Genomic DNA, 57671 nt, shown 5'->3' with positions numbered 1-57671 from the left:
TACTCTTGGTTTCTTAATAATTACCTTCGCGAATGCCGGCCGTTTCTACAACATCAGCATCTTCATCATCTTTAAGAGGTAAATTGCTCATGTATTCTACATGTCTTTTATTCATACGGAATAACATGATGGCTACCAGAAGGAAAAAGATAAGGAAGAGCCAAAGAGAAGTGATCAGATATATCCGGCTATCGGCGAAGTTTTGGATGAATTGCTTAAACATATTGTGAATTTTAAGTGATAAGTTTTAAGTAGTATGCTTTAGTTATACGTTATACGTTTTACGTAGAACGTTTACGTCTGGTACGCTAGACGTAGAACGTACAACGTATTACTTAATGTCTGTTCCCAGCCTCTGCAAATAAGCAATCAACGCGATGATTTCACGATCATCTTTAACTTTGATATTATCTTTTACCAGTGATTCACTTATCGCGCGCGCTTGTATATTTAGGTCATTGTTCGCTATTTTCTCATAGTTTTCAGCATAAGGGACACCAAGAGTCCTCATTGCATTAATTTTAGAGGTAGTAGTAGTGGTATCCAGCTTTTGGTCTATTAACCAGGGATATGAGGGCATTATACTTCCTGGCGACATCGTAGTTGGATCAAGCATATGATTAAAATGCCAGGCATTGGAGTATTTTCCTCCCTGACGATGTAAATCTGGCCCGGTCCGTTTAGAACCCCAAAGAAAGGGATGATCGTACACGAATTCTCCAGCCTTACTATATTCCCCATATCTTTCAGTTTCAGAGCGGAAAGGCCTCACCATTTGTGAATGGCAACCCACACAGCCTTCCCTGATATAGATATCCCTGCCCTGGAGCTCCAGTGGTGAGTAGGGTTTTACGCTTGCGATAGTCGGAACATTTGAGGAAATGATGAATGTAGGCATCATCTCAACCATCCCGCCGATAAGTATTACAATCACCGACAAGACCATGAAAGCCATTGGCTTGCGTTCCAGATTACGGTGCCATGTTTTTTCACTTGCGTGAGGTACAAAAACAGGGTCTAAGGAAACAGCTTCGGCAGGCTCATTTGCAAGCAGCGCTCCTTTTTTCATGGTTTTAACGAGGTTATAGGTCATAACAATAACTCCGGTCAGGTACATCGTGCCTCCTACCGCCCGGAAAATGTACATGGGAATAATCTCCATTGTAGTCTGGAGAAACGATGGGTATTTTAAAAGGCCCTCTGGTGTAAATTCCTTGAGCATAAGCCCTTGAGCAAATCCAGCAAGATAAATCGGCACGGCATAGAAAAGAATCCCTAAAGTTCCGATCCAGAAATGGAAGCCGATCAATTTTTTGGAGAAGATTTCTGTCTGATACAATCTTGGAACCAACCAGTAGAGAATGGCAAATGTTAAAAAACCATTCCATCCAAGTGCACCGACGTGGACGTGTGCCACTATCCAATCCGTAAAGTGGGCAATGGCGTTGACTTGCTTTAATGAAAGCAATGGGCCCTCAAAAGTGGCCATGCCGTATGCAGTGATACCCACAACCATGAATTTCAGAATAGCATCATCTCGAACCTTATCCCATGCTCCGCGGAGTGTTAGCAATCCATTGATCATACCGCCCCAGCTGGGAGCGATCAGCATGATGGAAAAGGCGACGCCAAGTGACTGTGCCCATCCTGGCAGCGAGGAGTAGAGAAGGTGATGCGGGCCTGCCCATATATATATGAAAATCAGTGACCAAAAGTGCAGGATACTAAGCTTATAGGAATATACTGGTCTGTTAGCCATTTTGGGAAGGAAATAGTACATCATGCCCAGGTAAGGAGTAGTAAGGAAAAATGCGACCGCATTGTGTCCGTACCACCATTGGACCAGCGCATCCTGAACCCCGGCATATAGATAATAGCTTTTAAAAGCCGAGATAGGCAATTGGAATGAGTTTACAATATGCAGAACCGCAACGGTTACGAACGTCGCTATATAGAACCATATAGCTACATACATATGACGTTCCCTTCGTTTGATAATAGTGCCGAACATGTTTACACCGAATACTACCCAGATTATAGTTATCGCTATATCAATAGGCCATTCAAGCTCAGCATATTCATGTGATGTGGTATATCCCAAAGGCAGGGTAATAGCCGCTGCAACAATAATCAGTTGCCATCCCCAGAAATGGATCTTACTGAGTACATCGCTAAACATTCTCGCTTTAAGCAGGCGCTGCAATGAGTAATAAACACCCATAAAAATGCCATTACCTACGAAGGCGAAAATTACCGCATTGGTGTGTAAGGGCCGGATCCGGCCATAAGTGGTGTATTGATTGCCGAGGTTTGCGTCGGGTGTAAAAAGTTGAAAAGCGACAAGCAGTCCTACGGTCATACCAATGATTCCCCATAGCACTGTTGCTATACCAAAGTTCCTAACGGTCGTGTTATCGTACTGAAATTTTTCGAGCTGCATATTAAATTATCGTGTTTTGATCTGGGGGTAAAATTATCATGAGGCTTATAATTGAGAAGTGATCGAGGTTAATAGAAAATGTGATGTTCATCATTAATCTTTCGATTTTCCGTTTTCCTCCGGTTTGTCATCGTCAAAAAGAATTCTCATTGCCGGGGTTTCCATGTCATCATTCTGACCATCTTTCATTGACCAGAAAAAGGCGTACAAGAAAAGTAGGGCTATAAGGATACTGCAAGCGATAAGGAAATAGAGAATATTCATTTTGAGTACGGATTTTTTTTGGGGAAAACATCAGATTGTACCTGAAGAAAGGGTTGGATTTTGATCTCAAGGGATTTAGGGATGATGTTCATGACAAATTGTTGGTTTTCGCATGGTAACGTGTACTTATAGAGGCAAAAGTTAATATGGTGATAGTGCTTAATGGCATAAGTACTGCTGCCGTTAATGGTGATAAATTCCCCTGAACGGCAAAGTAAACCCCAATAAGATTATAAGACCCTGCGATCAGAAAGCTCAATTTGATGGTTTTTACTCCGTCCTTGGCCAGCTTGATAAATGAGGGGAGCAGTACGAGAGACTTGCCGCTCATAATAGCATCACAAGCTGGACTAAAATTATTGGTATTATCGGTAACTGCGACTCCCAGATCGCTCTCTTTCAAGGCACCAGCATCATTTAGCCCATCGCCAAGCATCATTACACTTTTTCTCCTGGACTGCAGGTCCTTGATATACTGCAGCTTGCTATGCGGAGATTGGCGAAAGCTCATTTGCTCAGGTTTAGGAAACATTGCCGCTAAATTCTTTTTCTCCCCAGTGTTATCTCCGGAAAGCAAATGCAAATCAAAATTTACAGAAAGCGTGTCGAAAAGTGTTTTTAGTCCTGGTCTCCATCCTTGCTTTATTCTAAAATATCCTTTAGGGATTCTATCTATTTCGAAATGTACGCTGGCGGAATCTGTAGAATTGTTTCCTGAAATATTTCTTTGATCTGCGCTGCCCAGTTTAACGGCCCGATTGTTTATTGTTCCGGTTAATCCCTCCCCGGGAATTTCACGGAATTCATCAACGGGATAGTATTTCTCAAACCCCGACCATCTGATAATTTCGCGGCTGAGCGGATGCATCGAATTTCTGGCCAATGATGCAGCCAGCAACTTTTCATCATCTGAGATAGTAGAGGAAAACGTAAATTCAGGTTCTTCCGGTGAAGTTATTGTACCCGTTTTATCAAATACAATAGTGTCTATTCTAGCTAATTGTTCAACGGCATTGGTACTTTTAAGATAAAAATGATTTCTATCGAAAATGGCTAGAATAGCCGATAAAGTAAATGGCGTACTTAGGGCAAGCACACAAGGACATGCTACAATTAAGACAGCGGTAAAGGCATTCCAGGCTTTATCCGTGTTTGAAGAAACTACCCAAAAGCTCGCTGCTGAAAGAGCAATTGTAAGAGTGACAATGCTGAAGTATTTAGCAATAGTATCATTAAAATTTTTATTGTCGTCTTCTTTCTTCTTAAAAGTATCGTTATTCCAAAGAGAGGTAAGATAACTTTGCGACACTGGCTTGATTACTTCCATTTCAATTGCTTCCCCGATCTGTCTGCCGCCGGCATAGACAATTTCACCCAGTACCTTAGGGACGGGAGCAGATTCACCTGTCACGAAACTGAAATCGGCTAATGCATTACCTTTCATTAAAATAGCATCGGCCGGGATAATCTCATTATTCCGGATTAGCATCCTGTCGCCTAACTTTAGTTCTTCGATTGCCACAGGTTTTTCCTGCCCGTTTCGTATCACGGTAACGGCAATGGGAAAATAGGACCGGTAGTCGCGTTTGAAGGAGAGATGATAATATGTGCGTTGTTTAACCCATCTGCCGCAAAGAAGCAGGAATACAAGTCCGGTTAGTGTATCAGTAAAACCCGGTCCTGTTGACGTGATTATTTCAAAGGCAGAACGTAAAAACAGAACAGCAATGATCAATGCGAGAGGAGCGTCCAAATTGATCATTTTGTGTTTTAGGCTGGACCAGGCAGAGGTGAAAAATTCTTTACCACAATAGAAGGTTACGGGTATAGAGAACGCCAGGTTCAGCCATCCAAATAGTGAACGGAATTGCTGTTCGAAAGAAGCGAGGCCCAGGTATTCCGGAAAACTGAGTAACATCACATTTCCCATGCAAAAACCCGCTACTCCAATTTTTTTGATAAGTTCATGATTCACGGAATGCTGCTTCTCCTTAACTACATCCTGAATACTGATTAAGGGCTCATATCCGATGGAAGTCATCAGTTCCACTAGCTCCCGAAGCGATATTTTCTGGTGGCGGAAGCAAATCGATGCTTGTTTTTTAAGGAAATCTATACGTGAGTATGCCACACCTGGATTTAGCTTATGCAAATGTTCCAGCAGCCATATACAAGAACTGCAATGAATGGCGGGAATGTAGAAGGTTACGCTGGTTATCTTATCGTCTGAATAATCTATAAGCTTTGATGCGATACCAGGCTCGTCCAGATATTCCAGGTGCTTTTGCGAAATTATCTGTTTTTGGCCTGGGCTGTCATTATATGCATAATAACTGCACATATCAGTAGATGACAACACCAGGTATACACTTTGACAACCCATGCAGCAGAATTTTTTCTCATCAATGTGGTATTTTTCCTGGCCGACTTCCGTTCCACAATGGTAGCATTTTTCTGAAGCTAAGGTGTGTTTATTCATGTTCCCTAATTTTTGTAAAGAATGGAATATCCGCCGATAGAATCAGTGACTCCGCTTATTACAGATAATGATCTGGATCACTTTTTTGGGCAAAAAATGTAAGGAAGATCATTGTTTTTTTATGGCAATTATGGCCAGAATCATATTTTACCAGGCTATGTATGCTGTCCTTTGTATCACAGAAATCTTAATTTATATACATATGGAATCTCTAGATATATTAGACGTTACCGTCATTGAGCCAAGTTTTAAACATCCGAAAATATTCGAGAAATTTGACTCATTATCCTCAAATGAAGCATTTATAATTGACAATGATCACGACCCCAAGCCCCTGTATTACCAGTTAATAGGTGAAAGGGGAAGTGTGTTCACCTGGGAATACCTTGAAAATGGACCTGAGCGTTGGAAAGTTAAAATCGCAAAGCTTGGCGATCAAGCCTCCTCAGAAACAATAGGAGAAATGGTGGTCAAAGATTACAGAAAGGCGCAAGTCTTTAAAAAACTAGGCATTGATTTTTGCTGTGGCGGTAAAAATACTGTGGAAGAAGTCTGCAAGACTAAAGGCCTTGACCTGGAGAGCGTGAAATCAGAACTTGATGCAGTTAGTAAGGAGGAAGAGCAGAACGGAAATGATTTCGACAAATGGAAACTGGACTTTTTGGCGGATTATATTGTCAACACCCATCATGAGTATGTGAGAACAAATGTTCCATTTATCACAGAACTGGCAAACAAAGTGGCATCAGTTCACGGCAAACAACACACGGAGCTTGTCCGGGTCGCTGAAATTTTCAATCGTCTGGGGAAGGATTTAAGCCTTCACCTGGTGAAAGAGGAGAATATCGTGTTCCCTTTTATCAAAACATTGCTGCTTGATGAGCAATCGGGTACGAAAACGCCCGCTGCCGCTTTCGACAGCATACAAACGCCAACGCAAATGATGGAAGTTGAGCACGAGCAGGCCGGAGAGGATATGGCTGAAATTCGGAGCTTAACAAGCGATTATATACTGCCGGCAGACGCATGTACATCTTATACTGTATTGTTTAAAAAGCTCCAGCAATTTGAAAATGATCTTTTCAATCACGTCCATCTGGAAAATAATATTTTGTTTCCAAAGGCGATTGCATTGGAGAAGAGGCTTAGAGGATAACCTTTGTTGAGATTTGGAGCAATCCTCATAGTGTAAAAAGAAAAATTAGCATGATGCCTAGTTTTAACCGCAGAGGACGCAGAGTTCTCGCAAAGGGCCCAAAGTTTGGCAATAGTGGTTTTGTCAGACCTTTGCGTCCTCTGTGCCTGCCGGTAGGCGGGTTGACTTGCCCTTTGCGTTAAATAGGCGTTTTGCAAATCAAACAACAAGCTTTCCGGCCATCAGGCAGGTGTAATATCGGATGGTCCACAGAATGAAACATGAAATCATCGATGATTAACGCCAAAACCCGCATTTCTGAGCTCATAAAAGCCAACCCTTTAGTTATCGATAGCCTTGTGGAGCTGAATCCCAATTTCAGCAAGCTCAGGAATCCGATATTACGTAGTCTTTTGGCCCGACGGGTTAGTATTTCAGATGCCTGCGCAATCGCAGGTTGTAAATTCAGCGATTTTATGGATAAGATGACATTAATTGGTTTTACCACCGATAGGGAAGTTGATTTATCAGTTGCTAAAGATCATGGCAATATTACAGCTGCAAACACCACCGGCGGGTTTAAGGTTGTTGAACTTGATGTAAGGCCCGTAATTGCTTCAGGATCTGACCCGCTTGAATTAATCCTCAAATCAAGTAAATCCCTAAAAGACAATGAGTGTTTAAAGATCATCAACACCTTTGAGCCAGTACCATTAATTAATCTGCTCAGTAAGCAGGGGTTTCGATCCTGGTCTGAACGGGCGGAAAAGGATCTGGTTTACACCTGGTTTGTCAAAGATGAAGTAAACCATGTAATTCCGAAACACCCAACAGCAAAAGACAATTTGTTATTTAACGGGTCGGAGTTCGAGCGCATGCTTGATTTCTTCGGTCCGCCGAGAACGAGGACGATTGACGTTACTGGTTTGGAAATGCCACAACCCATGATCAGCATCCTCGAGAACCTTTCAAGATTGGGAAAAGATGAAGCCCTTTTCGTTTACCATAAAAAACTGCCTGTCAATCTTTTACCCGAACTCGAGGAACGGGGATTTAAGTATTTTATCAAAAACTGCCCCGATGGTAAGGTAAATATGCTCATCTGCAAGGTATGAATTCTACTGCTGTTCAAAATCCACTTTTATACAGGATCGTTGTTACACATTACCTCATTTCAGCGTTTTGTTTTGTAAGCCTGGCAATCATGCTACTCTTTGCTGCGTCTAATTTAACGGGCCATTATTTTCATCCGCAATTGCTGGCAATCACACATATGGCTGCCTTAGGCTGGGGAACTCTGGTTATATTTGGAGCAGTATACCAGTTGCTTCCTGTTATTCTGGAAACCGATTTATATAGTTATAAAGCTGCCTGGCTGAGCCTGTTATTATTTACCAGCGGACTCGTATTATTAGTATATTCATTCTGGAATTTTGAGCCGGGTATTTATATGCAAATTGGCAGCCTGCTGCTCTTAGCGGGCATGAGCCTGTTTGCAACTAATGTCTTTCTAACAGCTAAACAAAATCGCGACGACATTCATCAGGAATTTATTATTACTGCCTGTATCTGGCTGGTGGCAACTGCTTTCCTGGGAACTCTTTTGGTATTTAACTTTCGTTATGCCTTTTTTCAAAAAGACCATCTTCTCTTTTTGAAACTACATGCACATATGGGTTTGGCAGGTTGGTTTTTGATGCTCATTACCGGTGTGAGCTCCAAATTAATCCCCATGGTCCTGGTATCTAAGCAGCAAAAGCCTGCCTTGCTATCGTGGAGCTTTTATCTGATAAATGGCGGCTTGTTATTTTTTTTGATTGATACCTACTTTTCAGAGCTTAATTTTAAAACTTATGTCGCGGCTTCGATCACTCTTTCTGGAATTGCGTGTTGGCTTACTTTTATTGCGGGCTGCTTCCGCTCCCGCATGCGTAAAAAGGTTGATCTCTCCATCTGGCATAGTTTGGTGTCGTTTATCCTGTTGGGTACTGCTATTTTTACCTTGCCTTTCATTGTGTTCTATCATATAAAGTCAAGCCCGGTTGCCGTGAATTACACTTTGCTGTACGGCTCGCTGCTTTTTATGGGATGGATAAGTTCCCTTATCCTTGGTCAGACTTTTAAAACTTTACCTTTTATTGTATGGCTTAAGCATTACCAGCATCTTGCCGGTAAAGGCGCCATTCCAATGCCTGCTGAGATATTTAAGGACAAATTACTTAAAATACAATTTGGGTTGTACCTGATTTTTATCTTGATATTTTATGCCGGCATATTTTATAAATCAGCTCTACTAATCAACGCTGGTTTGGGATGTTTTTTAGCGGTATCTCTTGTATATCTATCGAATGTTTTAATTGTGATTTTTCATCAACCAGACAAAAAACTGTATGAGTAATTTTGATAATACAGATGAGCTGGAAGTTTCCCGCGCCCAGGTAATTGAGGCCTTGGCTATGATTATCGATCCCGAACTAGGGATCAATATCGTTGATATGGGTCTTCTTTACTTTGCAGAAATCGACGGGCAGGGAAAGAACATATTTGTTGAAATGACACTTTCTTCCCGGGGTTGTCCAATGGGTGCTGCAATCCTCGGCGGATCGGAAACGATTCTGAAATCATATTTTCCAGGATACATTATAGATGTCAAACTGGTATGGGAACCAGCGTGGACGCCTGATTTTATCTCTGAAGAAGGCAGACGGTTTTTGGAATAAAAACTTGTCCTGATGGGCGAGAAGCGGCAAGTTTAGAATCATTAATTTGTGTGATTAGGGTCATAAATTAAGTGTGATTAAAAAGATATTTTGTATAAGAATTATATTAAACTAAAAAGAAAATGAAAAAAGTATTTAAGTTATCGTTTATTATCTGCTCTTGTGTGATTTTAAGCTGCAATACTGCGTCAGATCAAGCTCAGTCACAGGAAGCACCCTCAAACCTGACAGGACAGTCTGGTGTTAAAGACGACTTGTCGCAGAAAAATGTAGTGCAGGTCGCTGTCGCCAGTCCGGATCATACTACGCTTGTGAAAGCAGTTCAGGCTGCTGAACTCGTGGATGCCCTTAGTAATGCAGGTCCATTTACGGTGTTTGCGCCAACCAATGCAGCGTTTGATAAATTACCCGCTGGTACTGTTGAAGGCCTGCTTGCTCCTGAAAAGAAAGAGGATCTTGCAGATATTCTACAGTATCACGTGTCGCTGGGGGTATTTAAAGCGGAAAACCTAACCGATGGACAAGTAATTGGGCAGGTAAATGGCGGTAATATCACGGTCAGCAAAAAAGATGGGAAGATTATGTTGAATGGAACGGCTACACTTGTTGCGTCAGTACCTGCATCAAATGGAATGGTGCATGTAATTGACGGGGTGGTGCTGCCGCCAAAGTAAAAGAGATTTCTTCGAGACCTAATAATTTTTTAGACCGTATCCGTTCAACCCTTTCAGGGTTGGGGTCCAGCGGGGCTCTCATACCACAGGCTTTCGCCTGTGGTTATTAATATTCAAGCCCTTCGGGCTAGCACGGAAACCGTCTTAACGATGCTGAGGATTCAAGCCTGAAAGGCTTGAATAACAATAACCACGGATGAAATCCGTGGCTAAGAAGGAATGTAATCGGAATATCAAGCCTGAAGGGCTTGAATAATAGTGACTACCTTTTATTCGCCAATACCTTCTCCCGAAGAATGGCAGAGATACTAAGCGCCCTTTCTTTTGCCATCTTAGCTTTGGCGCCTTCAAATAATTCGTCAACGGTGAGGAGGAAGAGTTTGTCCCAGCGCCTGAAATGTCCCTCGGTCAAGGGTGTTAAATGATGTATATTCCTGTGGAGGTGCATTGGATTTCCTTCGTACGATCCTGTACGGAGGATAATATTTTCCCAGAAATCATACATCACTGGCAGGTGGTATGTAAAATTAATCGCCGCTAAATCTTTAAAAATAAAAGACAATAGTTTGTCCTTCAACACCTTGTCGTAAAAGGTATCTACCAATAATACGATTTCCGCCCTGCTTTTGATATCCGGTTTCAATTTAATGTTGTGATAATAACACTCTTATTTTGTCTAACACACCATCGTTGCAGCTTTCCTGAATTAGGGGGAATATCTGACGCTCTTCTTTACGAATATGAGTTTCTAAAGTCTTTCCAAGGTGGTCGTTAGATTCCAGGAAGTTGGTTTCATGGGCTAATTGTTCAAATAGGTTTCTTATCTCCACATGTTCGCTGACCATCTCTTCCATCAGTATATCCAGTTCCGGGCTAATGCCTTTCACTATAGGGATGAGGGATTCTTCCTGAATGAAATGCGTTAATAGTTTATCCTGAAAAAAGTTCAGAGCATATTGTGCCTTTTCGGCTGGCTCATTTGGCAGTCCCTTGTAAGGCGGTGTCGTCTTCTGTAAAAGCCGGGCGAGTATAAGGGCCTCGTGATGTTCGTGCGAGAGGGGAATTAATGAAGCATGTCGTTTCATATCTACAGGTCTTTTGATTTAAATTTTCGGGTTGAATACCATACGGGTAAGGCTATCCACATCAGCAAAACTGTGCATGAAAACAGCAGGCCGGGATAGGTGCCGAAGAAATCCTTAAAGACTGCTCCTGTATAGCCCATCATGGCAGATACATCGAGCTGCAGCAAAATTAATATTCGGGTAAGGTCAATCGGATTAAGCGCGCTTATGCCGATCATTGGCTTTTCAAGAGGATAGTCAGAGAATTGAAATAGGAGGAATAACACCAGTCCGTCGAAAAGTAGTGAAAAATATAGCCAAATCATGATTGCAGCGCCTATTCCCTTGGCTTTATCTCTGGTTTTTACTGTTGCCAACAGTGCTATGGCAACGAAGATTATACTGAGCGCTAAGCCAGACATTATCATTGTAAGGCCAATTATATTGGCCTGATAGATCAGTATAGGGATTCCGGCTCCGATAAAAAAAGCGAATGAAAGCGACGAGGCGAGCCCGGCGAAAATACTTAGCCAAATTGATTTCCTGTTTAGCGGCTGACTTACAAGCAATTCAATAAATTCAGAAGAGTTATAAATATAGATGGTTGAAAAAATCACGGAGACCAGTGGAACAACAATCAGGATAATATTAAGCAAACTTAGCAAGCCCTTGCTATTGTTATCTTCCAGGCTAAATACTGTTAAAGATGATGCAAGCAGAAACAAGGTATAAACGATAACGATCTTGTTTCTCAGGATATCAGTTATCACATATTTAATTATCTTATTCATAATTCATAGCCATTACTTGTGCAATAGATTTTACCAACCGTTCTTCTCCTGTATCGTGGCGCAGTTCTTCGATACTTTTATGGAAAACCAGATTCCCATCCTGCATATAGATCACCCGGCTTACCAGGTCGTCGAGGTCGCTGAGTATGTGAGAAGTGATCAGCACGAGTTTCCCCTTCATCTTCTCAGCAATAATTTTTTGCTTAAACAGCTCCGATGCTACAGGGTCGAGGCCTGCTGTTGGTTCATCAAGGATTAAAACTGCCGGATTGAAAAGAAATGCAAGGGCCGCACTCATTTTTTGAGTAGTGCCTCCGGAAAGGGTACGCATGCGCTTGTCCATCAACCTGTCGATTGAGAAGCTCCGGATAAGGTCCTCATCCAGCGCGGTTTTTTTATTGCGGATATCTTTCATCATATCCAATATCTGGCCGATCGTCATATTGTCCGGATATTTTCCGATTTGCGGCATGTATCCGATTTCTTCACGATATTGCCAGTTGCCAGCAATATTTTTCCCCTTAAAAGTAATTGTTCCGCTGTCAGGCAGGACCATTCCAAGAATAGATTTGATCAGGGTAGTCTTTCCACTGCCATTAGGTCCAATTAATGCGATGCATTCGCCCCGATCGCAGGTCGTCGAGACGTTGTTCAAAGCTGTTAACTTACCGAAATGCTTGCTTATGTTATTTATGCTGATCATGATAGATGCGCAGGTGTGTTAATTAAAATGCCCTGTTCATTAAGGGTTCGTTGTCCCTTAAGTTTTCAGGTGTGAGGCTTGGCAGTATTTTTTCTGTCTTATCTAATAAGGTGGTGATGAAAGTCCTGAACAGGATCATAGCAGCAGGAAACTTTTCTACGATCATGGAGAACATGCTTACAGGCCTGAAAGGGATGTCGCCGATCTTATCTTTATTAAGATCATACCCTTCGTATTTATCCCAGTAATTGTTTTTAAAAGTGTTCAGTACGAGGGAGCCGTTTGTACCGACGTCGAAAGTATTACCGATAAAGTTGTTCCTCTCCAGGACCACATCCATACAACTAGCCTGAATTTTTAGTGCCCATCCATTATCTTTAAACGTATTCTTAGTCATATGAATCCTGGTTGCGCCTTCCATGTAAATGGCGCTGGTGTTTTTGGTAAAAAAATTGCCCTCCATTACTCCGTCTGAGATCTCCTTGAGCAATATACCATAGGCAGCATCACCCCAGTTTTCTTCAAAATAATTATTTAACATTTTTATCCTCTTTGAGTACATAACCGATACTCCTGAGCCATTATTCCTAAAAACATTACTCGCATACATGTCGTCGTTAGAAAACATAAAATGTAATCCATAGCGCATATTATTCACTGCGTGGTTTTTTAAGATTACCGAGTTTTTTACAAACTCGAAATATATTCCATCCCTGTGGCCGCTGATTCTATTTCCGATAATACTAAGACTGTCACCCTTCCAGCAATGTATCCCATTCCCGCTTTGTTGTTCTTCTAAGCTGGTTGCAGTGAGCTTGTTGTTTATAATTGTGCATTTAGACCCGTTCTGAATATATATTCCGAAAAAGGTATCCTCAAGCACATTATTTGTGATAATGACATTATCGCTATTATAAACTTTAATTCCACTGAGGTCATTTAAGCTTGAAACACCTGAATGTATTATCTTGAATCCCTCTACAATTACTCCGCTGACATAAACCGAAATGATTTCGTACTTGTTTTCACCGTCGAGAATCGGATATCCTATACCCGTAAAAACTATCCTTTTTCTGATAGCCAGATTTCTCTCGCGGTAATGTCCGGCATCTACAGCAAGGGTATCGCCATCTGCTACAACTTTAAGCCCGGCCTGCACACTTTTATAAGTTCTTTTTGCTCCTACGCGTATAGTTTTCGCCGACGCGTCCAGATAAATAAACAAAAGTACAGCGAGAAAGAGATATCTCATTTTTGCATTTCCTCCCAGGTTGTTGTGTTTCCGTAAAAAGAAAGTACTGCCTTTTCAAGCGTGTCTTTACTCGTAAATGCTGCAATGTTGCCGTTCATCGGACTTTTCAGTGCCGGACTTTGTAAGAAAAAAGCCTTGTCGGCTTCAACAAGCGGATGTGGTTTGTTGAAATCGACAAAATAAACTTTCGCGATATCTTCCTTTTCGACTTTTTTCTCATTTAAGAATGCTTTTATGCAATGAGAATCATCGAATTTATAGACCTTGCTCTTCTTTGTGATAATCTCTGCACCGAATCTTGCGTCACTTATTGTCATTTTGCAGAATTCGCAGTTATCTTTACCCAGCACTAACGCCTGGGGTTCCGTGCTGCAAGAAGTTAGTATTAAGATTAAACCAACAGCAACAGCGGCGCGACTTTGCTTGGTAAGCCGATTGGTTTTTATTGCTTTCCATTCTTTAATAACTAAAAACAGTACGACAGCACCAACACCGATAAATATCCATCCCCCTACATCAGGAATTGAGTATGCGCCGAAGTTTAAAAGCTGTTTAAAGCCAATCAGGGGGGGCTGGTAAGCCATACCGGGAACAATAATAGCAGCATTTGGATCGAGATTATGGCCATACTCATATTCCCATCGCCAAAAGTCGACCATGGCGAGTACACCAAAGCTCACAAATAAAAAGAACACCGCATTCATCAGTTTTCTTGACGCCACGATTGCTGATAGAATAAATAATCCTGCGAAAAACGATATAATCCAGGGAAGCACTTTAAATTCGATAAAATCATCCGTATGAAGTGTTTTCATACCGATATAATGATTAAGACCGTTGATGATGTCCACATTACCGGCTAACTTATTTGCGTATATCGAAAGATACAGGCCTTCGGGGTATTGCGGCGCTGTGAGTTCTATTCTCCAGATTGGGGCAAACAATACTACTAATAAACCCAAGCCGCATACTGTGAGAATTATTCTGGTGGGATTACTTATTTTGTTAGTCATATAGGTGGGAATTAAGATAAGACAGGAACATGGGCTCCTGTCTTATCAGCTTAGGCTTATTTAGAAACTCGGGCGGTAGTTTTCGCAGCCGCTTCAGATTTAGGCACGTTCGTACCGGTACTGTAGGTAAGCGGCACATTGCTGCCAGCAGGAGATACCCTTACATATCCCGACATTTCCTGGTGAAGTGCACTGCAAAAGTCGGTACAGTACATTGGATACATTCCGGCCTTTTTCGGGATCCATTTTAAGGTGGTTGTTTCACCCGGCATTACCAGCAATTCCGCGTTAAGCGCTCCTTTTATTGCAAATCCGTGTGGAACGTCCCAATCCTGTTCAAGATTAGTAGTATGGAAATATACTTCATCTCCTACGCGTACCCCTTCTATATTATCAGGGGTAAGGTGCGAGCGCATAAGCGTCATATAAACATGTACTTTATTGCCCTCTCTTACCACTTTGGAGTTAGCTTCACCTTTAGTAACGTAAGGGTGACTGTTTTCTTCAATTTTAAAGAATTTAACCGAATTGTTTTTGATCACATCGGCACCCACTGCCTGCGCATAGTGCGGTTCCCCTATGGTTGGGTAATCCAATATCAGTTGCATTTTGTCGCCGCTAATATCGTAAAGCTGTGCGCTTTGAGATAACTCCGGACCAGTAGGAAGGTAACGATCTTTGGTTATTTTGTTATAAGCAACCATGTATTTTCCTGTAGGTTTCTTAGAGTCGCCGCCAGGGATCATCAGGTGACCAACGGAGTAATACGTAGGGACTCTGTCAAGTACTTTTAGGTCTTTGACGTTCCATTTCACCACTTCGCTAGAAACGAACATGGAAGTATAGGCGTTTCCTTTATCATCAAATTCGGTATGCAAAGGGCCTAAACCTGGTTTTTTAACTTCACCATATAAGGCTGCTTCATATTTTATCACTGGAATGCCTTCGTATTCCCCATCGAAAGCTTTGTCAGCTATTGCTTTTTGGATTTTATCATAGCTGAATACCGGTATTAGCGCCGCCAGTTTACCGCTCCCTACAATGTATTCTCCTGTTGGATCTACATCACAGCCATGTGGTGATTTTGGGCATGGAATCATATAAACTAATCCCGGATAATCACGCATGTCGAGTACTGTAACCTGATTTTTTATAGTCGATGTGGCAGTGTGTGTTTTCTCATCAAAGCGGTTACTAGCATATTTGACGGCTTGCTTGCGACCTTTGCCTTCTTTAATAAGTTTCTCAGCCATTTTCCAATTTACAGCCATGATAAAGTCTTTATCACGCTTGGATGCATTTACTTCAAGAAGTGTATTTGCTTGTTCGGTATTATACGTGCTGAAGAAAAACCATCCAGCGGATTTGCCTTTACCAGCATGGCTAAGGTCAAAATTCACGCCTGGGCCTTGTATCTGGAATGCTACATCCATATTACCATTTGCCTTGTCCACGCTGATAAAGCTGATTGTTCCCTTGAAATTTTCTTTATAGGTATTTATGGGAACGTCGCCATTTTTATCATCAGGAGGTACACTGAATCTTGTACCTGCAACGATATATTCAGAGTTTTCAGTTATAAAAGGTGAGGAATGATTACCACCGCTGTTCGGGAGTTCCAGGATCTCTGCAGTGCGAAAGGTTTTAAGATCGATACGGGCAACACGAGGTGTATTGTTACCGTTCGCAAAAACCCAGCGTCCGTCAATTTCGCCATTCGTTTGCGACATGGAAACGTGGTGAAGATCGTCCCATGGCACCTCGCCGTGGGAAGTATTCAACATGGGTTTAGTTTCTTCCGAATATCCCCATCCCTTTTCCGGGTCGACAGAGAATACAGGAATAACCCGTAGGAGTCTTCCGCTAGGCAGACCGTACACGGAAAGCTGTCCGCTAAAACCTCCGGAGACAAAATTATAGTATTCATCGTATTTTCCGGGCGCTACATACGCCTTGGCTCCTGCATCACCGCTTACAACGGATCCTGCATTTTTTGGCTTACAGGCATTTAAGCCTGCTAATAATGCGAGGGCAGCCACACCGCATGCATATTTTCTATTGATTTTCATTTTTATGTGTTATTTATTTAGGTGTTTATTCAAAATATTTGACAAAAGCCCCCCCCCCCGATAAAGCATGTAAAATGCTTTTTAAGGGCTCTAAGCCCAGATATTGTCTAATTGCGTGCTTTAGTGGACCCTTACTTGGCCCCGTCATTTTTCCTCATGAACTCAAGAATGTTTCTTGCGTCATCATCTGAAAGGTTTTGATTTGGCATACGCACTAAGCATAACTCTAGCTGAGCTTGCACTTCCGGATCTTTGTCAATCATTACATCTGTATTGGTAATGAAATTCATGATCCATTCGGGTTTGCGACGTTCAGTTACACCAGCCCAGCCCGGTCCGACAAGGCGTTCATCGGTTAGTTTATGACAACTACTGCATTTTACCTGGGAGACCTGGTTGCCGAGTTCGGCTTTGCTGGCATCCAGGGCCCCCAGTTCCATAGAGGTGAATTTTCCCTCCCCACGATTCGGGTCATAGGACGGATTTCCGGTACCCGATTCTGCACCTTCTTCAGTAGAAGTAGTTTCAGTTTTTTCTTCGCTATTATTGTTTCCACCGCATGAAGCAATAAATCCGATAAAGGCCACCATGATAGTTAGTATGAAAAGCTTTTTCATATTGGTTAATTAATTTAAATTTTGTTTTCTTGTGCAAGTTTAGGTACTAGCCAAATGTTTCTTTATGCGTTGAATCATATATGATCAAGATCATATAATTGCGTAAGCGCTGTCATGATTTGACTCTTGTTTGCCAAGTAGATTTGTTCAACAAATAACGATGAGGCAATGATTGATCTGAATTTACTGCTGGCTTGGGGAGCCACCTATAAAAAAGTAAAAACCGGCGAAACAATTTTTCGCGAAGATGATGCGTGCATTTATTACTTCCAGCTGGTTAGCGGAAGCGTCCGGTGGTTAAATATCGATGAAGAAGGCAGGGAATGCATCCATGCGATCGCTGAAGCAGGGGAGTCCTTTGGTGAATTTCCACTTTTCGACGATGGGCCTTATGCAGCAACCGCAATAGCTAATACAGATTGTGTTCTTATAAGATTATACAAACCGTCTTTTGGTGAGTTGATAAATGAAAACAGTCAATTACTTCTGGCTTTTACCAAATTGTTTACAAAGAGACTGCGCTTTAAATACTCCCTACTAAAATCGATGGCATCTAATAGCCCGGAAGTTAGAATAGCTAACCTAATTAACTATCTTAAATCCGAAAATAAAAGCTTTTGCCCTGATTGCGATCAATTGAAATTAACGCGACAGCAGATTGCTGGTATGACCGGGCTGAGGGTGGAAACTGTGATCCGAACAATGAGAAATATGTATGAGAAGGGTGAATTGTCGATAAGCAGAGGAAAAGTATTTTGTAAAGATATGATTGAAGTCATATCAGCATAAATTTATCCGGCTTACTTTTGACTGAGATGAGTTTTTTATCACAATGGATTAAAATATCCTTATTAAATCTGTTTCTTGTATCATTTTTGGGATTTGTACTTCGATATAAAATTGTTTTCGCACTCCCCTTTGTAGATCAAAGGAACCTTCTGCACAGTCACTCTCACTTTGCCTTCGTGGGATGGATATCTCAAACTCTCATGATACTGCTTATCTACTATCTAAGCGCCAGGCTAGGCGAACGTATTTTTACCAGGTATCGCTTTATACTTTATGCTAATCTGATTAGTGCCTACGGCATGCTGGTTAGTTTTATCCTGCAGGGATATGCTTTTTATTCCATTTGTTTTTCCACTCTCTCAGTAGTTGCTTTTTGTGTTTTCGGGGTTTATTTCTGGAAAGATTTAAATCGCATCTCTGAAAAGACTGTCAGCCGTCTGTGGTTCCGCTGGTCTCTGATCTTCGGTGTGATTTCCAATCTGGGACCGTTCGCACTCGCTTACATGATGTATATTAAAATGGTTGATCAAAACTGGCACTTGACCTCCGAGTATTTTTTCCTCCATTTTCAATATAACGGCTGGTTTTTATTTGCTGGTTTAGGGTTGCTAATGGATCTGTTAACAACGCGCGATATACCTTCAAAGAGGCTATATTATGCTTTTTACCTTTTTTGTGCTGCCTGTATACCAGCATATTTTCTATCAATTCTCTGGCTGCCTTTTGTAGGAAGTATCTACTTTCTACTGTGTGCTGCAGTGGTGGCACAATTGGCTGGGTGGTTTTTTATAATGGAATCAATTTTTAAAAACAGAGAAATCCTGAGCAGGCAATTTTCCAGGTTTGCTAAAGTGCTTTTTATGCTTTCAGGGATTGCGTTTACCATTAAGCTTTTACTGCAAACAGGCTCAATTCACCCGCAGCTGAGCCAGCTTTCATATGGTTTCAGGCCGATCATTATCGGCTACCTTCATCTTGTGCTACTGGGGGTAACTTCGATCTTTATCATTGGATATATTGTTTCCTTAAAAATGATAACTGTTTCAAGGAGTGTAGTTACCGGTATATCGATTTTTGTTGCGGGCGTGATCATTAACGAGCTTTTGCTGATGATTCAGGGTGTCGCAGCTATGGCATATCGCGTTGTCCCTCATATTCAGATCATGCTTTTCGGAGCAGCTGTTATACTTATGATTGGGCTCGGAACTCTCTTTATTGGTTCCTTAAAAAGCAAGCAGGCCCCGATATAAATCCGGAGCCTGGTGTCAATATTCTAGTTCGGTCATATTGCTCAACTAACCTGTGTGAGCGAAGTCATAGGTCTCACTAATTCGCGTAGTCTTTTAAGATCATTTTCAAATGTTAAAACTATGTCTTTTGAAGAACCGATCAATTCAGGAATCAGCGATTCGTAATAGTCAATCCCATTTAATAGCTGCTCTTTGAACTTTTCGAGTTGTTTTGCTTTCTTGTCGGTAAGAAGCTGTAGGCTGCCTTCAATGTCTTTTTTGAGGTAATCTATGTAAAGTTTAAGCTCATTAATGAACAGGTTAGGCCTGGAGGTCCCTTCAAGTAAATTGAGCGATCCGTAAATGTGTTTAACCATTTCATCAAGCGAATAAATTCCTGAGAAATATGCCGTATTCGGTCCCGGGCATATAGCCACTGCTCTGTTCTCTTTTGGTTTTACCATTCCATTTTTGATGTACGCTGAGGAGCAGAGTCCTTCGCACAGGCAAATTTTTTCTGTTATCTCATCAAATTTCGTTTGGTAGTCGGCTGCTGAAAGCTCTTTTGTTTTCAGTTCCTTGATTTTTAAACTCTGGTATTTCCGTGATGCAGTGCAAATGGGCTCGGAAGTAAACTCAGTATTTGACACCAGGAACTTTTTGGTACACGGACTTCCAGGACGACCTTCTTCTATCCTTTTAATACGCTGAGCCTCTGCAGAACTTTTCCGGAAGCTGTTAAAGGGGATTCCAAGAGGTGAGGAGCCGCTAATATAAAAATCATCTTCACTTGCCCCGGCCAGCATTTCCAGGGTTTCTTTATCTACATTAGTAGCCTCCGGGACTAATAGAAATGGGCTGCCCCATCCGGTGCCGTCCAATTGATAATGTGTTTGAAGAAACCTATTCTCTTCAGCTGTGCCAATACCTCCCTGGAACGTTACCCGTGTTACCGGGCAAGAAATTCCATCAAAGCCTTTATCTGACAAGGCGGATTTGTAACTTTCAAAAAGTTCAATGGACATGTCTTTTCGATTCTGTTTAAACTCTTCAAGAATCGGCCCCAATAGGAATCCTTCCGTTGCAAAAGCGTGTCCTCCGCAGTTTAAACCCGATTCAATTCTGAACTCGTGAACCCAGATGCCTTTTTTTGCCAAAAATTTGGCCTGTATAAATGCCGAACGGTAATCACTTACCTTAAGGACTACTTTTTTCTTGGCTTCCTGGCTATCTGAGGGGAAAAAGTCCGGGAACTCTTCAATAAAAGTATAGAGTCTGGGATTCATACCGGCAGAGAGGATTAGCGAGGATTGTAATTTACTTTTGGCATATCCTGCGAGTGCTGCCAGGGCATCCGATAAGCGTTCACCCTCCTGAAGATCGTTTTTCTGGTGGTTGATTTTGTCCACTTTCGCCATAATGTTCACGTCAATGGCTCCCTTTTTTACGAGTGATCTCAGTTGGTTTTGAAGAAAACTCCTTTTGTATGGGTTACGCTCTGTAAGCATTAAATTATAAATTCTCTTGCCTTCTGCAGCCGGTGGAAGCAATTCAAAATACCTGGTTATGTCCGACGTTGGTGTAAATCCTTGTCTTTTCAAGTTTTCATGCTGCTCATTAACGAGATCATCGAGAAGATTTAAATAAGCAGTAATCCTCATGGATCTGAATGCTGGATTCCCCTTTTCGATTGGAACAAAATCAGTGTCCTTAGGAGAATGAAATTTTCTCATTCTTTCCGTTAATTCATCATCAACGATTGAAACTACCGAAGAAATCCCGTACCTCGCGACTTTGAGGGGGGTGTCTATTGAGTACCCGAGTCCGAGTACCGGAATATGAAATGTATGGCTCATGATTTAAAGTTTAAACTGCACTACTGAATATTTGACTCTCGGGTGCGTTGGAGAGTAATTTTTGGTCAAAACACATGCATATATTTCGTAAGAATGCCAGACCTTTATCTGTAACACGAAGATCTTTTCCATCAATAGTTACAAGGCCATCCATTTGAAGAGGTTCCAACCTTTCGGTAAATTCATTAAACAGCGGAATGTCATGAGGGAGAATTGCACTTCTTTTACACATGATGTCTAATATGATCCTCCTGACAACCAAATCTTCTGCTGTTAAAATGTGCCCCTTGATCAGAGGAAACTCTTCTTTTGAAATCAGATCCAGGTATTCTTCAACCGATTTAAGATTCTGGGCAAAACCATACCAGCTGTCGCTTATTGATGAAACACCCAATCCGATCGATAATTTAGTGTACTGGTGGGTATAGCCCATAAAATTTCTATGCAACTTACCGGCCAGGGCTGCTTTGTAAAGTTTGTCGTCTTCTAAGGAAAAGTGATCCATTCCAATATCATGGTAACCTCCACCTAATAAAAGGTTTCTGCCATGTTCATAGAGTTGCCTTTTCTCTTCGTTTACCGGAAGATCTTTTTCCGTAAAACTCCTCTGACCTGGTTTAATCCAGGGAACATGGGCGTAACTATAATATGCTATGCGGTCGGGCTTGAGTTTGATAACTTCAGCGATGGTATTAGTAATACTGCTTAACTTTTGCAGGGGTAAACCGTAAATCAGGTCGTAATTTACAGAAGTGTATCCCAAATTCCTGGCGGCGACAGTGACATCCCTAACCTGCTCGACACTCTGCTTCCGGTTAATCACTAGCTGAACTGTCGGATCGAAATCCTGGATACCAAAACTCACTCTTTTAAAGCCGCATTGATATAAAGTTTTAAGATGTTCAGGGCTTGTATTTGCGGGATGACCTTCAAAGGAGAGGTCTGCATCAGGCAATAAAACGGAACTTTGCAGGATTCCATCCATTAATCGCCTCAGGTTTTCCGGGCTGAAGAACGTCGGCGTCCCGCCTCCAAGATGGATCTCACGAATTTGAGGCTTAACTCCCAAAACCTGGCGATACATTTTCCATTCAGTTAAAACGGCGTCAATATAAGGTCCTTCAACTTTATGGTTTTTCGTTATCCGGGTTGTACAGCCGCAGTAGGTACATAAATTCTCGCAAAAGGGGAGATGTATATAAAGACTTATGCCGAGATCACAACTTTCGTTGTAAGATCGTGTAACCGTATCGAACCATTTCTGCTGATCCCATTGGTTAAGGTCCCAATAGGGCACTGTCGGGTAGCTGGTATATCGCGGTGCTGCAACATTATATTTTCTGACAAGTTCTGTCGATATCATGTTTTTAATTTGAATTTCTTGAAAAATCATCTGACGGGATTATCCCGGCTATTAATGGAACAATATCTTGTTCATTGTTAGAATCGGTCTCAGCTTCCTTTTGGACAGCTATATTTAGATTAATGCCTTTGGCCCATTCATTCAAATTTTCGATTGTCTTTGCAGCGATCACCTGCAATGCTTCTGCCGTAAGAAATGCCTGGTGTGGTGTTAAAAGGACTCTTGAATTTTGTATAAATGCTTTAAGGAGCTTATCGTCAATAGGGTTTCGGCTGTGGTCGAAGAAGAATACATTGTGTTCAAATTCATAAACGTCCATACCAATCTTGCTTATATAACCATCCTGGAGCGCCTTATACACATCTAAGGAGTTAAAAATGGCGCCTCTGCTCACATTGATCAGAATGACACCTTTTTTCATTTCCTGAATGGTGCTTGAGTTGATTAGGTGATGGGTTTTCTCGTTGAGGGGAATATGGAAAGAAATAATATCTGAGTCGCTTAATATTTTATTAAAAGGTACTGCCTTTGCTCCCAGCTCCTCAGCTTTGGCGGAGATATCAAGCAAGTCATTAACGAGAACTTTCGCACCGAATCCACTCAATATCTTTGTAAAGACTTTTCCCGTTTCTCCAAATCCAACTACTCCGATGGTTTTATCACTTATAGTACTTCCGACCAATTCATCAAGGGTGAAGTCGTACATCATGGTTTGAGTATGAGAAGGTATCAGGTTTCGGAGGAGCGCTAATAATAAAGCCAACGCGTGCTCAGCTATCGAAGCTGGTGAATAGGAAGGGATATTAGCGACCTGGATACCCGCCCGATGGGCTTCGTGAAGATCGATATGGTCAAGGCCGGTGGATCTGGAGCAGATATATTTCACGCCAAGTTCCTTTAACTTGTTAATGACCGGAGAAGAAACATCATCGCTTGAAAAAACGAGTACAGCTTCCTTCCCTTGTGCATACGATACGGTATCCAGGGTTAACCTATTGGAAATTAAGGTGATGTCGTGTTTTTTATTATTCGCCCTTATCAGGGGTTCTTTCTCACACGCTTTAATACTGTACGCTACTGCTTTCATTGCCCAACAATTTCAAGCAAAATTAGGGCTACAGGAAAAGTTATGCTATGAGATTAGTCAGAAAGAAAGATGATCTGGATCACTTACTGCTTGATTTTACTTAACTTAAGTATGGAAAGGATTTTGATAGTACTTGCTTCTTTTTCGATGAGTTTTTCATCTTTGAAGTCGGAGAGGGTCCGGCTAACCGTTTCATTTGCGGTACCTACCATCGCAGCGAGATCGTCTCTTGATATTTTGATTGTTGAAACATCCGAACCTTTTTCCCCAAATTTTTCCGCAAGGCTGAGTAAGGCATCAGCCACTCTCTTGCGTACGGAGTTATAGGCCAGTTTTAATAATTGTTCCTGCTTCTCACGTACGTTTCCAGATAGAAGCTCGATAAATTTCTTTGATATGCCAGGATTCTTGAAAAGAAGCGAGTGAAAATCTTCGCGAGAAAGTAAGTTTAATTCTGTGTTATCCAGGGTTTCGGCATTGTCACTGCAGGGTTTATTAAGAAGTACAGAATCATATCCAAAAAACTCTCCGGGACCAAGCATTCCGGTAGCTATTTCGCGTCCATCCTGATAAACCATATAGGTTCTCACTCCACCGCTCTTAATCATAAACACATGCGAGAGGTGGTCGCCCTCCGAGTACACCGTTTGTTTTTTCTTGTAGTTCCGCTGGCGACTGCTCTCCGATAGTTCACTCAATAATTTAGCAGACTTTGCTTCGTCAAGCAAAAGATCTAATGAATGAGTCTTCATCGTGCTTTTTATAGCTACATCTCTTTTTGAAAGCCTTGTTTCTATAGCATTGAGTAACTCCATATCACCGAAAGGCTTGGTTAAATAATCATCAGCCCCCATTTCCATGCCCTTTCGCATATCAGTTCGCTCGCTCTTAGCCGTAATAAATATGAAAGGTATGCCGGCAGTTTGTTCATTTTTACTTAGCATATATAACACTCCGTATCCATCCAGTACCGGCATCATGATATCACAAAGGATAATATCAGGAAGGTGGCTCATGGCCAGTTCCACACCTTTCTTTCCATTATCTGCTACAACTACATTATAATCAGCGAGTCCGAGGATTTCCGCTGTGCTTTCCCTTATGTCTTCGTTATCTTCTATAATCAGTACGGTTGTGAGAGGTTTTTTCATATCTGATTGAAAATTAAAGTAATTGTTGTTCCTTTATTAATTGCACTTTCGCATACCACCGTTCCTCCCATCAGCTCAACATAACGTTTAACAATATTTAAACCAAGCCCCGTTCCAGGGATATTTCCTGTGTTATGAGCACGAAAAAAGGGCTCAAATAGATTTTTCTGTTCCTCCATTGGGATACCTATGCCGTTATCTTGAACAGTAATTGTAAGCTGAGAATGATTGAGTTCTGTAATAAATTCAATGAACGTATTTTCTCCGGAATACTTTATAGCATTAGAGATGAGATTGATTATGGAATTTTTTAAGAGGGCAGGATCTAAGTTAATATTGCTGGATATGCCGGTGTGCTGATAAACTATGACCTGGTTTTGTTTAGTTATCATCTGCATCTCCTCGATAAGATCTTCGGAGAACTTAACCACGTCAAATTCCTGGAACTCAGCATTTGTTTTTCCGGCTTCTAACTTCTCAAGCGATAGAAAATCATTTAAAATCCCTGTAAGCTGGCCTACTGAGTTTTTGATCTTGCCCGTATGCTTGACAATATTTGTTTTATCAGGTTTCTCAGCATACTTTTCTATAAGGGATGCTGAAAGCTGTACAGAACTGAGGGGCGTACGGAATTCATGAGAGGCCATTGACACAAAGCGCGTTTTTAGCTGGTTCAATTCTTTCTCCTTTTCAAGTGACAAGCTCACATCCTCTTTGGCCTTTTCCAGTTCATTTACTAAGGTCTGCAGGATTGCAGTCCGCTCTCTTATTCGTTCTTCTAAAATTTCTGTATATTCCTTAAGGGAATTTTCAGCGTCTTTCTCCCTGGTAAGGTCATGTATAAACCCGGTGTAGATTTTGCGGTTGTCATACTCTACCTCGCTAACCGCGAGCCTGAACGGAAAGGTACTGCCATCTTTTTTTAAGCCACGCACTTCTCTGCCGATACCGATTATTCGTCTTTCTCCAGTGCCCTGATATCTTTGAAGATATCCATCGTGGGCACTTTTGTCTGGTTCGGGCATTAAAACAGAAATATTTTTTCCGTGGACTTCTTCTTCTTCGTACCCAAAAATCTTCAGGGCAGCAGGATTCATCGTTTCTATTATTCCGCGATAATCTATTGTAATGATACCATCAATGGCCGTGTTAATAATAGAATTTAGGAGTTTTGCTTCTTCCATTTCGTCGTAAATTACGAAAATATTAATAAAAGGATAGAACAAAAAATAGATGATAGAACTACGTTTAAGCTTCTTTTATAGGAGAAATTCTCCCTTTTGTAGAGCTAAGTAAATCATTCTCACGGCCTAAACTTTGTTTTTCGCCTGGTGTTCCATTTGATGAGTTCAAACCAAATCACGGATATGAAACCCACGCTTGTGCTAATGAATAATTCGGAAAGGCTGAGCGGCTGCAACTCAAAGAAGCGGGAAATCGGTTTTATGAATATTAGCAGACCAGTGATTATCACAGTTACGCTAATTATAAGTGGAACCAGTTTATTCGGGTATCGAAGCGTCTTTAATATGGAATAATAAAACGAACGATTAATTAAGGTTAGGGAGATGTTTGCGGAGATCAAGCCGGAAAAGATCATCGTTCGCGTTATGTCTTCTCCCAATTCCTGGGATACTGAATAATGGTAAATGTATAATAGACCTGCGGTGATAGCGAGACCCTGAACCATGCTGGTCAATAATTCATTGGCATTAAAAAAAGTGTCAGTTGGCGACCTGGGAGGTTGTTTCATAGCGTTTTCCTCAACCGGCTCATTTTCATAGATGATTGAGCAAGTAGGACCCATAATAAGTTCCAGGAAGATCACATGAATCGGTGAGAAGATCGAGGGGTATACCCAACCTAAAACCAGAGGTATAAAAACGATCAGGATTATGGGTATATGAATGGAGATGATGTACCGTATTGCCTTTTTTAAATTAACATATATTCTTCGTCCCATGCGTATAGCGTCAACCATCTTCCCCAGATCATCCTCGATTAGAATCATTGACGCAGCCTGTTTTGCTATATCTGTCCCTTTTTGTCCCATTGCGATACCGATATGAGCAGCCTTTAGCGCCGGTCCATCATTAACGCCGTCGCCGGTCATAGCCACAACCTCCCCTTGAGATTTTAATGCGTTGATAATCTTTAATTTGGCTTCAGGGAACATCCGTGTGAAGATATTTTTATCTGATACCGCCGTCTTGAGCTCAGAATCATGAAGTTTCATCAGTTCATCCCCGCTAATGCTTTTTTCATATCCTTGGAAATCAATCTTTCGGGCGATAGAGCTGGTAGTAATATGATTATCGCCTGTTATTATCTTTACAGTAATTCCTGCACTATAAAATTCTCTTAGTACAGAAGTAATGTTGTCTTTTGGAGGGTCGTGGAAAGCCACTAAGCCGTGAAACGAGAACTTAAAATCTTGTTGCTTATCAGGATAATTATCTCCCGAAAAGGATGCAGCAGCGACGCCTAAGAGTCGGTATCCTTGTCCAGCGAGAACATGCACCGCAGTTAATATTTGATCTTTTTCCTGTTTAGTAAGCTTTGAGATTTCCAGGAACGCCTCGGGTGCACCTTTTGCAGCAACAATACGATTGCCTGACTTGTCTTCAAATATGTGGGTCATCATCGGGGGCTTTCCTTCAAGAGGATATTCCTTTACCATATGAAATTTATGCCGTTCATCTTTATCAGCACTAGTCTGGTACTTTTCATGTAATGATAATTCCATGGGATCAAACGGGATGGGTTCGCTTGACCACATACTAGCTGTGATAAGCTCCAGCGCTGCGGAGTTTACAGGCTTTTCGGCATCATAAATTTTGTTATCAGTGAAAACATATAGTTTAACAAGGCTCATTTTGTTCTGGGTAATGGTTCCGGTTTTATCCGTACAGATTACCGAAGCGCTTCCCAGAGTTTCAACGGTTTTCATGTCTTTTACAATTATCCCCATTTTCATCAATCGCCAGGCACCGAGCGCCATGAAAGTTGTGAACGCTACCGGAATTTCTTCTGGTAAGATGCTCATCGCCAGAGTTAACGCTTTTAGTAAACTGTTCAGAACATCTCCCGAACGGAAGTAGTTTATAAGCCAGACAATAATGAAGAAAAACACTCCGGCAGCGGCCATTTTCTTAACAAAATTGGATATCTGTTTTTCAAGAGGGGTTTTTTCTATCTTGATTTCAGCAAGGCTTTTGCCGATTTTCCCCAGTTTAGTTTCATTTCCAGTTGCTTCGATAATTGATACAGCTAAACCGGTGACCACTGTTGTTCCCTGGTAAATACGGTTATCTTCTGAACTGAGGTCCTTATAAACCGACATGGATTCGCCGGTCAAAATGGATTCATTTACTGAAAAATCGTTTGAACTTATTATTTCCCCATCCGCTGGTACATATGTTCCTTCTTCTGTAACCATGCTGTCGCCAGGGACAAGTTCTTCGCTATTTATACTGATGAGCTCACCGTTTCGAAAGACTTTTGCAGTAGGCTGAGTTAGCGTTTTTAGCTTTTCCAGTGCATTGCGACTGCGGGAATCCTGATAGATTGATATAGCAGCTACCAGCACAATCGCAGAGGAGAGAAATATTCCGTCAGAAATATTCCCGGTGATGAAATAAACGATAGAAGCTACCAGAAGGAGTAGAACCATCGGTTCTTTTATAAGCGCAAGTAATCCACTTATGAACCGGTTTTCTTTTTTTTGATATAGCGTATTAATGCCGGATTTGTTTCTGGAAATTAGTACTTCCTGGTCGGTAAGGCCTTTGATTTTTTTATCTGCAAAGGATTCTTTCATTATAAATTTGGTTTATTTCCTAGGCTGTTTCACAGAGATGGATACCGGCATTTTACTGGGAGATCAATTAGTTTAGCAGATGACTTTTAACCATCGTTTGAATGGATTCCCCGGTTTCGAATTAAAGTTATCGTCCTAAACTTAGAGCGAGAATGATTAGGATCACTGTTTTAATTGATAATGGAAATTCTAGAGAGAGTTCAGTTTTATTTCAACGATGGGATGAATGTAAACTTTCAGCGATGATTCGAGGGATAGCTGCGAGATCTGCGATGGAGCCCCGCTGGCAAGCACAGGTTAGATAGTGAAATGACCTTCCGAATTGGAAGTCGTTGTTGTTTGAAAGGGGAAATAAACAAGGAGCAAAAAATAAAGATCGGAGAACCTGGTAAGTCTTTATTCTTTGTTCCTTGCTCCTCATCGTTTATCTCAATTTCTTTTCGAAAAAATTAATTGTCCTTTTCCATGCTAATTTTGCTGCCGCTTTATCATAACGAGGCGTTGTATCATTATGGAAGCCATGATTTACGTTCTCATATATAAACGCTTCATATTCCTTACCATTTTCCTTTAATGCGGCTTCGTACGCCGGCCAGCCCGCATTAATGCGTGTATCAAGCGAAGCATAGTGAAGTTGCAACGGTGATTGAATTTTAGGAACGTCAGCGATGGCGGCCTGGCCTCCGTAAAAAGGGACCGATGCTGCAAGAGTAGGAATACGCACAGCCATTGAATTACAGATACCTCCTCCGAAGCAGAATCCAACTACTCCAACTTTTCCATTACAGTCTTTATGATTTTTCAAATATTCATAAGCCGCAATAAAATCTTCAAGCATTTCCGGACCGCTCCTCTTACTCTGCATAGTCCTGCCTTCATCATCGTTGCCTGGATAGCCACCCAAAGGCGTCAAGGCGTCAGGAGCAAGAGCTATAAATCCCGCAAGAGCGGCTCGACGAGAAACATCTTCTATATAGGGGTTCAAGCCCCGGTTCTCGTGAACCACGATGATACCCCCCAGTTTCTTTCTCTTCTCCTTCGAAGGTTTTGATAAGAGCCCCTTAATAGTCCCCCCGCCTTTTGGAGAAGGGTAATTTATATAGTTAGAAATTAGCCGTGGATCATCGGGTTTCACCTGAATATTTCCTTTATAATCCGGCATTAGAAAACTCATTAATGACGTTAATGTGAGACCACCGACTGCATATAATGACAACTGCTGCATAAAAGAGCGCCGGTCGATGCGACTGTGTGCGTAATCGTCGTAAAGGTCAAACACTTCTTTTTTGATGTCTTCTTTTTTGATTTGATCCATAGTAGCACTAATCTAACAAAAATCGGGTAAAATTAATGAAGTAATTGCTGCTGGTCTCAAGCCAAAGAAACGTGTTGCCATGGTAGGCACCGGAGCTTGGCCCGTTCTTCTTAAATTCATTACAAATGCAATCCCATAGGCATGCTCAACCGGGATTAATGTTAGTTTTGCACCAGGGATATTCCTGGTGCATTTCTGTCTGTCGTTGTGCAGATAATATTTTTTCAACATTTGATGAAAAGGCTTCTTATGATGCTTTTGGCTTGGGTAGTATCATTTAGTGCGTTCAGCCAAAATAGCGTCACTACAAAAATTATAGATTCTAAAACGAGCATTCCGTTGGTGGGTGCCACTGTTAGAATTACAACTTTGAATATGGCGGGATCTACAGATGAGACCGGGCAAGTGAGTTTTGTTAATGTGCCGGACGGTAAGCATTTCTTAGAGATAAGTTATATCGGTTATATAAGCAGAATAGATTCGGTGTTTTTGCCTTCGTCTTCCCCGACATTTCTGACTTTATCGCTTGAATCTTCGGATGGAGAGGAACTCGAAGAAATAATCATATCCACAACCCGAAGCAGTCGTACCATTGATAATAATCCAACACGTGTGGAGGTGATCGCGGGCGAGGAATTGGACGAAAAAGGCAATATGAAGCCCGGTGATATCCGGATGATTTTGAACGAAAGTACCGGGATACAAACCCAGCAAACTTCAGCAACCAGCGCAAACGCATCTATACGAATACAGGGGCTTGACGGTCGCTATACGCAAATCCTAAAAGACGGATTTCCTATATTTTCAGGAGCTGCCAGCGGACTCGGACTACTGCAGACTCCCCCCTTAGATTTGAAGCAAGTTGAGGTGATAAAAGGTTCCGCGTCAACCTTATATGGGGGAGGTGCTATTGCTGGGCTGGTGAACCTTATCACTAAAACTCCCGGAGAAGAGAGAGAACTGAACTTCCATCTTAACGGAACTTCGGCAGGAGGTGTAGATTTAAGTGGATTCTATAGTGAGAAGTTAGGAAAAGCAGGAATGACTCTGTTTGCTTCCAGGAATAGTAATGCTGCATATGCACCTGGTACAATAGATTTCACTGCCATACCGGAATTTACAAGGTATACCCTCAATCCGAGGTTATTTCTCTATTTCGATGACAAGACATCGCTGAACTTCGGTATTAATAGTAGTTTTGAAAATCGGATTGGCGGTGATATTCAGTATATTAACAATCGCGGAAACGCATCAAACAGTTTTTTTGAGAGTAATAAAACCGACCGATTATCCAGCCAGTTTTCTTTAAAACACCGTATAAATGCCGCATCAGAACTTGTTTTAAAAAACAGTGTAAGTTATTTCAATCGCAAAATAATTGTCCCCGGATACCGGTTTGATGGGCTGCAATTTGGATCATTTTCTGAAGCCAGTATTTTCAGCAGAGGCGACCAGGCAGAGTGGATAGCTGGTATAAACCTGATGACTGACAGATTTAGAGAAAACCAGAAAACTGCTGTTCCACTGCGCAACTACAATCAAACGAGTGTGGGGTCATTTATCCAGAATAATCTGCATGTAAGCAATTGGCTGGAGCTCGAGACTGGGATCCGAGGCGACTTCGTAAACCAATATGGGTTCTCAATTCTTCCTCGCGTTTCGGCATTGCTCAAAATGAATAGTAAAGTAACTTCGCGGATAGGCGGGGGGGTAGGTTATAAAACCCCGACGATTTTTACTGAAGAAAGTGAGCGGATACAGTATCAAAATGTACTTCCTGTTTCTTCTACGGCAAACAAACTTGAAAGGAGCTATGGCTTAAATGGGGATATAAACTATCGTACATTATTAACTGATGAACTAGGCCTAAGCATTAATCACCTTTTCTACTACACGCTCCTCAATAACCCGCTCGTAATGGAGCAGAATACCGCCGGACTATACAGTTTTGTTAATTCATCAGGACATATGGACACGCGCGGAATGGAAACAAATGTGAAACTTACCTATAATGACTTTAAATTATTTGTAGGTTATAGCTTTACAGACGCCAAGATCAAAACGGGGAATTTGATTAAACAGAACCCCTTAACTGCAAAACACCGGCTTAATAATGTTTTGATGTATGAAGTAGAAGAGAAATGGAAACTCGGTGCAGAAGCATACTACTACAGCAAACAAACTTTAAACGATGGTGCCATGGGTAAGTCGTACTGGATATTTGGTTTTATGGCCGAAAAACTTTGGGAACAATTTTCAGTGTACATTAATTTTGAAAATTTTTCAGATACCAGGCAGACGCGCTTTGATACTATTTACACAGGCAGTGTTTCAAATCCTATTTTCAGGGATATATACGCTCCCTTAGACGGGTTTGTAATTAATGGCGGACTTAAATTAAGGTTATGAGATTGGAGATAGAACAAAGGCTCCAGAAAAAAGGCGTTAAGCCCACCGCTATGCGAATCCTCGTGTTGGATCACCTTATTGGTCGTCAGTCAGCTCAAAGCTTAACTGAACTGGAGAAAGCTCTAGCTCCTGTAGACCGCGTAACAGTATATAGAACCTTGAAAACCTTCGAGGACAATCACCTAGTGCACGCAATTGACGATGGAACCGGAGCGCCAAAATATGCATTATGCGAAGACAGTTCTGACGATTTACATCATCATGATCTCCACGTCCATTTTAATTGCGGTAAGTGTCACGAGACCTTCTGCCTTCCGAAAACACTTATCCCATCAGTCCCCTTGCCGGAGGGATTTGTAATGGGTGAAATGAGCCTGCTTGTTAAAGGGCTTTGCAACAAATGTTCGAATTGAGTTTGCAATTCCATTGCATTACAGAAGCAGCTTACTTTGTAAAATGAAATCTAAACCGTCACATGCTGAATGCTGCAGCCACGATCCCGAAACAGAAACCGAATTCAAAAACGAAATTCATTCAGAACACGACGGACATGACCATGAGTCAACCGTTCCAGAATGGAAGTCCCACTGGGATCTGTTATTAGCGCTGTTAATTCTAATTGTTTCTCTCACCTTAGAATACGGTTTCGATATTGAATTCCCTACCGCTATTAACCTGAGTATATATGGGATAGCATATCTGCTGGCCGGCTGGAATGTTCTTTATCTTGCTTTCAGGAAGGTGAAACGTTTTGATTTGTTCAATGAGTTTTCACTCATGAGTATTGCAACTATAGGAGCCTTCCTGATTGGTGAGTACAGTGAAGGTGTAGCGGTTATGGTTTTCTACTCAATAGGAGAGTGGTTCCAGGATTCAGCGGTTCGCCGTGCCAGGCGCAGCATTAAGGCCTTACTCGATATAAGGCCTGGGACGGTAACCGTGATAAGAAACGGTAGAGAAATTAGAGTTAGCCCGAGAACTGTTGAATTGGGGGAAATTATAATTATAAAACCAGGAGAGAAAGCTGCACTTGACGGCAAGCTTATTTCTGAGAGTGCCTCTTTCAATACCGCAGCTTTAACTGGTGAGAGCAAACCAGATTCCAAATATGCAGGGGAACTTATATTAGCAGGAATGATCAACCTGAACACGGTGGCCCAGGTTAGTGTCACGGCCTTGTTCGGTGATACTAAATTGAGCCAAATTTTGTCGATGGTTCAGGATGCGACCGCACGAAAATCTCAGACCCAGCTCTTTGTTTCTAAGTTTGCAAAAGTTTACACCCCTGTCGTTTTCTTTCTTGCATTATCTGTTTGTCTTTTGCCCTATTTCTTTGTGGATAATTACGAGTTTAATACCTGGTTCTACAGGTCATTGGTATTCCTTGTAATCAGTTGCCCATGCGCATTGGTCGTATCTATACCCCTGGGCTATTTTGGCGGCATTGGTCTTGCTTCGAAAAACGGGATTTTATTCAAGGGCGGGAATTTTCTGGACGTAATGACAAAAATCAACCTTGTGGTGATGGATAAAACCGGCACTCTGACTAAAGGCGTATTTAAAGTACAGAAGGTATTTGCTGAAAAAATGGACGAGAACGAGATGGTGAGAATAGTTACAAGCCTGGAAATGAATTCAACTCATCCTGTTGCCCGGGCAATTGTGAAATATGCAGGGGATATCACACCGACGAAAACGGAAAGTGTAGAGGAGATTGCCGGGCAGGGTTTAATTGGTTTAGTAGATGGGAGGAGAGTGCTTGCCGGAAATACACAGCTCTTAAAGAAATACTCAATCGGTTATCCGCAAGAAATTAATGAAAGTTCAACTACTAAGGTTCATATTGCTGTTGACCATGTTTATGCCGGTTATATTACAATTGCTGACGAAATAAAAGATGATTCGGCTGGCGCAATTAAAAGTTTGCATGCTTTAAACATAAAAACAGTGATGTTGTCTGGCGATAGTCAAAGTGTTGTCGACGAAGTGGCTTCAATTCTGGGGATAAATTCAGCTTATGGCGATCTCTTACCGGAGAACAAAGTGCAGAAAGTTGAAGAACTTAAAAAAGCTGGTTGGAATTTGGCTTTTGTGGGCGATGGAATAAATGATGCACCAGTTCTTGCCCTGGCCGACGCGGGCATCGCAATGGGTGGTTTGGGTAGTGATGTTGCCATTGAAACTGCTGATATTGTAATCCAGAATGATAAGCCTTCCAAAATTGTTGATGCCATTTTGATTGGTAAAATTACACGGAAAGTGGTCTGGCAGAACATCATACTAGCTATGGTTGTTAAAGTTAGTGTGTTAGCACTTGGCGCAGGTGGAATTGCCACTCTTTGGGAAGCTGTTATAGCTGATGTGGGTGTGGCTTTATTAGCTATTATGAATGCCGTTAGAATTCAGAGAATGAAGTTATGACAGAGAATGCTGATAGCAATTTTAAACACTGATTTTCAACAGGTTTGCTTGCAAATTTGCATTGTCTGTTCAGTGTAAACTCTTCCGTTTTTCACAACCAAAATCAAATTCTGACGTTATATATGTACAATAAGACTACAAACATATAAACAAGCACTGCATGAGAAAAGGACTAAAATCAGGAACTATATTCGGAATATTATTGCTTACTGTAGCGACTCTTGGATTCAGGAGCACAACTGTTGAAAACACGCCGGAGAACGACCTTTCCCTTACTAATAACAAAATAAAAACTGAGACTTCTAAATCAGTTGAAGTTCTCTTTAATGAATATGCCTTATCGATTTATAATGTTGCCGGACTTGCTGCCGCAGGACTTGATTATAATGTTTTTCTCAAAGGCCTCACTGGATATCAAAACCTGAAAGATAAAAATCTTACTCCTGGGACTAAAGCTATCCTTTCTGTAGTAGATCTTTCTCTGCCAAGCACCGAGAAAAGATTATGGGTGATAGATCTGAATGCTCATAAAATCCTTTTTAATACCTTAGTTGCACATGGCCGTGGAAGTGGAGAGAAAATGGCGGAATCTTTTTCTAACACTCCGGAGTCTAACCAAAGCAGTGTTGGTTTTTATACTACCGCAGAAGTTTACACTGGAAAACACGGACGTTCATTAAGGTTAGATGGCATGGATGCTGGTTTGAACAATAACGCACGAAACAGAGCTATCGTGGTACATGGTGCTGAATATGTAAGTCAGAATGTTATTAATTCGACGGGACGTTTAGGAAGAAGTCAGGGTTGCCCTGCTTTACCGATGAACTTGTTCGGTGCAATAATCAATGATATCAAGAATAACACCGTTTTATTTATCAACGGTGAAGGGGTAGAAAAGTCTGAGTACCTAAAAGGAATCGGACAGAACGAGGCTAAAGGATGATGAATTAAGTTCCTATGCGCGTTTGAGGAAGCGATTCACTCTCACCGACAGTTCGTTAGGGCTGAATGGTTTAGTAATATAATCGTCAGCACCCATTCGAAAAGCTTCAAGTATCACGTTTTCCTGACCCATTCCCGATAGTATAATTACTTTAATTTTGTTCTGATATTTCTGCCGGATATAACCCACTATCTCCATTCCTGATGAATATGGCATCATGATGTCGGTAATCACAAGATCAGGAAGATGTTCATCAATCATTGCAATTGCTTCTTGCCCATCCCTTGCAATTAATATGTCATTTCCGTCTTTTTTTAGGCGAAACTCCAATGTTCTAAGCATAAGCTCATCGTCTTCGGCAATCAAAATTTTCATCTCTTTCGTTTTTCATAATTAGACAGGGCTAATTTCATAAAGATAATTTAAATGCGCTAATGTTTTTGAGCAAAGAATAGAAACACTTTATTTTTTTTCATCTGCCTGATTTTAGAAATTTCTCATTTATATTTATAACGTAAGAATTAAATATGAGTAAAGCGCCCCTACCTTCTAATGAATCCGACAGATTGGCAAGCCTCTTAGAGCTTGACCTGGATTACAGTAACCTTGAAGGTGAATTCAAAAATATTGTTACACTGGTTTCCAGAACAACCGGAATGGAAATGTCCGTTGTTAATCTAATAGACACTTTTACTCAGTGGACGATAGCAAACCATGGAATATCGGTTGATTCAATGGCGAGGGACGAATCAGTCTGTCAGTTTACTATCCTTGAAGATGATTATTTGGAAATCAACGATTTGTCATTGGATGAAAACCACCGGGATAAGGCTTATGTGAAAGGGGATCCTCGTTTACGCTATTACTTTGGTGTTCCTTTGAAAACGGACAGTGGAATTAATATCGGTTCTTTATGCGTACTAGGAAGAGAGCCAAATTCATTAAATCCAGAGCATATCGAATTTCTGAAGATTATTGCGGAAGAAGTTGTGGATAAGCTAAGAGCCTTTAAAACAATCAGTGAACTAAAAAAGAATCTGGATGATGCACTCAAACGCCAGAAGGAGGTTGCGGTGGACCTGCATGATTCTTTAGCAGGAATTATAGGAATTTCAGATGTATTAATGGATCGTGAAATTCCTCTGGCCACAGAAGATGCCGAAGGGTTTATAAGTTTAATAAATGAACGGAGCAATTCCATGGTTGCCCTTGCAAGTGGACTTATCACTGATAGCGTAAATGAGGTTGATCTTTCAGGAATGTGCCTGGCACAGTTGCGGGATAAATTAGAAGTGCTTTATCAGCCATTGGCACGCGCCAGGAAGCAGGAATTGGAAATCTCCATAAATGATTTAAATAACCATATCTATTTTTCCCGTTCGAAGCTATTCTCCGCATTGAATTATCCTATATCGGGCGCATTATATTTAAGTCACCTGGGAGCTCGGGTATCCATTGACCTCGATCTGGAGGTGTCCGTGGATAAATACATGCTGAGGGCTTCAGTGAAAAGTAATTCCAGCTCCCTAAATGATTCATCTCAACTTTGCCCGCCGGATCACTTTCAGACGACTTGTAATTTAATAGTGGAAAATGATAAATGGCATTGCGAAGTGGACCTGCCCGTTCAGGTGATCTAGGTTAAATGTTTTTCAATTTAGATTCCCCCAGGATTCAGCCTAGGTGTTTATTGCGCTTTCACCAATACCCGGGGAAGTTTTCCTTTAATATTTGAAATGCTTTTTCATCACTTTTGCGTAATCTGCTATTGCCAATTCCGGCTCGGAGAGTTCAGGATGCCATAATTTTTCCCACTCAAAGCTGTAATATCCTTTGTATCCGTTTTTTGATAATAGATCAATCGCATCAAATACAGGCACGTCGCCCTGGCCGAGGAAGACATATTGTAGCTTATCTCCAGCGAGTAACTTCACGTCCTTGATGTGAGTGTGACGAATATATTTTTTCAGTTTTTTATAGACTATTGAAGGAGCCTCTTTTGTTTCGGTCCACATGTTTGAAATATCCCAAACCAGGCCAACGTTAGGATGCTCTGCAGCCTTCATCGTTTTTAAAATGTCGTCCGAAGTTGAAAAATCCCCATGTGTTTCCATAAGAACAGTAACATTACGTGATTTTGCATAATCCCCCAACGTTCGTAGACCATTTGCCACATATTCCATTGTTTTATTCCGGTCCTGATCTTTTGGGAACTCATTGGGGAAAACGCGGACAAAGGGACAATTAATCTGCTGAGCGAGATCGATAAAAGATTTTGCTTCTTTCATATGTTTATCCCGTAAAGGCCCATCGGGCATATGAAATGCTGCCGACGCGCCCAGATTCACAAATTTTAAACCCTTCTCTTTCATTGTAGCTAGGGTGGATTCCATGTGGTCAGGACTGTTGAATTCGACAGCATTCGGCAAATCCAATTGCCGATTAATACCCCGGATTTCGAGCCCGGAATACTTGTGTAACGCAGCAAAATCAATTGCTTGTTTCAAAGTCCAGTCCGGACATCCAATCGTTGAAAATGCCAGGAGGGGTTTGTCCTTCAATAATATAAATGATGAACTGGTCATCGATGCGGCGACCAAGATTGCCGAATTTTGCAGGAATTGTTTTCTGGAGTAAGTCATGCCATTACTTCTATGAATTATAAAATTGATAAAAGCATTTGATAAGTAAGCTATGATTTTACAAAACTTTAATACTAATTGTAATATTTTTAAGGCTGTGAACTTTTAGAAAACGACAAAATTGCCAGAGTGTTCCTCCGTCAATTTTATCGTTCCCTCCTGGAAATTTTTAGTTATTTTTTTGTCGGAACTAAGACCGGAGGAGGGGGAGTTAGGAAAACTTGATTTCCCTCTCTGTTAAAATCGCCTCCCAGTTGTTTGATCTTCTCCAGAAAGTCTTTTTTGATCAGATAAATATATACTAGTGAGTCTTTACCTTCCTCCAAAGCATAGTACGAAACGAAATCTTTCGCTTTGTAATTTGACAGCGGATCCTGCGGTTTTTCATAACCGATCAGAACGACAAACTTTTGCGGGTCCCTCCATTTTGCCATTAATTCGTCCGTGGGTTGAACTGGTGATGGATATAAACTTTTTTCTTCTCTAGTTAATTCTTCGTATCGTTTTCTGATCTTTACCCCAGCTGAATTGATATAGCGCATATAAGCACCTTTGTAATATTCATCCTTAGTAAGTTGGGCTTCCTTATCGATGTTAATATTTAATTCTATAGACGTGGAAGTACCCTGGCTAAACACATTATCGTTAAAGGCCATGATCAGCAGCGCTGCAACAGGTAGAAGCGACGCAACCTTTACAACTTTTTTGGTTTTTGAAGTTTGCTTTTTCATCATTTTAAATCTTTTTTTAGTAACTGAATAATTAAAATTGCTGGCCAGCTGAACAGGCTTAAGTGTAGCTTTTTGCAATAGTAATTGTTGATATGTTGAAATACTACAGGAGGATTCGATAACAGCTTCATCAGCAAGAAATTCATGATTTAGCTGAATAGCTTTTTTAAAGAAGATAAATACTGGGTTAAACCAAAATATCACCATAAGCAATTCCAGAAATAACAGATCAACGGAATGCTTTTGCCTGACATGTGCAAACTCGTGTTCTATGATTTCTTTTTCTATTTTGTTATTCAGGTAGTCATCTTCGTTAAGAAAGATGAAAAACAAAAAGCTATGTGGTGTCAGCTTTTCTTTAATAAGCACGATAGTCCCTGCTCGATTATCCTGCTTAGGATTTCTAGCGACACTTCTTGTGATTAAGAAAAGGTTTATCACAAACCTCATTAATAAGATGCTAGCAATTACAATATACAGCATCATTAAGAAGCTGGGGCTTTGCTCAACGGCAGCCATGCCCAATTCCAAAGGAACAGTGGGGGAGACACCGGAAACTACGAGTTCGCCAATGTTCATCGGGGCGGTACTAATGCCCGGCCCGTTCAAGGGTATCTTTAAAACAGGAATTATTAGTCCTATTACCAAACTAAACAAAAGATAATATCGGTTAAACTGATGCATCTTTTCCTTTTCAAGCCATAAGTGATAAATCGCGAGGAGTGTCACCAAGACTAATCCAGATTTAATAAGATATTCAATCATGGTTTTTTCTTTTTAATTTCCTGATCAATAATTTTTTTTAACTCTTCGAGCTGTGCTTCCGTCATTGCAGTTTCTTTTGTGAAGAAGGACGCGAATTGTGATACGGAGTCATTAAAGAAATTTTTAATTAATCCATTGACATGTTTCGAGAAATAGTCCGTTTTCCCAACAAGCGCATAATATTCCCTCGAATTGCCATAAAGCTTGTAGCTTACGAAATTTTTATCCGTCATTCTTTTTAGCAATGTGGCAATTGTAGTAGCGGCTGGCTTAGGTTCAGGATAGGCCTCGATAAGATCTTTCATGAAAGCGGTTTCCTTTTCCCACAGGTACTGCATCAATTGTTCTTCTGTTTTAGTAAGCTGCATCTTCTACGTATAGTTTGTATACTCTACAAATGTAGAATGATATTTTATAATTCCAAAATTATTTTAACGAATGATGGATGGGACATACAATTTGGACCAGAAAAAACTCATAGGAGATGCTATGGAGAATGGTGAGCACAGCTCCATATCGGGATTGCTCAGAATATTTTACAGATATCGAGTAAACGAAAAGACGGCTTACTTTACATTAAGAGCTACTATCTGTGCCTGATACTGCTCGGGTAAAATTATAGACTTTACGATGTTATTCATTTTGCAGAATCTCAATAGCCTATACAATGTTAACATTGGAGTGATGAAGGATATGCCTTTAAAGGACAGTAATAGCCTGACATTTGGCGGGCATATGAGGGCTTGTACTTTCGTTAAGAGTACGTATCTCGCTACGCCAAGGTGCTTGCGGTATTGCTTATAGAGATCACGGGTGAGATTGCTGTACTCAAGATCCGCTTCCAGATGTTTCCTTCTATCGGCTTGCCAATCGTCAAAGTTATCTGGCAGTTCCTTAATTCCCATTCTTTGACCCACAGAATTAAATACCTTGAAAACCTCAGTTTTCTCATCCTCTGTTAATTCGCGTTCCAATACTTCAAAGGCGCGTATTGAGTAATCAATAAGCATATACAGAACATCCCGATAAGCCCAATCCGGGATTGCCGACCCCCGGCTAGTTTCCACATTTTTATGTATCGCTGTGATTTGATCAATCGCCCTCAGTGCCTCATCATGCTTTGCAAAAACAATTTTGCGGGCATAACCGACTGTAGAAAACAACCTCCCGATGGGATCTGCAGGCAGACGTCCAGTAAAGTAAAGCCAGTCTACAGCCTTGTTTAACGCAAAATCTGATGAAGCCCCCGCAAAAATAAAGAGTATAGTATCAGCATTGCCCCAGATTTTTCTGACAATTGATTTTTCATCTACGAAATGTACCATATTAGTTCCTTTAATAGACCTGGTTTAATATCTATCGCTCAAAGCTTCATAAAAAAAGTACTTTGATGTACAAAGTAACGATAAGAAGTTGATATATGCAAATGATCGTATGAATACTGTTATACTCAAGAGTCTTTTCTTTTCTTTAATTTCATCACATTATAATTATATATTAGTGTACGTAACCGAATTCATTATGCTTACAAACTTTTTTCTCATCAGCGTATTCGCCAGCACCCTTGCCACCGCCAATGCAATGGATATTAACCCTGTCGGGAATCGCAAAAACTTTAAGACGAATACAAATCCTTTCAAAGGCCCCTGGATCAAACTGTTTGATGGTAAGAGCTTGAATGGCTGGCATCATTTTAACAGCAAAGAACCAATTGTGAACTGGACCGTTGAGAACGGGGCGCTGGTTTGCCTTGGAGCTAGAGCATCAAGTGGATCAGGCGACATTATTACAAATCAGGTATTTAGGGATTTTGAGTTGCGTTGGGATTGGAAAGTCGACACGGGTAGTAACAGTGGTGTGTTCTACCATATAGTGGAAGATACCAAATATAAACGCGTTATCGATACCGCACCTGAGTACCAGATTATTGACGATGTAAGCTATCCTGCCAAACTTCAGCCATTACAGTTAAGCGGTGCGGATTATGACATGCACCTTCCTTCTGAGAACAAAGTTCTTATGCCTGTTGGCGAATGGAACTCAAGTAAAATAATCTTTAAAAAAGGCAAGGTGGAACATTGGCTTAATGGAAAAAAGATCGTGAAGTTCAAAGCCTGGACTGACGATTGGAAACAGAGAAAAGCGTCCAGTAAATGGAAAGATGTACCAGACTATGGTATGTCGCCTGTGGGAAATATAGGCTTGCAGGATCACGGGAACAAAGCCTATTTCAAAAATATAGAGATAAGGGAATTATAGGATGCTAAACCTGAAATTAGTACAAGAGGTATTCGTTTCATAACGGTGGATCATAAAAGTAACGTTTAAATGAAAAAAAGAGTAACCGAACTTACCGGGGTAAAAGAAATTGCAAGAAGGGCAAACGTTTCAATTGCTACTGTTGACAGAGTTATTCATAACCGCAAGGGGGTTTCAGCCGAAACCAAGGAAAAAATCAACAAGCTCATAGAAGAGTTAAATTATAAACCTAATTTGCTTGCGCAACGGCTTGCTTCCGGAAAGATCCTTCGGCTTGCCACGTTAATTCCTGGATGTTCTAAAGAAACAAGCTTTTGGGATGCCCCGCTCAAAGGAATAGAACAAGCGGGCTCGGAAATTGAGCAATTGGGAATTGTAATTGATAAATACTTCTACGACCCAAATACGGTTGAATCTTTCATCAAACAAACCGAAGTGATTCTTGACTCAAAACCAGATGGTATACTCTTTGGCCCCTCGTTCCTTGATGAGTCTGTATCTTTCACAGACAAATGCCACGCATTAAAAATTCCTTATGTTTTGATCGATTCGGATCTTCCGAACGATGGCAGTTTAAGCTATGTTGGACCTAACCTGTATCACAGTGGTTATATGGGAGGCCATTTGATAAGTTACATTTCGAAGGAAACTGATAAAATACTGATTGTTAATATCTCTAAAAAAATAGATAATCAGCATAGTTCGTTAAAGATCGAAGAAGGACTGAGAGCATATTTCAACGATCAAAATCGACGGGACAATATTGTCAAGCTGGATGTCAAAGATGTTGAAGAAAAGGCGATTCAAAAGACCATATCAGATGCCTTTAAGAAATTTTCAGACACTAAGGTTGTATTCGTCACTAATTCGCGTGTCTTCAAGGTTGCGCAATTTATTGAGGATTCCCAGCAAGATGTCATATTAATTGGTTACGACTTCCTACCCGAGAATGTGGAATATCTTAAAAAAGGGATCATCGACTTTTTGATCTGCCAAAAACCGAAGCAACAGGCCTATCGCGGCGTGATGTCTCTTTATCAGCATTTAGCTTTTGGCTCAAAAGTAGAGAAGATATATTTTATGCCAATTGATATACTCACTAAAGAGAATGCGGATTTTTATCGCAATTAACCACAGGATTGCAATTATTCAAATGAATTTCATACAAAAGATTGCTTGAGCGAATTTAGCAGTTCAAATTTACACCTTCAAAAATTATTAGAACATATGACTGGAACATTAAAACAATTGAGGATACTGGTAGTGGGATGCGGAAACATGGGTGCTTCGCACGCAAAAGCTTACCATGGAATTGATGGATTTGAAATTTGCGGACTCGTGTCACCAGGAGAAAGTAAAGTTACTTTGAACAATGCATTAGGGGATAAATACGATCTTTACGATAATTTCGAGCATGCTTTAGAAACAACCAAACCGGATGCTGTTTGCATCTCTACTTATCCAGATACCCACGAAAGCTATGCAATCAAATCATTCGAAAAGGGCTGTCATGTTTTTATTGAAAAGCCCGTTGCAGATTCAGTAGAAGGGGCAATTCGAGTAGCTGAGGCAGCTAAAAATGCAGGTAAAAAACTCGTTGTTGGTTATATTCTCAGGCATCATCCATCCTGGAAAACCTTCGTGGATCTTAGTCACGAACTAGGAAAGCCCCTGGTGATGAGAATGAACCTTAATCAGCAGAGCCATGGAAATATGTGGAATGTACATCGTAATTTAATGAAAAGCCTAAGCCCGATAGTAGATTGTGGTGTACATTATATCGATGTAATGTGCCAAATGACAAGGTCGAAACCGGTTCAGGTGAGTGCTATCGGAGCCCGTTTGACAGAAGATATTCCTGAGGGTAATTATAACTACGGACAATTACAGATACGCTTTGAAGATGGCTCGGTGGGATGGTATGAGGCGGGATGGGGCCCGATGATGAGCGAGACCGCGTTTTTTGTGAAAGATGTTATTGGACCTAAAGGCTCAGTCTCAATTGTTGCCAAAGAAGCAGCTGGAAGCGGTAAGTCGGATTCTGTGGAAGCTCATACCAAGACTGAATCTCTTCGTTTCCATCATTCCGGACTTGATAAAGATAATAACTTCCTCAAAGAGGATACCTGGATTAATTTATCAGACGAGCCTGATCACCAAGAACTTTGTAACCGTGAACAGGAATATTTCCTTAAGGCGATAAATGAAGATCTGGATCTTGAGGATCATGTTCAGGACGCAGTGAACAGTCTGCGAATTGCGTTTGCCTGTGATGAATCTGTCAGGACCGGTCAGATTGTGTCGCTTACTTAAAAATACGGCTGATGTCAATAAATATTCAATTTTGGTCTTAACTATATTATGACCTTTAATGATAACAAGTATTTAAACTTGCCGTTTAAAAGACGTGAATAAAAACTTCATTGCGTTTTTTATATTTAGCCAATTACTTACTTTCTGTATGGAAACTACGGCGCAAGTAACAGGCAAGATAGCGGCTGAAAATACTCATGAGATCGCTTCGATAAGGAGCGATTTTTTTATTCAGTCTGTTTTGGATCAGCGGAGTGGACCCGATTCTGCTGGGCTGGTGTTTATTCGTTCTGATGGAAAGAATTCAACTCAAAAAATTGCATTACAAAGTGCAACGTTAACAGGAATTATAAAATTCTTCACCAAAAGTAATTCTATTAATACTTCCCGGAGGCCCTTAAGAGTCAGGATTCAAGAATGTAATATCAGGGAAACTTTGTCGGGTGATAGGGTTTTAGGACAAGCAACGGTTATGCTTGTGTTTGATCTTATTAAGGATAGTGCTTCGATACCTCTTACTCAATACCAAAGCACCGCCAGATACAACCGCCCCTTAAAGGATTTGAGGATTGCTGAACTAACCTTAGGCCGGCTTCTCAACAACAGCCTTAAGTTTATCGATAGCTGGATGGAAACAGAGGCCAGGCGCAATCCACACCTTGCGCGAGGTGTTTCTTTAACCTTTCGTGATTACCGGGACCAGCATGACGACACGGTTTATTATACTCCAATGCGGCCACTAGTGTGGGATGATTTTCGCGAAAAGAGATCGGACAGCAAATTTGCGGCATCGGTATTTCCTTCTTTCGGTTACGACCAGGCCACTAAAATAGACAATGGGATTATCCATGTTGAACTGGCATTAAAGGTTTTCGTTGTCAAGAGCGCTTCATGGGTTGGTCCTGGGACAAGAAGTCACTATAATCTCGAGCATGAACAAAAGCATTTCGACCTGGTCAGGTTAATAGCGGAACGTTTTAAACTGAAGCTTGTCTCAGAAAACTTAACGCCCGATAATTTTCAGGGAATCATCAATTTCGAATACCTGGAATTCTATAGGGAGATGAACAGAATTCAGCGGGAATATGACGAACAAACCTCACACGGTTTATCACCCGTAGCTCAGGAAACATGGAACCGAAAAATTGAAACAGAACTGAAACTTTTGGATTTGTGAAACTGTAGGAAATGCCAGGCGGCCAGATGAACCTCCCATCGCGGCATCATTGGATTTTCAAATTCTAGATAACATTACCCCGAATTAAGAGTATTTTAACAGATCATTAATATTTTTACAACATATACCAGCATCTGAAAGTAATGGAAACAAACTATTTAATAATTGGGCTTATTTTACTTATATCAATTGTCATAATTATTTTTGTTATAAGAAGAAATAAAGAAGATCAGCATGACTTTGAAAACACGGTCAATGAGTCCGAAATAGAGCCTGAAAAGCATAAAGATGTAGAACCGCTCTAGCCCTAACTGTAATCCAGTGTTCAGGCATTTCAAGGCCTTCGTGAATTCGCAAAAAGGGTTCGGCTGACAGGTCTTGTGCTTTATTATTTTTTATCCAAAACTCGCTCTCAATTTCGTACAATACATTTCTCCTATCCTTGAATTTAACTATAATTTACCCAATGAATAAATTCACCCTTAAGTTATTTATATTAATCCTGGCATTTTCGACGCCCGGAAGTTTAACGTATGGCCAAAAAAGGTTTGTTTCTAAATCGCAAAACTCTCTTTTCCTTTTTCACAATAAATCCAAAGTAATCCCCTTAACTGGCCTTGCCGATCGTAAGATTGCAATCCTGAAGACAGATGCAGAATCCTCAACGGTGTTCGATAGCCTTTCACGTAAATATGCTGACGTAGAGAGTTTTAATGTATGGGATTACCGAACAGATTCTTTGAATCTCGACAACCTTAGAGGCGACTACCTGAAGTATTTCAATACTTTGATTATCCAGGTGACTCCACAATCCTTAAATGATCCGGAAATTATCAGATTTCTTACCGAAAATCAAACGAGGAAAGAGATTGTTATCGCAGGGTTTGGCGAACTTAGCTCACTTAAAAAGCTTGATTTTTTTACCGGACCGGTTATCTGGAGTACCTTTAACAGCCCAGTTGCCGCGAGTAATTCAGCACAATTGATTTTTGGAGGAATAGCCGCCAGTGGAAAACTTCCCCAAGCTATAAGCTCAAAGTATAAAAGAGGGGCGGGGTATCACACTGAAAAAACCCGGCTGGCATATTCATCACCGGAGGCCGTGGGCTTAAAATCAGCAGATCTGGATAGCATCGACCTGATAGCAGCTGAAGCTATTCGTGAGAAAGCCACTCCGGGTGCGGTGGTGATGGTTATCAAAGATGGCAATGTAATATTTAATAAAGCTTACGGTTCACATACTTATGATGGGAAGGAAAAAACCGAATTAGGCGATATATATGATTTAGCTTCTCTTACTAAAGTTTCTGCGACCACGATCTCGGTTATGGCGCTGTATGAGCAAGGTAAAATTTCACTTCATAAAACGATCGGTGATTATATTCCTAATGCCCGTAACTCTAACAAAGAGGACTTAACGATCAAGGAATTATTGGCACATCAATCAGGAGTTACAGCAGTATCCTTTTATCTCAAACTTAAACCGGATGAATATAGTGCTGATTCATCCAGGGCATACCCGGTGAAGGTTGCCGATAAGTATTTTTTTAAACCCGGGTATTTTAGAGAGATGTTCTGGCCGGCATTTCTGAAGGCGCCATTAAAAAGCCGCGGTTCATATGTTTACACGGATATGAACATGTATGTTTTAAAGGAAATTGTCGAGTGGGAATCGGGTACACCTATTGAGAAATTTGTTCAGGATCAGTTTTATAAACCTCTGGGGATGTACACAGCCGGATTTTTACCGCGAAACAGATTTGAAAAGGATCAGATCGTGCCAACCGAAGAAGAAGGAAACTTCCGGAAATCGCTGCTGCACGGTTATGTCCATGATCCCGGCGCTTCTTTAATGGGAGGGGTGTCTGGCCATGCAGGTCTGTTTTCAAGCGCTAACGATCTGGGTATCCTTTATCAAATGATGCTAAACAAAGGCACATATGGAGGGGATCGCTACTTCAAACCTGAAACTGTTGATCTGTTTACGTCCAGGCAATCTTATGTAAGCAGAAGAGCACTAGGTTTTGATATGCAAGATCCTGATCCCACAAAAGCTTATCCTTCAAAATTAGCAACACCAGGTACATACGGCCATACGGGCTTTACAGGTATTGCGGTATGGGTCGATCCTAAGTATAACTTAATTTATATATTTCTTTCTAACCGTGTCCATCCAAAAATAACGGATACACTCTATAAACTGAACATAAGGAGTCGGATTCAGGATGTTATTTACAGAGCTGTACAGAAGTGAGGTTGGATAATCTGTATCCGGGGAGTCTCTATGCTCATCTCTTAGATAAATAAAAAAAGGATAGAAACTATTTTTTCTATCCTTTTACCTTAATCTTCCTACTCACATGGTGCCGAGCCTAAAAAAACCGGCAATAATAAGGGGTCTCAATTTTTAATCTCTTTCGATATCGGAACGGTTACCGGTTTAGGTTCCAATTCCTCAGTTACGCCGTCTTTACCATCTTTGAACTCTTTCATTCCTTTACCGAGACCGCGCATAAGTTCCGGGATCTTTTTACCACCGAACATAAGTAATACAACTACCAGAATCATAATAATTTCCGGACCACCTAGACCTGCCATAATATTTTCGTTTTAAGTTTTATTAAAGTTGATAATAATAAATCTTAAACGGAGAACTTATATAGATATTTTACAATTGTGATTATGGAATCGAATGCAGGAAATGCTGCAGGTATCACTTATAGCTCTGCAGTTGATCTGCCAGCCGCAGGAGGTACTGCTGAAACGATAGTATCAGCAACCTCTACATCATGGAATGGTTCAAACTCAACAACAAATTTCAACATTTCTTACCTGATAGGTGCTAAGGGTGCATACGCTGGTAAAGCAAAGGGCGTGAATGTTATACCGGTGGTATATACTGTAACGCAGCAGTAAGACATTTTTAAATTCAACTAAACTTGAAGCGGCCGTCCGGGAACTGAGTGTACAAAAACAGGAAGTCGGCCATGTTGATATCAGCCGACATAAGCTAAAGCAAGAGGCAAATGCGAATGCCATGCAGAAAGACCTCGATGAGTATAAGTCCATTGGCATGAATGATCATGTTGTTAAACATTTTCAGAAGAAAAGCTTTTTGAAACGATAGAAAAGAATCTGGAACTTTTTGCCAGCAAAGCTTGTTAGTCATTTAGCCCGGTTGAATTAACCGGTATAAAATTCTGGCATATGAAATATTTGAAATATATCCTGCCATTACTGCTTTTAACAGTAATGGCCTGTAATTCATCCAGATCTGGTAAATCCCCCAGGACTCCGAAACGTGAGGTGCCTATAGCGATAAACATTGATGCTGAAAACAGTCGCACGATAAATTTTATCAATCTCGATTATTTTCGTCTCCAGCTTATACAAGATCTCGATCAATTCCAGGAAGTCAATTTTTTACTGGTAGATCCTTCAGAAAACCCGGAAGTAGTTTTGAACTTAAACATCAGCAGCTTCACTCTTTGGCCACGCGATGAACGTATGGCAAGACGAAGGGTAAGCAGAAATATAGCTGTTGGGACCGATGCTGCAGGGAAGCCTATTTATCAAACGGTAACAGCGACAGTGGATATTGTTGAAATTCAGCGCCGCTCAAATGCAAGATTCGAGGCTAGCCTGCTTATAAAGGGTACACCTGGGTTGAAATTTCAGCGAACTTTTGTTCCAAGATACAACTATGTTGATACCTATGTAAATAGTGTACAGGGTGATACCCGGGCTATCGATCCCCGGCTTATGACACGAGGTATAAATATAGAGCCGGTAGAAAGTGATTTTCTTTTACTTCTGGCAAGACAGGAGATGATCCGAAGATTATCCTCCGAATTGAGAAATTATTACGATGCACCAACGGAGCCTGCCAAAAAATAAAAGGTTTTTTCAACCCAACCATCTTCCTTAATGTAACAATAGTGGTGATAGAACTATAGGGATTAAACCAAAATCCCCCTTTATAGTCATAAATCCAGATGCCCGCTAACGACTAGGTATTCTGACCTTATTTATGAACAATAAACTAATATTTTTCGTTTGTCTCTTTTTTTTAGGGACTTCCGTGTTCGCACAAACCTTCCGCAACGTAAGCGGTGTTGTACAGGATAGTACTGGTGCGGGTGTGTTTAGCGCCACAGTGAAACTGGTTCCTTTGAGTGGGGGTGATACACTTCAAACACGCTCTGATGTAGATGGGAATTTTGCTTTCCGGGGCGTTACAACATCCAGTTTCAATATTTTTGTAAATAGCCTGGGTTATGCTGCAATTACCATTTCGTCGAGAAATCCCGATGGAACAACTCCTATCGTACTTCCTAAAATAACACTAAAAGCAAGCAGCCGTTTAATTGATGAAGTCGTAGTCAGTGGAAGACCCCCTGTGTTGATTAAAACTGACACCGTGGAATATAGGATGTCAGACCTGAAAATGAAACCCGACGCAGTAGTGGAAGATGCAATTAAACGTCTTGAAGGGACGGAAGTTGACAAAGATGGAAATGTCACTGCTGCCGGAAAACCAGTTACAAAAATCAAAGTAAACGGCAAGGAAGTCTTTGGAGGTGATATGAAAACTATTACCAAAAATATCCCAGCTGACGCCATTGATAAAATACAAATTGTTGAGGATTACGGCGATCAGGCTAATTTTACCGGAGTCAAAGAAGGAGATCCCGAAACTATCATTAATATAACGACCCGTCCGGGCCGTGATCATGGATATATAGTTAATTCAACTGTAGGCGGCGGTACGATTGAAAGATACCAGGCAGGGCTTTTTGCCCAGCAAATGAAGGGCGACCGTATTTTGGGTATAAATGCGAACCTGAATAATAATGGAACTCAAATTGGCGGCGAGAATTTTGGCGGAAGAAACGGCCAGCGATTTAGTGGCGGCGGTGGCCCTGGTGGTGGCGGTTTTGGCGGTGGCGGTTTTGGTGGCGGCAGCGGTGGAACAGGCATCACAAATCTGGGTTCACTGGCCCTTAATTACAATAATAAATTTGGCGAAGCCCTTAAACTAGCTGCTTCTTATTATTTCAACAACCAGGACAGGAATACTATCAGCACTGTTTTCAGACAAAGTGCAAATACCCTGGGATCTATTTTAAGTACTGAGTTTAACGATGCGAACAATATTAACACGCGACACGGATTTAATGCAAGGTTAGAATACAATATCAATAAGACTAACTTACTGGTGGTAACACCTTTCCTAAGTTTCGGTAAAACCTCAAACCTTAGCTCCGGATCTGTTTTTCAAACGGGAGTAATTAATCAGAACCAAATTAGTGTTACAAATAATGAGTCGCTAACCCCGAGTGTTAATGTTAACGTTTTATACAATCACCTATTTGCCAAGCCTAAAAGAAACTATTCTATAAACCTGAATTTCAGAAATAGCAATTTTGAGTCTGACCAGGAAAACGACAATCACATTACCTACAACGATGCGAGCGGAAACACTTTGAAAGACTCCTTAAATTTCCGGCTTAATTCTACCGCCAATAGAACCCAAAGTGCAGGGAGCCGATTAGTCTACAACGAGCCGATCAGCGAAAAGGGAAGAATACAGTTCAACTATGATGTAAACTATAATAAGTATGATAACAGCAGGATCTCAAGCCTTGCAAATGGGGCTGGCATTCTGGTTCCCATAGATTCACTAAGTAATGTTTTCGATTATTCATTCGTGTCGCAAAGGATTGGTGCAAATTATAACTATCAGGATAAGAATAGCGAGCTGTCCCTGGGATTAACGGCTAATCCAACCCATTTATCTGGTAATTCGGCAAGCCTTAATACCAGCATTAACCGGACGAATTTTTTTATAGCACCCATCGCACGTTATCAGTATCGTTTTGCGGGTACTAAGTCAATTACGTTCAATTATTTCGGAAATGCGGCCGAACCTCAGTTTGCTCAATTACAGCCTGTTCGTGATGTATCCAACCCTCAGCGACCTGTTGTCGGAAACCCTGACTTAAATAGTTCTTTCTCCCATTTTGTATTTGGCAATCTCAGGCTTTCGAATGTTGAGAAACGGACGTCTTTGATGATTTATGTACAAGGAAATGCAATCTCAAACCAGATAGTGCAAAATGTTGTGTTGATTCCAGATGTTTTCGGTAGCCGTAAACAAGAAGTGCGGTATGTAAATACAAACGGGTATTATACATATTTCGGCGGATATAACTGGTCTAAGTCTTTTGCAGATCGCCAATATACCGTAAGGCTTAACGGTGACTCACGATTCACCAGAGGAGTGTCTCTTGCAGATAATATCAAGAATTTTTCGAATAGGAGAAACATTAATCAGCGTATAGCACTACAAATCAATCCAGGTGAGTGGATGGAACTGAGCCCTCAAGTTATGTACGGCAGAACAGTGACTGATTACACACTTGCAACAAATACCGACACGAAGATTAATACCTATGGTTTAAATATGGAAGGCCGCTTTCTGTTAATGAAAGATAAAAGCCTGATTTTTGGCTTCGATGGTAGTAAGCAGTTTAATTCAGGTTACATCGGCAACCTGAACACCAATCCATTCGTTTTAAATTCATATGTTGAGAAGAAATTTAAAAAGAACTTGGCAACCTTGAGATTGCAGGCCTTCGATATTTTTGACCAGTCTAACAATATTAGCCAGGCTGTAATCGATAACGGATTCACGGATACTCAGACAAACAGGTTAACCCGTTATTTTATGTTGACCTTAAACGTAAGGATTAACAAATTTGCGGGTGGTACGCAGCAAAATGCCCCTCGCCCGGACGGAGAGAGGTTTGAAGGCCGGCCCGGAGGTTTTGATCGTGGCGGTATGCCGGGTGGTGGTGTAAGACGTGAGAATGACTAATTGACTTAATTCATAGACTTTCATTATAGTGTGAGCATTGTTCGACCTTTGGTTGACCAATGCTACACACTTGCTACATCGCTATAAGGACCCTATAAGGACCCTATAAGGTCGGTATAAGGCCGCTATAAGCTTAGATGAATGATTTCAAAATTCGTATATTCAGGTAAATAATATACGAAAACCGATCATGGCTAGATATGATCCCTATAATGATTTGCCTCATCCTGACCGTACCATTGTTAACAGCAAAGCGTACGGGGAGCACACCAGGGCGCGCCGGGGCTCCAGGAATAAAGTGGAGATCAACGATACGCTTAAACTCCATAATTTGCTGCTTACCGGAGCAAATACCCCGGCCCGACTGGTTAAAAACGAGATTGACTACTATCGGGCGGGCTTTCCGTCAGGCCAGTTATGGCAATTCCTTGTAGGAATGGCGACCGCTTTCTGATCTCCTTTAAGCTCACCGGCTCGTGTAAAGGACAAACCGAAAGCCATCATTCTAATATGGTTATGCAAATCATCCAAACGGGCATTGTAAGCTGATTTGCGTAATTTAATGGTATTTAAAAATGCTTCATTTACAATTTCATTCCAAACTATATACCTTCCCATTTGGTTATCAAGATATAAACCAACGAAATCGAAAATGGGAACAGAGAATGTAAATCAACATGCTCAGGGAGCGGAAGATCAGAATAAAAACAGAGATTCAAATACGGAAGATACTAATGCCAAAACCGATCCGGCTGGAAATGCGGTAGATGAACAGGAATTAGTAGGCGGAATGAGTACGGATAGCCCTACAGATCAACAGCCATCCGCGTCGCAGAATAATCAGTGGGAAAGGGAGCATCATCTTGGGACTGCACCGATTACCGGACAGCAGGGTTCTGAAGGATATGAAGATAGTAGCCGTCCGGCACGCCAGTACAGCTCAACTGATGACGATGAACTGAGGGCGGAACAGCCAAATGATTATCGCACAGGAGAATATATCGAAGAGAACGACCTCGAAAAAACGGACCAAGACTATAGGGACGGTGAGAATCAGTCTGGCGAAGATCAGGATGACGCGGATGAGTTAAGGGAAGGGAAGTAGAGATTTTATTTCTATCTTTTGTGCGTAATACAGCACTATGAAATTTCTTTTTCTGAATATATTCTTGTTAATCACAATATATGGATATTTCAGCTCTCCGGGCGGATCAGGCAAAACCGATCCGCCCTTTGCTTTATCCAGAATCCATAATTTTGTGGCTCAAGGTAAAGGCCTTGAAGCTACAGTCATTGCTAGTAATCTTGAAATTCCCTGGGAAATCCTTTGGGGACCAGATAATAACATCTGGATAACGGAGCAGAAAGGCATCGTAAGTCGTGTCGATCCAAAAACTGGAACGAAGAAAGTGCTTCTCAAACTAAACGATGTTTGGTTTTATCGGACTGCTGGCTTGCTTGGGATGACCATTCACCCGGATATGAACAATTTTCCTTATGTGTTTCTGAATTATACGTTTATGAAAGGGGAGAAGCCGTACTCGAAACTAGTACGATACACATGGAAATTAGATACGCTCGTGGACCCTAAAGTGCTCATGGAAGCTTCAGCTAACAATGGACATAGCGGTTCCAGGCTTGCATTTTTTAGAGGCAAGTTGTTTTGGGCTACTGGTGATGCTAATAACAATACATACGCACAGGATTTTAATTCGCCGAACGGGAAAATATTAAGGCTCAATATCGATGGTACGATTCCCGCTGATAATCCCGTAAAGGGAAGCGCGGTATGGGCAATGGGTTTTCGCAATATCCAGGGGATGGTGTTTGCAACAAACGGCAAATTATATACTTCAGAACATGGTGATGCAAGCGACGATGAAGTTAATCTGATTGAAAAGACACGAAATTACGGCTGGCCAGTGGTACAGGGCTTTGCTGTCGATCCGAAAGAATTGGAATACCAGAGCGCAAAGTCAACGCATGACCCGATGAAGGCCTGGACACCGACCATTGCGCCAGCGGGACTAGATTATTATTTCTCGAACCGGATTCCGCAGTGGAAAAACTCGTTGTTACTAGTAAGTTTAAAGGGGAAGAGCCTAAGGTCATTGAAGTTAAACAAAGATGGCAGCGAAATAATTGATGAGAAGACATTTCTCGAAAATCAGTTTGGCCGTATTAGGGATATCTGTATTTCCCCTGCCGGGGATGTATATGTGTCAACCAGTAACCGCGACTGGAACAGGTCGATGGGCGATCCGTTGCCCGAAGATGATCGCATCATCCAAATATCGCCTTCAGAGAGAGTTAATGTTTTCAGCTCTGCTAAAACACAAAATATTTCTTTCGATTTGATATCATCATCAGCTTTATACTCGCAGTATTGTGCATCCTGTCACCAGCAAAATGGCTTGGGTTTAGCTGGAGTGTTTCCTCCATTAAAAGGTTCATCCCTTGTGAAGCAGGGGGAACTGCCCTTTATTAAAAAAATTCTATCTGGTTCAACAGGTCAAGTAAAGATCGGATCAGTAACATACGATACCCAGATGCCATCGTTTGCATTTCTTAAGGATGATGAAATTGCGGGGATCGTGAATTATGTGAGGAATATGCAGGACGAGAAATATTCCCCTGTAAATGCCGAAAGCATCGCAAAAGCACGTACGAATTAGGTTTAGAACACGATATGTTGACGATTCCACCGAGGTCTCACAATTTGATCCGGAAAAGGGCCAAATCATCCCGGAAAACCAAACATTTGCCTCTTTAATATGTTCTCACATCATACTTCAATACCTTGCGAAAATACGGTCTCATTTCCCTTAAAATTTTACTTTGGACTTTAGGAATTTTACTATTCCTTATAATACTTGTTTTCGTATTGGTCCAGATTCCGGCCGTCCAGAATTTCGCTAAAAACAAAGTGGTTTCCTATGTTGAGGGAAAAATCAAGACTAAGGTAGAAATCGACAAGCTTAGCATGGATCTGCCTAAACTTCTGGTGCTTGAAGGAGTTTATTTCGAGGATCAAAAAAAGGATACTCTTCTCGCTGGCGATACCCTAAAGGTAGATATCAGCCTCTTTAAACTGTTGAGCAATAATGTGGAGATTAATGAAATTGACCTGCGGGGCGTTACTGTAAATGTGCAGCGTAATGCCGACAGCGTTTTCAATTTCGATTATATCCTGAAAGCTTTCATGACAGAGCAGAAGAAAGATCCGGCTATTACCGACAGTACTTCAGCAATGAAACTCTCCATTGAGAAAATTAACCTCGACCGAATCCGGCTTCGATATAAGGATGCTGTCATGGCAAGCAACATGAATGTGTATCTGGGACATTTCGATACCCGTGTCCAGGAGTTCGACCTGGATAGGATGAAATTCAGTATCCCGAAAATCAAACTTTCAGGTTTAAATGCCAACATTGTTCAGTTTAAGCCCGCTGCTAATCTGGAATCAGCCAGTACCGACTCGATCGAGGCAACGAAACCATTTGACATGGATCTGAAATTGGGGACTATTGACCTAGATAAGATTGTTGTTAAATATCGGAATGATGTTTCCGCAATTGCTGCCGATATTAATCTCGCTGAATTGCTTACCGAAGTGACAAGCCTGGATATGAAAGGGCAGGCTGTTGGTCTAAATACCCTGGACCTCAATAACTCTAAAGTATCATTTACTCTGGGTAAGACAGAGCTGGCTAAAGTGGCGGCAAAGCAGGCCTTGCAGGAAGTGGAAGCTGTTTCTGAAAATTGGAAGATCACCGCCAATGCTGTCAACCTGGTAAACAATGATATCCGTTTTGATAATTTCAACATGCCGGTCCTGCCCCGAGGGATGGACTTTGGCCATCTGGATATGAAAGGTTTGAACTTCGCTGTTGAAGACCTTCGATTTTCGATTGATTCCATTTCTGCTAATGTATTGTCTGGCAACTTTAAGGATAAGAGCGGTTTTGACCTGAAAGAGATTCGGACCGTTTTTAATTACGGAACTAAAAGCCTGTCTTTGGAAGACCTTTATATCAGATCAGACCGATCGGAAATAAGGGACAATATTCGACTTACTTATCCCTCAATTGAAAGCCTCGTCACGAATCCAGGAGAAATGGGCATCAATGCTAATCTCGTAAGCAGCCGCTTGTCTTTACTCGACCTGATTACTTTTGTTCCTGAAATGGCGGTTATGGATGCCTATAAGAGTTCGCCCGATGCTATTTTAAATATTAACGGGAAAGTCACAGGCAAGGTAAAAGATCTGACTTTAACTGATATGCGGATTTCGGGCTTCCGGAACACATCGGTGCGTGCATCCGCAAAGATCAAAGGCCTTCCTGACATGAACAAGGCTTATTTCGATGTGAAGATTGCAGATCTGACTACTCGCAGAAGCGACTTATTTGCAATGGTTCCCAAAGGGACTATCCCACCAGATATAAGCATCCCGGAATCTATCAGGCTTAAAGGCACTTTCAAAGGCACCGCATTAACCTTTAATACCAACCTGAATCTCAATTCCAGTTATGGCAGCGCTAATGCAGTGGCTGCTTTCGATTCTCGTGTAAAAGGCAGAGAAAGATATAAAGCAGATTTCCGTTTGAATAATTTTCATGTTGGCCGGCTCATCAAACAAGATTCCGTTATCGGGCGGGTAACCATGGCAGGAAATATCACAGGCACTGGTATTGACCCCAAAACCATGAATGCAGTTTTCGCAGCACGTGTTGTAAGGGCGCATTATAATGGCTATGGCTACAGTAATCTGAATTTAAAAGGTCAGGCCCGCAATGGTGATATCACTACTGCAGCTCAGATGAATGATCCGAATCTGGAATTTGAGGCTGATGTCGTAGCGAATCTTTCAGGCAAGTATCCAGCTGTGAAAGTCTCATTAGTGCTTGACAGCGCTAATCTAAAACCACTAAATTTACTTACAGACGATGTGCGTATTCACGGATTATTGGAAGCCGATCTCTCAACTGCAGATCCGGACTATCTGAACGGAACGATCACTGTCGCGAATGCTATTATTTCAAATGGAGGGGAGAGATACCAAATAGATTCAATGACGGTCGTTTCTACTGCAAGTGCTGATAGCAGTACCCTGGCGGTCCGGTCTGAAGTGTTAAGTGCAAATGTCTCTGGCCAGTATAAACTGACCCAGGTTGGCTATGCCCTTCAGGATGTTATTGGAAAACATTTTTCAATTGGAAATCCTGTTAAACCAGCAGCATATACCCCGCAATCGATGGTGTTCAACGCTAAGCTTGTAAATGGACCATTGATTACTC

Annotated in this window: 49 protein-coding genes and 1 pseudogene; 24 read left to right on the top strand and 26 right to left on the bottom strand. The window is 41.2% G+C overall.

Features of this window, described 5'->3' with window-relative positions; genetic code table 11:
• Window positions 1–13 precede the first annotated feature (13 nt).
• The 4 genes from WBJ10_RS10535 to WBJ10_RS10520 all read right to left on the bottom strand — a co-directional run bounded on the left by WBJ10_RS10535 (window position 14) and on the right by WBJ10_RS10520 (window position 5183).
• Entirely contained in the window at window positions 14–223 is a 210-nt protein-coding gene (locus WBJ10_RS10535) for a hypothetical protein (protein WP_424290059.1), read from the bottom strand.
• 108 nt (window positions 224–331) lie between these two features.
• Window positions 332–2440, bottom strand: coding sequence for a cytochrome-c oxidase, cbb3-type subunit I (gene ccoN / locus WBJ10_RS10530; protein ID WP_424290057.1), 2109 nt, complete (start codon window positions 2438–2440; stop codon window positions 332–334).
• 93 nt (window positions 2441–2533) lie between these two features.
• Complete coding sequence (gene ccoS / locus WBJ10_RS10525; protein WP_424290055.1) at window positions 2534–2704, bottom strand: cbb3-type cytochrome oxidase assembly protein CcoS; 171 nt, start codon at window positions 2702–2704, stop codon at window positions 2534–2536.
• A gap of 88 nt (window positions 2705–2792) precedes the next feature.
• Entirely contained in the window at window positions 2793–5183 is a 2391-nt protein-coding gene (locus tag WBJ10_RS10520) for a heavy metal translocating P-type ATPase (RefSeq protein ID WP_424290053.1), read from the bottom strand.
• Between the two features lie 202 nt (window positions 5184–5385).
• Here WBJ10_RS10520 and ric point away from each other — a divergent pair, with 202 nt between their 5' ends.
• From ric to WBJ10_RS10495, 5 genes are all read left to right on the top strand, one after another.
• Entirely contained in the window at window positions 5386–6339 is a 954-nt protein-coding gene (ric, locus tag WBJ10_RS10515; protein WP_424290051.1) for an iron-sulfur cluster repair di-iron protein, read from the top strand.
• A 260-nt stretch (window positions 6340–6599) separates the two neighbouring features.
• Window positions 6600–7433 carry a DUF2249 domain-containing protein gene (locus WBJ10_RS10510; RefSeq protein WP_424290049.1) on the top strand — a complete coding sequence of 278 codons (834 nt, stop codon included), beginning with the start codon at window positions 6600–6602 and terminating at the stop codon, window positions 7431–7433.
• Window positions 7430–8716, top strand: a complete 1287-nt coding sequence (locus WBJ10_RS10505) for a hypothetical protein (RefSeq protein ID WP_424290047.1) — start codon at window positions 7430–7432, stop codon at window positions 8714–8716. The genes WBJ10_RS10510 and WBJ10_RS10505 overlap by 4 nt, the downstream gene beginning before the upstream one ends.
• On the top strand, window positions 8709–9038 hold the full coding sequence (locus tag WBJ10_RS10500; protein ID WP_424290045.1) for a metal-sulfur cluster assembly factor: 330 nt from the start codon (window positions 8709–8711) through the stop codon (window positions 9036–9038). The genes WBJ10_RS10505 and WBJ10_RS10500 overlap by 8 nt, the downstream gene beginning before the upstream one ends.
• A 122-nt stretch (window positions 9039–9160) precedes the next feature.
• Complete coding sequence (locus WBJ10_RS10495; RefSeq protein WP_424290043.1) at window positions 9161–9712, top strand: fasciclin domain-containing protein; 552 nt, start codon at window positions 9161–9163, stop codon at window positions 9710–9712.
• A 262-nt stretch (window positions 9713–9974) separates the two neighbouring features.
• On the opposite strand, the gene WBJ10_RS10490 is transcribed toward WBJ10_RS10495, so the two are convergent.
• The 8 genes from WBJ10_RS10490 to WBJ10_RS10455 form a co-directional block, all read right to left on the bottom strand.
• Window positions 9975–10355: a group III truncated hemoglobin gene (locus WBJ10_RS10490; RefSeq protein ID WP_424290041.1), complete on the bottom strand. Its 381-nt coding sequence runs from the start codon at window positions 10353–10355 to the stop codon at window positions 9975–9977.
• Between the two features lies 1 nt (window position 10356).
• Window positions 10357–10797 carry a hemerythrin domain-containing protein gene (locus WBJ10_RS10485; RefSeq protein WP_424290039.1) on the bottom strand — a complete coding sequence of 147 codons (441 nt, stop codon included), beginning with the start codon at window positions 10795–10797 and terminating at the stop codon, window positions 10357–10359.
• Between the two features lie 2 nt (window positions 10798–10799).
• The gene (locus WBJ10_RS10480) at window positions 10800–11567 is read right to left on the bottom strand and encodes an ABC transporter permease (RefSeq protein WP_424290037.1); all 768 of its coding nucleotides are present in this window, start codon (window positions 11565–11567) and stop codon (window positions 10800–10802) included.
• On the bottom strand, window positions 11560–12270 hold the full coding sequence (locus WBJ10_RS10475) for an ABC transporter ATP-binding protein (RefSeq protein ID WP_424290035.1): 711 nt from the start codon (window positions 12268–12270) through the stop codon (window positions 11560–11562). Before WBJ10_RS10475 ends, WBJ10_RS10480 begins: the two co-directional genes overlap by 8 nt.
• 22 nt (window positions 12271–12292) lie before the next feature.
• A complete protein-coding gene (gene nosD / locus WBJ10_RS10470; RefSeq protein ID WP_424290033.1) occupies window positions 12293–13522 on the bottom strand; it encodes a nitrous oxide reductase family maturation protein NosD in 1230 nt (409 codons plus the stop codon).
• Window positions 13519–14535 carry a nitrous oxide reductase accessory protein NosL gene (locus tag WBJ10_RS10465; RefSeq protein ID WP_424290031.1) on the bottom strand — a complete coding sequence of 339 codons (1017 nt, stop codon included), beginning with the start codon at window positions 14533–14535 and terminating at the stop codon, window positions 13519–13521. The genes nosD and WBJ10_RS10465 overlap by 4 nt, the downstream gene beginning before the upstream one ends.
• A 56-nt stretch (window positions 14536–14591) precedes the next feature.
• Window positions 14592–16604 (bottom strand): Sec-dependent nitrous-oxide reductase, encoded by a 2013-nt coding sequence (nosZ, locus tag WBJ10_RS10460; protein WP_424290029.1) that lies wholly within the window; start codon window positions 16602–16604, stop codon window positions 14592–14594.
• 131 nt (window positions 16605–16735) lie between these two features.
• A complete protein-coding gene (locus tag WBJ10_RS10455; protein ID WP_424290027.1) occupies window positions 16736–17221 on the bottom strand; it encodes a c-type cytochrome in 486 nt (161 codons plus the stop codon).
• 168 nt (window positions 17222–17389) lie between these two features.
• Here WBJ10_RS10455 and WBJ10_RS10450 point away from each other — a divergent pair, with 168 nt between their 5' ends.
• Both WBJ10_RS10450 and WBJ10_RS10445 read left to right on the top strand, forming a co-directional pair.
• Entirely contained in the window at window positions 17390–18010 is a 621-nt protein-coding gene (locus WBJ10_RS10450) for a Crp/Fnr family transcriptional regulator (protein WP_424290025.1), read from the top strand.
• Window positions 18011–18036: 26 nt separating this feature from the next.
• On the top strand, window positions 18037–19260 hold the full coding sequence (locus WBJ10_RS10445; RefSeq protein WP_424290023.1) for a hypothetical protein: 1224 nt from the start codon (window positions 18037–18039) through the stop codon (window positions 19258–19260).
• 41 nt (window positions 19261–19301) lie between these two features.
• Here WBJ10_RS10445 and WBJ10_RS10440 read toward each other — a convergent pair whose 3' ends face one another.
• The 8 genes from WBJ10_RS10440 to WBJ10_RS10405 all read right to left on the bottom strand — a co-directional run bounded on the left by WBJ10_RS10440 (window position 19302) and on the right by WBJ10_RS10405 (window position 30062).
• Entirely contained in the window at window positions 19302–21095 is a 1794-nt protein-coding gene (locus tag WBJ10_RS10440) for a hypothetical protein (protein ID WP_424290021.1), read from the bottom strand.
• Between the two features lie 10 nt (window positions 21096–21105).
• Complete coding sequence (gene hemN / locus WBJ10_RS10435; protein ID WP_424290019.1) at window positions 21106–22458, bottom strand: oxygen-independent coproporphyrinogen III oxidase; 1353 nt, start codon at window positions 22456–22458, stop codon at window positions 21106–21108.
• Between the two features lie 4 nt (window positions 22459–22462).
• A complete protein-coding gene (locus WBJ10_RS10430; RefSeq protein ID WP_424290017.1) occupies window positions 22463–23545 on the bottom strand; it encodes an NAD(P)-dependent oxidoreductase in 1083 nt (360 codons plus the stop codon).
• An 83-nt stretch (window positions 23546–23628) separates the two neighbouring features.
• Window positions 23629–24696 carry a response regulator gene (locus WBJ10_RS10425; RefSeq protein WP_424290015.1) on the bottom strand — a complete coding sequence of 356 codons (1068 nt, stop codon included), beginning with the start codon at window positions 24694–24696 and terminating at the stop codon, window positions 23629–23631.
• A complete protein-coding gene (locus WBJ10_RS10420) occupies window positions 24693–25880 on the bottom strand; it encodes a PAS domain S-box protein (protein ID WP_424290013.1) in 1188 nt (395 codons plus the stop codon). Before WBJ10_RS10420 ends, WBJ10_RS10425 begins: the two co-directional genes overlap by 4 nt.
• 119 nt (window positions 25881–25999) lie before the next feature.
• Window positions 26000–28516 (bottom strand): cation-translocating P-type ATPase, encoded by a 2517-nt coding sequence (locus WBJ10_RS10415; protein WP_424290011.1) that lies wholly within the window; start codon window positions 28514–28516, stop codon window positions 26000–26002.
• Between the two features lie 424 nt (window positions 28517–28940).
• A complete protein-coding gene (locus tag WBJ10_RS10410; RefSeq protein ID WP_424290009.1) occupies window positions 28941–29831 on the bottom strand; it encodes a dienelactone hydrolase family protein in 891 nt (296 codons plus the stop codon).
• A gap of 12 nt (window positions 29832–29843) precedes the next feature.
• Window positions 29844–30062 carry a hypothetical protein gene (locus WBJ10_RS10405; RefSeq protein ID WP_424290007.1) on the bottom strand — a complete coding sequence of 73 codons (219 nt, stop codon included), beginning with the start codon at window positions 30060–30062 and terminating at the stop codon, window positions 29844–29846.
• A gap of 3 nt (window positions 30063–30065) precedes the next feature.
• Between WBJ10_RS10405 and WBJ10_RS10400 the strand changes: the two genes are divergently transcribed.
• The 4 genes from WBJ10_RS10400 to WBJ10_RS10385 all read left to right on the top strand — a co-directional run bounded on the left by WBJ10_RS10400 (window position 30066) and on the right by WBJ10_RS10385 (window position 35604).
• A complete protein-coding gene (locus WBJ10_RS10400) occupies window positions 30066–32240 on the top strand; it encodes a TonB-dependent receptor (RefSeq protein WP_424290005.1) in 2175 nt (724 codons plus the stop codon).
• Window positions 32237–32653, top strand: coding sequence for a Fur family transcriptional regulator (locus tag WBJ10_RS10395; protein ID WP_424290003.1), 417 nt, complete (start codon window positions 32237–32239; stop codon window positions 32651–32653). The genes WBJ10_RS10400 and WBJ10_RS10395 overlap by 4 nt, the downstream gene beginning before the upstream one ends.
• 43 nt (window positions 32654–32696) lie before the next feature.
• Entirely contained in the window at window positions 32697–34661 is a 1965-nt protein-coding gene (locus tag WBJ10_RS10390; RefSeq protein ID WP_424290001.1) for a heavy metal translocating P-type ATPase, read from the top strand.
• Window positions 34662–34821: 160 nt separating this feature from the next.
• Window positions 34822–35604, top strand: a complete 783-nt coding sequence (locus WBJ10_RS10385; RefSeq protein WP_424289999.1) for a murein L,D-transpeptidase catalytic domain family protein — start codon at window positions 34822–34824, stop codon at window positions 35602–35604.
• A 12-nt stretch (window positions 35605–35616) separates the two neighbouring features.
• On the opposite strand, the gene WBJ10_RS10380 is transcribed toward WBJ10_RS10385, so the two are convergent.
• Entirely contained in the window at window positions 35617–35979 is a 363-nt protein-coding gene (locus WBJ10_RS10380) for a response regulator transcription factor (protein ID WP_424289997.1), read from the bottom strand.
• A gap of 152 nt (window positions 35980–36131) precedes the next feature.
• On the opposite strand from WBJ10_RS10380, the gene WBJ10_RS10375 reads away from it, so the two are divergent.
• Window positions 36132–37244 carry a GAF domain-containing protein gene (locus tag WBJ10_RS10375; RefSeq protein WP_424289995.1) on the top strand — a complete coding sequence of 371 codons (1113 nt, stop codon included), beginning with the start codon at window positions 36132–36134 and terminating at the stop codon, window positions 37242–37244.
• A gap of 84 nt (window positions 37245–37328) precedes the next feature.
• On the opposite strand, the gene WBJ10_RS10370 is transcribed toward WBJ10_RS10375, so the two are convergent.
• From WBJ10_RS10370 to WBJ10_RS10355, 4 genes are all read right to left on the bottom strand, one after another.
• On the bottom strand, window positions 37329–38246 hold the full coding sequence (locus WBJ10_RS10370) for a sugar phosphate isomerase/epimerase family protein (protein WP_424289993.1): 918 nt from the start codon (window positions 38244–38246) through the stop codon (window positions 37329–37331).
• Between the two features lie 173 nt (window positions 38247–38419).
• Window positions 38420–39742, bottom strand: coding sequence for a M56 family metallopeptidase (locus tag WBJ10_RS10365; RefSeq protein WP_424289991.1), 1323 nt, complete (start codon window positions 39740–39742; stop codon window positions 38420–38422).
• Entirely contained in the window at window positions 39739–40110 is a 372-nt protein-coding gene (locus WBJ10_RS10360) for a BlaI/MecI/CopY family transcriptional regulator (RefSeq protein ID WP_424289989.1), read from the bottom strand. The genes WBJ10_RS10365 and WBJ10_RS10360 overlap by 4 nt, the downstream gene beginning before the upstream one ends.
• A 198-nt stretch (window positions 40111–40308) precedes the next feature.
• A complete protein-coding gene (locus WBJ10_RS10355; protein WP_424289987.1) occupies window positions 40309–41067 on the bottom strand; it encodes an oxygenase MpaB family protein in 759 nt (252 codons plus the stop codon).
• Between the two features lie 196 nt (window positions 41068–41263).
• Between WBJ10_RS10355 and WBJ10_RS10350 the strand changes: the two genes are divergently transcribed.
• From WBJ10_RS10350 to WBJ10_RS10330, 5 genes are all read left to right on the top strand, one after another.
• Entirely contained in the window at window positions 41264–42001 is a 738-nt protein-coding gene (locus WBJ10_RS10350; RefSeq protein ID WP_424289985.1) for a 3-keto-disaccharide hydrolase, read from the top strand.
• Between the two features lie 69 nt (window positions 42002–42070).
• Window positions 42071–43132, top strand: coding sequence for a LacI family DNA-binding transcriptional regulator (locus WBJ10_RS10345; RefSeq protein WP_424289983.1), 1062 nt, complete (start codon window positions 42071–42073; stop codon window positions 43130–43132).
• A gap of 96 nt (window positions 43133–43228) precedes the next feature.
• The gene (locus WBJ10_RS10340; RefSeq protein WP_424289981.1) at window positions 43229–44314 is read left to right on the top strand and encodes a Gfo/Idh/MocA family protein; all 1086 of its coding nucleotides are present in this window, start codon (window positions 43229–43231) and stop codon (window positions 44312–44314) included.
• Window positions 44315–44462: 148 nt separating this feature from the next.
• Window positions 44463–45491, top strand: a complete 1029-nt coding sequence (locus WBJ10_RS10335; RefSeq protein WP_424289979.1) for a hypothetical protein — start codon at window positions 44463–44465, stop codon at window positions 45489–45491.
• Window positions 45492–45957: 466 nt separating this feature from the next.
• Window positions 45958–47745: a serine hydrolase domain-containing protein gene (locus WBJ10_RS10330; protein ID WP_424289977.1), complete on the top strand. Its 1788-nt coding sequence runs from the start codon at window positions 45958–45960 to the stop codon at window positions 47743–47745.
• Between the two features lie 146 nt (window positions 47746–47891).
• Here the strand turns inward: WBJ10_RS10330 and WBJ10_RS10325 are convergent, their stop codons facing one another.
• Window positions 47892–48089, bottom strand: a complete 198-nt coding sequence (locus WBJ10_RS10325; RefSeq protein ID WP_424289975.1) for a Sec-independent protein translocase subunit TatA/TatB — start codon at window positions 48087–48089, stop codon at window positions 47892–47894.
• An 84-nt stretch (window positions 48090–48173) separates the two neighbouring features.
• Here WBJ10_RS10325 and WBJ10_RS10320 point away from each other — a divergent pair, with 84 nt between their 5' ends.
• The 7 genes and pseudogenes from WBJ10_RS10320 to WBJ10_RS10290 form a co-directional block, all read left to right on the top strand.
• The gene (locus WBJ10_RS10320; RefSeq protein ID WP_424289973.1) at window positions 48174–48407 is read left to right on the top strand and encodes a hypothetical protein; all 234 of its coding nucleotides are present in this window, start codon (window positions 48174–48176) and stop codon (window positions 48405–48407) included.
• Window positions 48408–48698: 291 nt separating this feature from the next.
• Window positions 48699–49388, top strand: coding sequence for a hypothetical protein (locus WBJ10_RS10315; RefSeq protein WP_424289972.1), 690 nt, complete (start codon window positions 48699–48701; stop codon window positions 49386–49388).
• 133 nt (window positions 49389–49521) lie between these two features.
• Window positions 49522–52371, top strand: a complete 2850-nt coding sequence (locus WBJ10_RS10310; RefSeq protein WP_424289970.1) for an outer membrane beta-barrel protein — start codon at window positions 49522–49524, stop codon at window positions 52369–52371.
• Window positions 52372–52561: 190 nt separating this feature from the next.
• The gene (locus tag WBJ10_RS10305; protein ID WP_424289968.1) at window positions 52562–52825 is read left to right on the top strand and encodes a hypothetical protein; all 264 of its coding nucleotides are present in this window, start codon (window positions 52562–52564) and stop codon (window positions 52823–52825) included.
• A 198-nt stretch (window positions 52826–53023) separates the two neighbouring features.
• Window positions 53024–53476, top strand: a complete 453-nt coding sequence (locus WBJ10_RS10300) for a hypothetical protein (protein WP_424289966.1) — start codon at window positions 53024–53026, stop codon at window positions 53474–53476.
• 37 nt (window positions 53477–53513) lie between these two features.
• Window positions 53514–55046 carry a PQQ-dependent sugar dehydrogenase gene (locus WBJ10_RS10295; RefSeq protein WP_424289964.1) on the top strand — a complete coding sequence of 511 codons (1533 nt, stop codon included), beginning with the start codon at window positions 53514–53516 and terminating at the stop codon, window positions 55044–55046.
• A 209-nt stretch (window positions 55047–55255) separates the two neighbouring features.
• A pseudogene (locus WBJ10_RS10290) lies at window positions 55256–57671 on the top strand (translocation/assembly module TamB domain-containing protein); the annotation flags it as partial.

The organism is Daejeonella sp. (assembly GCF_049655485.1).
GTDB lineage: Bacteria > Bacteroidota > Bacteroidia > Sphingobacteriales > Sphingobacteriaceae > Daejeonella.
The sequence above is the reverse complement of the archived record's forward strand: the minus strand, read 5'-3'. Positions and strand labels throughout refer to the sequence as shown.

Bases quoted from the DNA above. Each gene is read 5' to 3' on its own strand.
- WBJ10_RS10485 (WP_424290039.1), bottom strand. From the start codon at position 10,797: ATGAAACGACATGCTTCATTAATTCCCCTCTCGCACGAACATCACGAG.
- WBJ10_RS10500 (WP_424290045.1), top strand. From the start codon at position 8,709: ATGAGTAATTTTGATAATACAGATGAGCTGGAAGTTTCCCGCGCCCAG.
- hemN (WP_424290019.1), bottom strand. From the start codon at position 22,458: ATGATATCGACAGAACTTGTCAGAAAATATAATGTTGCAGCACCGCGA.
- WBJ10_RS10510 (WP_424290049.1), top strand. From the start codon at position 6,600: ATGAAATCATCGATGATTAACGCCAAAACCCGCATTTCTGAGCTCATA.
- WBJ10_RS10360 (WP_424289989.1), bottom strand. From the start codon at position 40,110: ATGCAGCTTACTAAAACAGAAGAACAATTGATGCAGTACCTGTGGGAA.
- nosZ (WP_424290029.1), bottom strand. From the start codon at position 16,604: ATGAAAATCAATAGAAAATATGCATGCGGTGTGGCTGCCCTCGCATTA.
- WBJ10_RS10475 (WP_424290035.1), bottom strand. From the start codon at position 12,270: ATGATCAGCATAAATAACATAAGCAAGCATTTCGGTAAGTTAACAGCT.
- WBJ10_RS10495 (WP_424290043.1), top strand. From the start codon at position 9,161: ATGAAAAAAGTATTTAAGTTATCGTTTATTATCTGCTCTTGTGTGATT.
- WBJ10_RS10315 (WP_424289972.1), top strand. From the start codon at position 48,699: ATGAAATATTTGAAATATATCCTGCCATTACTGCTTTTAACAGTAATG.
- WBJ10_RS10390 (WP_424290001.1), top strand. From the start codon at position 32,697: ATGAAATCTAAACCGTCACATGCTGAATGCTGCAGCCACGATCCCGAA.
- WBJ10_RS10445 (WP_424290023.1), top strand. From the start codon at position 18,037: ATGAGTTTTTTATCACAATGGATTAAAATATCCTTATTAAATCTGTTT.
- WBJ10_RS10340 (WP_424289981.1), top strand. From the start codon at position 43,229: ATGACTGGAACATTAAAACAATTGAGGATACTGGTAGTGGGATGCGGA.
- WBJ10_RS10295 (WP_424289964.1), top strand. From the start codon at position 53,514: ATGAAATTTCTTTTTCTGAATATATTCTTGTTAATCACAATATATGGA.
- WBJ10_RS10325 (WP_424289975.1), bottom strand. From the start codon at position 48,089: ATGGCAGGTCTAGGTGGTCCGGAAATTATTATGATTCTGGTAGTTGTA.
- WBJ10_RS10380 (WP_424289997.1), bottom strand. From the start codon at position 35,979: ATGAAAATTTTGATTGCCGAAGACGATGAGCTTATGCTTAGAACATTG.
- WBJ10_RS10415 (WP_424290011.1), bottom strand. From the start codon at position 28,516: ATGAAAGAATCCTTTGCAGATAAAAAAATCAAAGGCCTTACCGACCAG.
- ccoN (WP_424290057.1), bottom strand. From the start codon at position 2,440: ATGCAGCTCGAAAAATTTCAGTACGATAACACGACCGTTAGGAACTTT.
- WBJ10_RS10350 (WP_424289985.1), top strand. From the start codon at position 41,264: ATGCTTACAAACTTTTTTCTCATCAGCGTATTCGCCAGCACCCTTGCC.
- WBJ10_RS10395 (WP_424290003.1), top strand. From the start codon at position 32,237: ATGAGATTGGAGATAGAACAAAGGCTCCAGAAAAAAGGCGTTAAGCCC.
- WBJ10_RS10345 (WP_424289983.1), top strand. From the start codon at position 42,071: ATGAAAAAAAGAGTAACCGAACTTACCGGGGTAAAAGAAATTGCAAGA.
- WBJ10_RS10465 (WP_424290031.1), bottom strand. From the start codon at position 14,535: ATGACTAACAAAATAAGTAATCCCACCAGAATAATTCTCACAGTATGC.
- WBJ10_RS10535 (WP_424290059.1), bottom strand. From the start codon at position 223: ATGTTTAAGCAATTCATCCAAAACTTCGCCGATAGCCGGATATATCTG.
- WBJ10_RS10330 (WP_424289977.1), top strand. From the start codon at position 45,958: ATGAATAAATTCACCCTTAAGTTATTTATATTAATCCTGGCATTTTCG.
- WBJ10_RS10405 (WP_424290007.1), bottom strand. From the start codon at position 30,062: ATGTTGAAAAAATATTATCTGCACAACGACAGACAGAAATGCACCAGG.
- ccoS (WP_424290055.1), bottom strand. From the start codon at position 2,704: ATGAATATTCTCTATTTCCTTATCGCTTGCAGTATCCTTATAGCCCTA.
- nosD (WP_424290033.1), bottom strand. From the start codon at position 13,522: ATGAGATATCTCTTTCTCGCTGTACTTTTGTTTATTTATCTGGACGCG.
- WBJ10_RS10480 (WP_424290037.1), bottom strand. From the start codon at position 11,567: ATGAATAAGATAATTAAATATGTGATAACTGATATCCTGAGAAACAAG.
- WBJ10_RS10450 (WP_424290025.1), top strand. From the start codon at position 17,390: ATGATTGATCTGAATTTACTGCTGGCTTGGGGAGCCACCTATAAAAAA.
- WBJ10_RS10355 (WP_424289987.1), bottom strand. From the start codon at position 41,067: ATGGTACATTTCGTAGATGAAAAATCAATTGTCAGAAAAATCTGGGGC.
- WBJ10_RS10310 (WP_424289970.1), top strand. From the start codon at position 49,522: ATGAACAATAAACTAATATTTTTCGTTTGTCTCTTTTTTTTAGGGACT.
- WBJ10_RS10420 (WP_424290013.1), bottom strand. From the start codon at position 25,880: ATGGAAGAAGCAAAACTCCTAAATTCTATTATTAACACGGCCATTGAT.
- WBJ10_RS10455 (WP_424290027.1), bottom strand. From the start codon at position 17,221: ATGAAAAAGCTTTTCATACTAACTATCATGGTGGCCTTTATCGGATTT.
- WBJ10_RS10335 (WP_424289979.1), top strand. From the start codon at position 44,463: ATGGAAACTACGGCGCAAGTAACAGGCAAGATAGCGGCTGAAAATACT.
- WBJ10_RS10505 (WP_424290047.1), top strand. From the start codon at position 7,430: ATGAATTCTACTGCTGTTCAAAATCCACTTTTATACAGGATCGTTGTT.
- WBJ10_RS10410 (WP_424290009.1), bottom strand. From the start codon at position 29,831: ATGGATCAAATCAAAAAAGAAGACATCAAAAAAGAAGTGTTTGACCTT.
- WBJ10_RS10375 (WP_424289995.1), top strand. From the start codon at position 36,132: ATGAGTAAAGCGCCCCTACCTTCTAATGAATCCGACAGATTGGCAAGC.
- WBJ10_RS10400 (WP_424290005.1), top strand. From the start codon at position 30,066: ATGAAAAGGCTTCTTATGATGCTTTTGGCTTGGGTAGTATCATTTAGT.
- WBJ10_RS10365 (WP_424289991.1), bottom strand. From the start codon at position 39,742: ATGATTGAATATCTTATTAAATCTGGATTAGTCTTGGTGACACTCCTC.
- WBJ10_RS10430 (WP_424290017.1), bottom strand. From the start codon at position 23,545: ATGAAAGCAGTAGCGTACAGTATTAAAGCGTGTGAGAAAGAACCCCTG.
- WBJ10_RS10520 (WP_424290053.1), bottom strand. From the start codon at position 5,183: ATGAATAAACACACCTTAGCTTCAGAAAAATGCTACCATTGTGGAACG.
- WBJ10_RS10370 (WP_424289993.1), bottom strand. From the start codon at position 38,246: ATGACTTACTCCAGAAAACAATTCCTGCAAAATTCGGCAATCTTGGTC.
- WBJ10_RS10305 (WP_424289968.1), top strand. From the start codon at position 52,562: ATGGCTAGATATGATCCCTATAATGATTTGCCTCATCCTGACCGTACC.
- WBJ10_RS10385 (WP_424289999.1), top strand. From the start codon at position 34,822: ATGAGAAAAGGACTAAAATCAGGAACTATATTCGGAATATTATTGCTT.
- ric (WP_424290051.1), top strand. From the start codon at position 5,386: ATGGAATCTCTAGATATATTAGACGTTACCGTCATTGAGCCAAGTTTT.
- WBJ10_RS10440 (WP_424290021.1), bottom strand. From the start codon at position 21,095: ATGAGCCATACATTTCATATTCCGGTACTCGGACTCGGGTACTCAATA.
- WBJ10_RS10300 (WP_424289966.1), top strand. From the start codon at position 53,024: ATGGGAACAGAGAATGTAAATCAACATGCTCAGGGAGCGGAAGATCAG.
- WBJ10_RS10320 (WP_424289973.1), top strand. From the start codon at position 48,174: ATGGAATCGAATGCAGGAAATGCTGCAGGTATCACTTATAGCTCTGCA.
- WBJ10_RS10425 (WP_424290015.1), bottom strand. From the start codon at position 24,696: ATGAAAAAACCTCTCACAACCGTACTGATTATAGAAGATAACGAAGAC.